This is a genomic window from Catellatospora coxensis (assembly GCF_016862635.1).
Lineage (GTDB): Bacteria > Actinomycetota > Actinomycetes > Mycobacteriales > Micromonosporaceae > Catellatospora > Catellatospora coxensis.
Genome location: NZ_BONI01000030.1, coordinates 55,256 through 98,551 on the forward strand (window position 1 = coordinate 55,256; position 43,296 = coordinate 98,551).

Sequence of the window (43,296 nt, forward strand, 5' to 3'; positions counted from 1 at the left end):
GACTACATCGGCGGCGCGGCGCTGGCCGCCCGGCCGGAGTCCACCGTGGACGTGCTGCTGCCCGACCCGGAGACCTGCTGGTACATCTACGGACAGCCGCTGCCGCTGGCCCGGCGGCACACCGGCTACTGGGACGACCCGGCGGTGTGGCGCGAGGTCGACGAGCTGGCCGCGGCGCTGGCCGCCGGTCCCCGGGTGCCCGTGCAGCCCGGCCCGCCGCTGACCGAGACCGAGGTGGGGATCTAGCCGTACACCCGCTCGGCCCAGTAGACCTGCCGGTCGGGGCCGACGAACGCGACGGCGATCATGATGTCGGACAACGCGATCGGGGCGGCGGCCAGGAACCGCCGCTCCGGATCACCGTCCGGGATCGGCGGGAACATGGCGACGAAGTCGACCCCGCCCGCGGCGGGCGTCGTCGACAGGGCCGTCCCGCCTTCGCGCCACGTGTCCCGGTCGGTTTTGATATTGCCCGCGCCCCGCAGCCACGGATACTTCGCCGCGATCCGGTTCTGCACGCCGTCACCGCCGGACACCACCTCGTGCGCGCTCGGGGAGATGCCCATGACCTGCGGTGGCATGAGGTCGACGCGCTTGTCCACCACGAAGATCATGAACCAGCCGTCTTCGTCCCAGTCGGCGCCGCGCCCCGCCGGAGGCTGCCACGTGATCCGCCCGCCCACGGCCGCTCCGCCCTCGCGGAGGAGGACCTTCACCCCGTGGTATTCGATCTCCGGACCCTCGCCGGGCGGCAACTGCTCCGCTGTGGCGGCGAACGCCAGCACCTCCGGCCCATACGGCGGCCGCTCGTGCCACCACCGGTAACCGCCGTAACCGGCGGCCGCGAGGACCGCCACGATCACCCACGCGAAGATCTTCCGCCCCCGAGACATGCGCGCAGTACACCAGAATGGCGCAAGCGGCGTTGCCCCGTGCCGTACGTCAGGCCGTGGCGGCACCACCGCGCGAGCCGTAGGCGGGACCGAAGAACACCAGGAGCGACAGATCCTCGGTGACGTCCACGAACCGGTGCTCCTCCCCGGCCGGCACGAAGATCACCGCTCCGGGGCCGACCGCCGCCTCGCCGTCCGGCGTCACGATCCGGGCACGGCCGGCCGTGACCACGTAGACCTCGTCCTCGGTGTGCGGGCTCTGGTCGTCGATCCCGCCCGCCGGGATGCAGTACGTGCCCACGGACAGGTCCGGCGTCTTCAGGTGCTCCACCCAGTCGTTGGCCGTACCGGCCGGCGGCGGCGTCCACCGGCCCGCCCCTTCGATGATCTGCATGGCGGCCAGCCTAACCATCCGTCGCGTCCGCTCCGCTTGGCGTCCGCGGCGGGACTCAACCCTGCTCCAGTCCCGCACCCGCCCGGACCGCCAGCAGGTGCAGCCGCTCGGCATGGCGCTGGGCGCGCCGCTGCGTCACGGTTGCCAGCCAGTGGAAAGTGACGGTCCGGCGCTCGACGGCGGGCGAGGATGTGGCTCGTTGCGGCAGCTCCCGCGGTCCGCGACGGGCTGGTGTCGAAGCGACGACAAAATCGACCGCGGGCACGTGGTAGCGCCCTCCCATGCCGTGGGAAGCCTCGGCGATCCGGATGGCGCGCAGGTCCTGCCAGGGAACTCGCCAGGTTCGCAGCAGGCCGCGCGCCAGCAGGTGCTCCGGTCGCGCGAACACGCCCTGCGCCACGGCTCGCACGGCGAGGGTGAGCCAGACCGCGCACCAGACGGCCAGGCCCACACCCACCGCCAGGAAACCGGTGGCCGAGTCGACGTCGTCTGCGCGCACCGCGGCCACGACGTTGACCACGCCGCACCCCGCCATCCCGAGCATGCCCGCGGCCACCAGCGCATTCTGGCCCCGGCTCACGATCCCCCCATGAGTCATCCGGCCACGCTAACGCCGCCCGTCCAATCACCCGCACGACAAGCCCTCGACCGGCTCCCGCCCCCCGGTCGCATAAACGCTGGCCTATTACATCGACTGGGGCGCGATCAGAATCGGCATGATAGGCCAACGTCTATGCGATGCGCGGCCCCAACGCCCATGAAGCGCCCTGCAAGAAGTTGACCGCCACCCCGCGCCACACCCGTCGCACCTACCGCCGGCCGATCACCAGCGAGGTTCCGCACACAACCCTCAACCGCCCGTCGATGTCACGACCACCTGGGCAAACGGATCCAATGTAGGCGACCGTCCGCCGCTGCGCCAGACCCCCGAAACATCTTGCAACACTTGCGAATTGAGATCTTCACAACCGCCGTTTCAACTGATATCTATATGCGATCGATCGCCCCTGACCCGGAGGACGACTTGACCCGATCGCGCCTGCTGACCTTCACGGCGAGCCTCGCCACCGCCTTCACCGTGCTGGTCGCCCTGGTAGCCACCCCCGCCCAGGCCGCTTCCACCGTCCGCTACGTCGCCCTCGGCGACTCCTACTCCTCCGGCGTCGGCGCCGGCAGCTACACCTCCGAAAGCGGCTCCTGCCAGCGCAGCACCAAGGCCTACCCCGCCCTGTGGGCCGCCGCCAACGCCCCCGCCGCGTACGCCTTCGTCGCCTGCTCGGGCGCGACCACCGCCACCGTCAACAGCTCCCAGCTGTCCGCCCTGAGCAGCACCACCACGCTGGTCAGCATCACCGTCGGCGGCAACGACGTCGGCTTCGCCAACATCATGAAGACCTGCGCCCTCTACGGCACCACGCAGTGCGTCGCCGCCGTGCAGGCCGCCGAGGACAAGGCCCGCGCGTCCCTGCCCGGCCTGCTCGACACCCTGTACAACGCGATCCGCTCCCGAGCCCCCAACGCCCGCGTCGTGGTCCTCGGCTACCCGGTCTTCTACCAGCTCGGCACGACCTGCGTCGGGCTCAGCGCCACGTCCCACGCGAAGATCAACGAAGGCATCAACCTGGTGGACGACCTCACCCGGGCCGCCGCCGGCCGGCACGGCTTCGTCTTCGCCGACGTGCGCTCCATCTTCGTCGGGCACCAGCTCTGCAGCGGCGACAAGTGGCTGCACGCCCTCAACTTCGCCAGCCTGGGCATCTCCTACCACCCCATGGCCACCGGCCACTCCGGCGGCTACTACCCCGTCTTCCGCACCGCCGCCGCCTGAAAGCCCCAAGGAAGGGCACCTTCTCAACGCTCCGCGTTGCAGAAGGTGCCCTACCCATCGCACGGGGCCACGTGAGCAGCAGGACCGTGGCATGATCCCCGACCGGAGAGGGAGATCATGTTCGAGTTGCTCACCGCGCAGTCCCGCCAGGCGATCGTCACCGCGCAGTCCGTGGCGCTGTCCCTCGGCCACGACACGATCGACAGCGGGCACCTGCTGTTCGGGCTGCTCGGCGCCGAGGGCTCGGTGGCCGCGGCGGTGCTGACCGCGCAGCTCGAAACCGGCGCGCTGCACGAGGCGTACGTCGCCCTGCGGCCACCGGTCCCCCGCGACCGCCCGATCCGCCACCTGCCCTTCGCCGACGATGTCAAGCGGCTGCTGGACCTGGCCATACGCGAGGCGGTGAGCCGGCGCGACGACGCGCTGACCACGGCCCACCTGCTGCTGGCCGTCTCCACCTGGCCCGGCAGCATCGGCGGCAGGACCCTGGCCGCCGTCGGCGCGACACCGGCGGCGCTGCGGGCCGCGGTGCTCACGAAGACCGGCGAGGACGACGTCGCCGAGGAGCCGCTGCCGCTGGGGCACCTCCAGTTCGACACGTCCGTGCCGGCGCCTCGCCGCCTCGGCCCGCGCCTGACCGCCACCCTGGCCTGGTATGCCGCGCTGGCCCTGCTGCTGAAGGCCCTCGCCTGGCCGGACGCCGGCTGGCCCGCGGTGGGCGCGATGCTGCTGCCGGCCGTCTTCGCGGTCGGGCTCGGCACGGTGCTCAGCGGCCCCAACCTGCACCGCCTCATCCGCACCTCGGTGGCGGCCCCGCCGCCGACGCGACTACCCGCGCCGCTGGCCGAGATGCTGGCCGCACACGGTATGCGCGACGTCGAGGTGCGGATGCGCGCCTCGGCGGACTGGCACGGGTTCAGCCTGCGCACCGCCGCGCGGACCCGGCTCGGCGTGACCACCTACACCGCGGCCCGGCCGCACCTGCCGTTCATGCTCGCCCACGAGGCGGCCCATCTGGTACGCGACGACCGCCTGATCCGCATCGTCGGCACCTCGCTGTGGCTGCTGCTGTGCGTATGCGGGCTGGCCGCCATGAACGCCCCGGCGCTGGCCGTCGCGCTGCTCGGCGGCCTGGCACATCACACCGCGACCCGCTGGTCCGCCGAGTTCGCCTGCGACGCCGCGGCCGCGCGCTGGGCCGGCCCGGCGGCGACCCGGGCGTGGCTCGACGAGTCCCGGCGGCGCTCGGCCGCCCGGCCCGGGTTGTCCGGCAGGCTGCTGTGGTGGTGTGTCTGGGCCGACCGCCCACCGCTGCGCCTCGCGGCGGCCAGGTTGGCCGGAGCGGGCGCGACCGCACGGGCGGCCGAACCCGCCGCGCCTCGCTGACCGACCCGCCCGTTGCCGAGCCGCCGGCTGCTCAGGCCCAGCCGCCGAGGATCTCCGCCCGCTCACGCAGGTGGGCATCGCGCGACTTCTCGGTCACCGAACGCGTGATGGCGCGGCGGCCGCGCAGCGCCTCGACCGCCAGCACGATGTCCTCCCACTCGCTGGGCAGCCGATCGTCGAGGTCCGCATGGTCCCAGGCGTCCAGCACGAACAGTTCCCGCGCCGTCTCCGGCAGGCCCACCGCCTGCTTGAGCTGCGTACCGTCGAGGAACACCCGGTCGCGCTCGGCCCGGCCGGCGGTCAGCGCCACCATCAGGGCGTCCAGCCGTCCCCGCACCGCCACGGGCCGCACACCCAGCCGGACGACACCGTTGGGCAGCGTGACCTGCTCCTCGCCGGAGGCCTCGGCCAACCGTTCGGCCTCCTCCCCGCCGAGCAGCTCCCGGCTCAGGCTCCACTGCGGACCCGCGGGCAGGCCGAAGCCGAACCGGTGGAACTCCAGCTCCACGTTGGCATCGGCGAGCCCGGTCGTCACCGACTGGAACACCAGGCCGTCCGTGCCGCCCGGGACCGCGAAGCCGGTCAGGCGCATCGCCGCGCAGTAGTAGTTGGCGTTGGTCCACATCGGCCCGAGCCCGTCCTCGAAGACCTCGTCCAGTTCCGTGAGCGAGACCGGCGCCCCCGCCGCGACGTCGAGCACCGGTGCCTGCTCCAGCAGTGCCCGGACCCGCTCCGGCAGAGGCGGCACGATCAGGCCGAGCCGGTCGAGCAGGGTCCGGGCCGCGACTTCGCCGACGGCGGCGGCCAGCCGCTGGGCGGTGCCCCGGGGATCGGTGCGGAACAGCGCGCCGACCGCCGCGACCCCGACCTCGTCGGCGGCCTCGGCCCGCTGGGCGAGCAGCCGGTAGCCGGGCTCCGGATGCCGCACGACCCACCAGCCCAGCACCTCGGTGTCGCAGCCGGCCGACCGCCACGTGCGGGTGTCGAGCTGCTCGGTGACCGCACGGACCCGCGCCGCGATGTCGAACGCCTCCGGCGCGCCGGAGGCGAGCAGGCAGGGCAGCACGCACCAGGGCACGTTGTGCAGCACACCGTGCTCGTCGACGCGGTCGGCGAGCCACGGCAGGACGCCGCCGCCGTACCGTTCCATCAGGGCGATGTTGTCCTTGCCCCGGACGTGGAACCGCCACCGCAGCCGCCGCGCCTGCGCGACGAACTCCGCCGCGTCCGCCAGGCTCACCAGCGCGGCCCAGGTGGTGTCGGACTCCAGCACGTGGCGGCCGCCGCTGATCGCGCCGGTCCCCTGCTCGTACACGGTCCGGCCGGCGAGCCACTGCCGCGCCGTGGCGAGCGGCATCAGGCCCCGGGCATCGTGCTCGGGCAGGCAGGCGTCCTTGATGGCGGCCCGCAGGCCCGGCCCGAACGTCGACGGTCCGACTGACATGATCGGCACCCTAACGGCCGCCGCCGACATCCGAAGACCGGCGTCGGGGCCGTCAGCGGGCGGGGGCCAGGCCGCGGTCCAGCAGTTCCGTGGGCAGCACGACGGTACGCGGCCGCGACCGGTCCCCGTCGATACGGGCGAACAGCAGCTGGGTGGCGCGGCGGGCCAGCTCGCGGGTGTCGTACCCGATGACCGTCAGCGGCCTCGGCATCAGGTGCGACAGCTCGAAGTCGTCGAAGCCGACCAGGGCGGCGTCGCTGCCCCGCCGCCACAGCTCCTGGACCGCGCCGACGGTGATGCGGTTGTTCAGGGCGAGGAACGCGGTCGGCGGGCTGGGCTGGGTGAGCATGTCGGCGACGGCGGCCGCGGCGGTGGCCGGGTCGCGTACGCCGCCGCGCACGAGTGCGCCGTCGTAGCCGATCCCGGCGTCGGCGAGGGCGTCCTGCGCGCCGGCGAGGCGCTCGCGCATGGTGTGCACGTCGACCGTGTCCAGCAGCACCCCGATGCGGCGGTGCCCGTCGGCGACGAGGCGGCGTACGCCGTTGCGCGCGCCGCCGCGGTTGTCCAGCAGCACCGCGTCGGCCTCGATGTTGGTGCCGGGCCGGTCCAGGAACACCACCGGGATGCCCATCTCGACCTGCGAGTTGAGGAACGAGTGGTCGCAGCCGGCGGGCACCACCAGCAGGCCGTCGACGCGGCGGGAGCACAGGTCGCGCAGCAGCTGCTCCTCGCGGACCGGGTCCTCCTCGGAGGACGCCGACAGCAGCAGGGTGTCGCGCTCGCGGGCCATCTCGGCGGTGACGTGGGCGATGGTGGAGTAGAACGGGTTCGCCAGCTCCTCGATGATCAGGCCGATGGTGGCGCTGGCCCGGCCCGCGCGCAGCGCGCTGGCCATGTGGTTGCGCTGGAAGCCGAGTTCGGCGACCGCGGCGAGCACCCGGTCGGCCATGGCGCGCTGCACGTGCGGCTCGCCGTTGACGACCCGGGACACGGTCTTGAGGCTGACTCCGGCCAGCCGGGCCACGTCGACCATGGTGGGGCGGCGGCCGGCCCGGGCCGGGGCTTCGCTGTGCTCGCTCGTCACGGCAGGAACGGTACCTGGTACCCGAGGGCGGGGCGGCGACGGCCGGACAACGTTGTCATACTCTCTTGCAACGCCCCGTCCTCCAGGAGCCCCCATGCCGCACCACGCTGCCGGACCGCTCGCGCTCGCCGTCGACATCGGCGGCACCAAGATGGCCGCCGGACTCGTCGACGCCGACGGGACCGTGCTGGCCGCCGACCGCATCCCCACGCCGCGCCCGCTGCCGGGCCCGGACGCGGGCGAGCAGGTGTGGGCCGGGCTGTCGGCGATGCTCGACGGCCTGCTCAAGGCCACCGCCGACCGGCCCGTGATCGGGGTCGGCGCCAGCACCGCCGGCCCGTTCGACCTGGCCGGGGCCACGGTGAGCCCGGTCAACATCACCGCCTGGCGGGGCTTCCCGCTGGTCGACCGGCTCGCCGCGCAGGTGCCCGGCGTGCCGGTGCGGCTGGCCGGCGACGGGGTGTGCGCGGCGATCGGCGAGCACTGGCGCGGGGCGGGCCGCGGGCACGACGACCTGCTGGTGCTCGTGGTGTCGACCGGCGTCGGCGGGGGGCTCGTACACGGCGGGCGGCCCTTCACCGGCCGGTCCGGCAATGCCGGGCATGTCGGCCACATGGTCGTCGACCTCGACGGGGACGACTGCCCGTGCGGCGGGCGCGGCTGCGTGGAGGCGATCGCCAGCGGACCGAGCATGGTCCGGTACGCGCTGCGCGAAGGCTGGCGGCCGGCCGGCGACGGCACCGCCCGCGACCTGGCCGACGCCGCCCGCTCCGGCGACCTGGTGGCTTTGCGCGCGTTCACCCGCGGCGCCGACGCCCTGGCCGCGGGCATCGTCTCGGCCGCCGCGATGTGCGACCTGAACCAGGTGGTGATCGGCGGCGGCGTCGCCGGCGCCGCCGACCTGCTCTTCCCCCCGCTGAAGGAGGCCCTGGCCCGCTTCGGCCGCCTCGGCTTCCTCCAGCACGTCACGGTCACCCCTGCCCAGCTCGCCGGCGACGCCGGCCTGATCGGCGCCGCCGCCCTCATCCACTCCCCCGACCCCTACTGGCCCGGCACCCCACCCCCACCCCCACTGCATTGATCATGAAGTTGTGGCAACGACACACCGCCGAGCCGTGCCATAAGTTCATGATCAACCCGGCGGGGCCCGGGGCCCGGGGCCCGGTGGCGGGCGGGGGCGGGGGGCGGGGGCGGGTCAGGTGGGGTCGAAGAGGGCTAGGCGGGGGTCGGCGGCGAACTGGGTGACGGACATGCCCAGGGCGGGGTTGCGCTGGCTGGAGGGTTGGGCGGCGAAGGGGTCGGGGGTGTTGGTGATGGTGACCATGACCAAGGTGTGGCCGGTGTAGACGACGACGGTCCAGAGCTGGGCGTCGGGGCCGAGGGCGAAGCCGGCGCGGCGGTCCTCGGGCTGCTCGCGCACTCCGTACTGCTCCAGGACCGCGCCGCTGTCGAGTTCGGCGCTGAAGCCGCACCAGGTGAGGCGCTCGCAGTGGCTCAGGTCGGGCACGTACGTGGTCGGCGCGGCCGAGATGGTCAGGGTGCCGTAGCCGTTGCCGTTGACCAGCTGCAGGCTCACCGTCAGCGCGCCGGGGGCGAGGGCCGGGTCGGGTAGCGGGGCCAGCTCGCGCGCGTCCCCGCCGTCGGCCAGGCCGAGGTCGTTGCGGCGCAGGCCGAGCGGGTTGACCCGGGTGAGGATCAGCTCGGCCATCAGGCAGGCGTAGCGCTCGGTCAGGGCCGCGTCGGTGGTCACCGGCTCGGCCTGGGCCAGCGGCATCGCGCCGGACAGCACCGCGAACCGGTCCACCCCGGAGCGGCCCCCGGCCTGCGGCGGCGCGGGCGGCACCGGCGAGCGGGTCAGCGACGGCAGGGGCGTCGGCCCGGGGACCCCGGCCATGCAGTCGACCTCCTCGGGTGGCGGCGTGCCGCCGGGATCGGGCCGCAGCATGATCACCGCGAACCCGCCGCCGACCGCGAGCGCCACCGTGAGCAGCGTGCTGACCGCGAGGTCGCGGCGGCGCAGCCGCCGTCCGGCGGCCACCAGCTCCGCCGTGGCCAGGCCCAGCGGCGGCTCGGGACCTTCGGCCGGCTCCCCGGGCTTGTGCCGGCGCAGCGCGCGGAGCAGGAAACGCTGGGCGTACGCCTCGGGCGGCTCGTAGCCCAGCGCCGGCCAGCGCCGGTACAGCCGCAGCAGGGTGCGCCGGACCAGTTCCTCGGCCACCGCCCAGTCGCCGCACCGCTCCCGCGCCTGCCGCCGCAGCGCCGGGGCCAGCGCGGTGGCGAACTCGGCGTACTCGTCCTCCCAGGCACGCATTCCGACAGTTAACACAATGGATGTGACCTGGCGGCAGGTCTTCCCGGTTGGTGGGTGACTGCTAACCTCGCAGCCCTGTCCACGGGAGGAACAGCCATGACCGACGCCGCCGCGCCCCAGCCTGCGCCCACTTCGAAGCAACGCCCGGCCGGAGTGACCGCGGCAAGGTGGCTGCTCATCGCCGTGGCCGCCGCCTACCTGGTCGACGCCATCATGATCATGGCGGGCTCCGGGGAGTACCCCGCCCGCGTGCGCGCGGCCATGGCGGAGTCCGGGGTCGATCCCCGAGCCTGGGACTTCGTCAGCGGGCTCACGAGTGCGCTGCCGGTGGTGTCGGCCGGATTCGGCGTCGTCGCGGCCGCCGTGGTGCTGCTGCTCGCGCTGGCGGTCGGCCGGGGCGCGTTCGTCGGGCGCATCCTCACCTGGATCGCGGTCGGGTTCGCCCTGCTGTGCAACGTGTGCGGGCTCGGTTCGGCGGGCACGCCCGCGTTCAGCAGCGTCGGCTACCTCACCGCGTACAGCCGCGACAGCTCGGGCATCCACACTTTCGCCCAGCGGCTGCCCCAGGGCTACCCGGACTGGTACTTCTACGGCAGCCTGGCGCTGTTCGGCTTCGGCATGCTGGCGCTGATCGCCGTCGCGGTGCTGCTGGCCCTGCCGCCGGCCAACGCCTACTTCCGGCGTGCGCCCCGCGTCCTTGCCGCCCCCTACGGCTACGCCGCCCCGGGCCACCCCGCCCAGCAGTTCCCGGCCGCGCCGCCGGCCTCGCCCACCTTCGAGCAGCGCGCGGAGGCACTGGCCACGCTGGAGCGCCGCCGCGAGCGGGGCGAGCTGACCGACGATCAGTACGCCGCCGAGCGCGCCCGCCTCGACGGCTGATCACCGCACCCGGCGTACGACCGCCACCACCTTGCCCAGCACGACCGCGTCGTCGCCGGGGATCGCTTCGTACGCCGGGTTGCACGGCACCAGCTCGACGTGCCCGCGGCTGACCCGGTACACCTTCACGGTCGCCTCGCCGTCGATCATCGCCGCGACGATCTCCCCGCTGTGCGCGGTCGGCTGCTGGCGGATCACCACCACGTCGCCGTCGCAGATCGCCGCGTCGACCATCGAGTCGCCGCGCACCCGCAGCGAGAACAGCGTGCCGTGGCCGACCAGGTCGCGCGACAGCGTGAGCGTCTCCTCCAGGGACTCCTCGGCCAGGATCGGCCCGCCGGCGGCGATCGTGCCGAGCAGCGGCACCTGCACGGTGGCCACTCCGCGCTGCTGGGGGATGCCGTCGTCGTCCAGCGGCAGCCGCACGCTCAGCGCCCGCGGGCGGCCCCGGTCGCGCCGCAGCAGACCTTTCTCCTCCAGCTCGCGCAGGTGGTACGCGACCGACGACGACGCGGCCAGGCCGACCGCCCGGCCGATCTCCCGCAGCGTGGGCGGGTAGCCGCGACTGGTCACGCCGTCCTGGATCACCTCGAGGATGCGCCGCTGCCGCTCGCTGAGCTTCGAATGCACCCTGGCAGGCTAACGGACCATGTCCTCATAAGCCGCAAAGCGGGCGGGTCAGGCGCGGTGCAGGTGGAGGTCGGCGTGGACCGCCGTGGTCTCGACGAGGCGGGCGTTGGCCTCGTCGCTGCGGTACACCCAGTCGCGGGCGGCGTCGGGATCCAGGCCCTTGGCGTGCTGGCGGGCGAGCAGTCCGTCGACCCGGGGGCCGTCGTCGGCGGACAGGTAGACGGCGAGGTCGAGCAGCTGACGCACGCCGTCCCACGGCGGGGTGTCCAGCAGCAGGTAGTTGCCCTCGGTGACGATCACCTCGGCGGCCGGCGGGACGGGGATCGATCCGGCGACGGGCTCGTTGAGGACGTGGTCGAACGTCGGCGCGTACACCGTCTCGCCGGTCGCCTCGCGCAGGCGGCGCAGCAGCGCGGCGTAGCCGGCCGCGTCGAAGGTGTCCGGCGCGCCCTTGCGGTCGGCCCGGCCGAGCCGCCGCAACTCCGCGTTGGCCAGGTGGAACCCGTCCATCGGCACGACCGCGGCGCGGTCGAGCTTCGCGGCCAGCTCCTGGGCCAGGGTGGACTTGCCCGCGCCGGGCGCGCCGGCGATGCCGACCAGCAACCGGCCCGGCCGGGTCGCGCGCAGCCGGGCCACCTCGTCGAGCAGCGTCGTGAGCATCACGGCCAGTCTCTCAGCCCGCTGCCGCGGCGGCCAGTTCCAGCAGGGCGAGCCCGGCCGCGGTGACGTCGCCGGCGGTCCACTCCAGCGCCGGGGCGGCCACCGTGATCTCGGTCATCGCCAGGCCCGGGGTCCGGTCGGTGAACACGTTGGCGAACCAGGTCTTCTGCTGCTCGGCCAGGGCCAGCACGGCCTGGTTGAGCGCCGCGGCCGGGCCGGGCAGCCACAGCTGGAACTGGTGGGTGTGCGGCTGGTGCGGGAACACGCGCGCGCCGGGCAGCGCGGCCAGCGCCGCGGCGACGGTCTTCGCGTGCGCGACGTACTCGCCGAGGCGGGGCAGTTCCCGGTCGAGGCCGGCCAGCGCGGCCAGCACCGCGGGCCACTGCTGGAACAGCTGCCCGCCGTAGCGGTGCCGCCAGGCGCGCGCCTGCGCGGTGAAGTCCTCGGCCCCGGCCAGCAGCGCGCCGGACAGCCCGCCGAGCGTCTTGTACAGCGAGACGTACACGCTGTCGGCCAGCCCCGCCACGGTCGGCAGGTCCCGGCCCAGGTGGAACACCGACTCCCAGAGCCGGGCCCCGTCGAAGTGCACCTTCGCCCCGCGCGAGCGCGCCGCGGCCACCAGCGCGTTCAGCTCGTCCCAGGTGGGCAGCAGGAAGCCCGCGTCGCGCAGCGGCAGCTCGACCAGCAGCGTGCCGAACGGCTCGTCGAGGTCGCGCACCTCCTGCGCGGTGGGCTGGCGCGGCTCGGTCGTCGGCCACACCCCGCGCAGGCCGGTCAGCGTCTGGTAGGCCCGGCGCTCGTGCACCTCCAGGTGCCCGAGCGGGTGCAGGGCGACGGCCCGGTTGCCGGTGCGCTCGGCCCAGCAGCGCAGCGCGACCTGCTGGGCCATGGTGCCGGTCGGGAAGAACACCGCGTCGGGTTTGCCGAGCAGCCCGGCGACCCGCCGCTCCAGCGCCGCGACCGGGCCGCCGCCGTAGAAGTCGGGGCGGTCGTCGAGCCCGTCGTAGTCGACGGCGGCGAGGTCCGCGAGCCGTTCACGCAGGGACGGCGTGCGGTGGCCGGACAGGATCCGGTCGCAGCCGCGCATCGTCCGCCAGCGGCGTTCCGCGGGATCCTCAGCAGCCATCGGGCCATGATGCCACCACCCGGCGCGAACCGCGGGCGGCCCCGGCATCCTCAGCCGGCGTCTCCCGGGTACTGGAACACGTCGTCGAGCGGCACCTTGAACACGCGGGCGATCTGGAACGCCATCTCCAGCGACGGCGAGTAGCGCCCCTGCTCGATGGCGATGACGGTCTGCCGGGTGACGCCGACCCGTTCGGCCAGCTCGGCCTGGGTCATGTCGCCGTGCTCGGCGCGCAGCACCCGGATGCGGTTGGTGACCCGGGTCGGTTTAACCATGGAACGCCCCGCGGTAGGCCCGGATCCGGGCGATCGCGCCCCAGGTCGTGCCGACGGCCCCGAGCAGGAACAGCACGTTGCCGATCCAGAACTGGTCGGCCCGCACCATCGCCAGCACCAGCACGGCCGCGGCCCCGAACCCGAGCACGTTCTGGGCGATGCGGTCGCCGTGCCGGACGATCTCCCGGTCGCGCACGTCGGACTCGGTATGGCCGTCCCGGGCGAACATCGCCGCCACGATCGAGCCGAGGATGGTGCCGACGAAGGTGGCGCCCATCGCCCACAGCATCGGCGTCACCCAGGCGATCTCGGCGACGGGCTGGCGCCACAGGCGCGGGACGACCACGGCGAAGTACGCCAGCGACGTGGCGGGCACGAGGATCGCCATGCACCAGGTGTTGCGTTCTTCGAACGTGGTCGGGACGCGGTCGGTGTCGGCGGGGGCGGGCTTGCAGGAGGTCATGGCAGATCCTCTCGGTCGACCCGACGATGTAAAGAATACTTGACATCGCTGGTACGCCGGAGCGTACACCATGTCAGCCATCCTTTACCTCACCGCTTGCCGAACATCCACCGGATGGCGGCGATGAGCAGCGCGATTCCGAGCACGGTGCCGAACACACCGGCGTACACCTGTTCGCTGGACACACGCACACCTTAGTGAGCGGGGACCCGCCGCGCCGCGACCACGTCGCCGGGCGCGGCGGCCGCGATCGGCCAGAAATGCCCTTTGTGCAGGCCAACCGGCCCAACCCGGGCGGCGCGGGCGCGACAATGGCAGGGGCGGCACGCGACCTGACGGCGTGTCGGCGCGTGACTGCCGGGAGGCCGGGCCGATGAGCACGAAGCACTGGACCGTCGACATAACGATCGACGACGACGGCTCCGGCCGTACGCAGGCACACGCCCGCCTCGACGCCGGCGGCGCGCCGACCGCGCTGCGCGGCGACGGCAGCGCGGTGCGGACCCGGTTCGACGAGGACGTGCCCGTGATCGGCGACGAGCTGGCCGCCGGCCGTGCCCTGGTGGAGCTGGGACAGCGGCTGCTCGCGCAGGCCGACGCCGACCTGGAGCGGACCCCGGCATGACGACCGCTCCCGCTCCCGCCCCCACCACCGCGCCGCCCCTGCTGGAGCCGCCGTTGCAGCGCCTGGTCATGGCGCAGCTGGACGAGCTGCCCGAGGCGCTGACCGGCCAGACCGGCCCGCCCCGGCGCGTGCTGGTGGCCGCCGCCTCGAAGTACGAGGCGACCGCGGAGATCGCCAACGCCATCGCCAAGGTGCTCGAGGACCGCGGCTTCTCCGCCACCGCCTGCGAGATCGACCCGTCGGTGCAGGTCGACGGCTTCGACGCGTTCGTCATCGGCAGCGCGGTGTACTCCGGGCACTGGCTGCAACCGGCCCGCTGGTTCGTGCAGAGCCACGCGGCGGTGCTGTCCACCCGTCCGGTGTGGCTGTTCTCGAGCGGCCCGGTCGGCGACCCGCCGATGCCCGACGAGGACCCGGTCGACGTCACCGCCATCGCCGAGGCGACGCTCGCCCGCGAGCACAAGGTGTTCGCCGGGCGGCTCGAACACAGCCGGCTGAGCATCGCCGAGCAGGCGCTGGTCGTGGCGCTGCGCGCGCCCGAGGGCGACTTCCGGGACTGGGACGCGATCCGCGGCTGGGCCGAGGGCATCGCCGAGGCGCTGTCCGCGTCCGGACCGACCACCATCACCGGAACGATCAGCCTGGACTGACCCGGTTCGCGGACCCTACGACGCCCCGACTTGGGGCATCATCGACGGCGTAACCGCACCCCCGCCCTGGACCGCCGACGCGCACCCCCGCCGCCGGCCACCGCTCCGCATCCCCCGGAGAACCCCCTCATGACCGAGCACACCCGTCGACGCGCCCTCCTGGCCGGCGGCGCGGGCGTGGCCGCGCTGGCCACCGGCGGCCTCTGGCTGGCCGGCCGCGGCGGCGCGGACCCCGGCACGGCGGCGGTCTGGCACGAGCCGCCCGCCCCGGCCGACACCGCACCGGTCGCCGTGCCCGCCCAGCCCGGTCCGCCGGGCGTCGAGCGCGCCCGCGTGCTGACCGCGGCCAACGCCGGCGACCTGGTCAAAATCACCACCAGCGGCTGGTACAGCTGGGCGCTGATGGACCGCGGCACCGGCGAGATCGTCGGCTCGAAGAACCTGCACGAGACGAACATGACCGCCTCGATGATCAAGGCGTGGCTGGCCGCCGACTACCTGCGCCGCGCCACCGAGGCGGGCCGGACACCGAGTGCGGCACGGTTTGCCGAGATCACCAAGCTGATCCGCGACAGCGACAACGCCGTGGCCACCCTCCTGTGGAACGAACTCGGCGGGCGGGCCACGATCACCCGGCTGATCTCGATCTGCAAGCTGACCGACTCCGCGGCCGGGCCGGACTGGAGCAAGACCCAGCTGTCGGCCCGCGACACCTGCCGCATCGCCCACGCCATCGGCACCGGCGCGGCGGCCGGCCCGACCTGGACCGAGTACCTCATCGGCGAGATGCGCGCGGTGCGCGGCACCGGAAACTTCGGCATCCGGCGCGCCTTCCCGGCGGCGGAGCAGTCCAGGATCGCCATCAAGAACGGCTGGGTGTGGCGTCCCGCGCCGTACGGCTTCTACAACGTCAACTGCCTGGCGCTCGGCGACGACTGGACCATGGCCGTGCTGACCCGCTACTCCTCCGGCGGCGAGGCGCACGGTCGCGCCATCGGCCAGTCGGTCGCTACGCAGCTGCGCACCCTGTCCGACCTGCTCTGACCGGATCGGTGACACGGCCGTCTATATTGTCGACGGGCGCACGCCGTGACAGGGAGATGCCGTGTACGACAATCGGTTCGGTGATCAGTCCTATCTCGACTGGCTCGCGCTCAACCCGTACGAAGGGCTAGCGCAGCGGGTGCGCGTGCTCGCCGGAACCGCCGCCGTCCTCGACGACCTGCACTCGGGCCGCCGCACCGGCGTTCCGGTCGCGCACGGCGACGTCAAACCGGCCACCGTCGTCGTCCGCCCCGACGGCTCCAGCAGCCCCGCCGACCTGGGCGAGCTGTGGACCGTCGACGGCTCCCTGGTGGCCGCCCGCAGCACCCCGTACGCCGCCCCGGAGCTGTTCCTGCCCGGCGCGCTGACCAGCCCGGACGCCGACCGGTACGCGTTCGTCGCCACCGTCGTGCACGCCGTGCTGGGCACGCCCCCGCCGGTGCACCCCCCGGGCCCCGGCCCGCGGGCCGGCATCGACCTGTTCCGGCTCGCCGAGCAGCTGCGCGCGCACCCGCTGAGCGCGGCGTTCCCCGCCTTCCAGCACCGGCTGCTCAACGCGCTGTCCGCCGCGCCGTCGGGCCGCGTGCACACCCTCACGACCTGGCTGGACGCGCTGCTCAACGACCTCGCCCCGCCCATGTTCGCCACGACCGGCACCCTGCCGCTGGCCCCGGGGGCGCACCCGCCGCCCACCGAGACGCTGCCGCCCTGGTCGCCGCCCGCGACGGCGGCCCGCTCCGGCGGCTCGCAGACGCTCACCTGGGTGCTCGCCGGGGTGGCCGCCCTGGTGGCGCTCGCGCTCGTCGCCGGTGGCGCGTGGTATCTGATCCAGCGGCCCGGCAGCCCGGCCGACCCGAACCTCCTGGTCGCACCGACGCCCACGGCGAGCGCCGCACCGACCCCGTCGCCGTCGCCGTCGCCGTCCACGGACGATCTCACCGCGGCGCGGGCCTTCCTCAGCGGGACGTGGGAGGGCACCTACCGCTGCCGGCAGGGCCTGACCGGGATGAAGCTGGTCCTGTTCGTCGTCGACGACCACGAGGTCGAGGCGACCTTCGAGTTCTTCCCGGTGAAGAGCAACCCGAACGTGCCGCGCGGGTCGTTCGTGGTCGAGGGCTCGTACACGGCGACCGGCTTCACGCTGCAGCCGGGTCACTGGATCAAACGGCCCGGCGACTACGTCATGGTCGGGCTCGAAGCCTCGTTCTCGCCCCGGGCCGGGCAGAGCATCCGCGGCGAGGTCGCCGATGCGGGCTGCGACGACTTCTCGCTGACGAAGTCCTCCACGGACACCCGGCGGCCGCCCGTCTGACCGTGCCACAGGTTGAACCGCCATCAGCATAAGGCGGCTCCACGCGATCTTCACTCGGCCGTTCGACCGTCGCGACCTGCGATCCGCGCTGCCTAAGCTTCCCGCTCGTGTCCGTTTTCGAGGTGGCGCCCCTCGGAGACCGGCACGCGACGCCCGCCGCCCGCGGCGGGCGTCGTGTTGTGTCCATCGAGCCCCGGAGGCATGTTGATCGACGCTGAGCACATCGCGCGGACCGTTCTCCTCTCGTCCACCGGACCGGACTTGACGGCGGAGGTATGGGCCTGCCGCACGCTGGCCGCCCGCACCCCCGGTCACCGCAGCCGCCTGGTGAGCGCGCTCCTGCGCCTGGAGCGCGTCACGGACTCGCCGGGCACCCGGCTCCGGCTCGCCGAGGAGGCGGTCGCGAACGCTCGACAGATCGACCCCGCCCAGGACCACCACGCCACCGACATGCTGATCTGGGCGCTGTACGCCCTGCAGCGCAACCTCCACGCCACCGGCCGCACCGCCGAGGGGCAGGCCGCCCGCCAGGAGTTCCTCGACCGCCACCACCCCGACCTGCACGTCGCGAACAGCTGCCCGGTGACCGTCTGCTACGCCGACAAGGACCTGCCTCCGGTCGGCGGGCAGCCGGCGGTGCACCGACCGGGCACAGCTCGGTAACCCCGCCTGCCGCATCGGCCGGTGCCCGCCCCCCGCAGCAGGCGTGCACCGGCCGGGCGCGGCAACCGACGCTCGATGCGGCTCAGCGCCGGAGCTGGCGCAGGATCGACGGGTCGGTGATCTTCTCGTCGGCGGCCAGCAGGAACGCCTTGGCCACGATCGCGTTCAGCACGGTGTCCTCGTCGAACGGCAGCCGCACCGCGGGCGACCGGGCGGGCACGATGCACAGGTAGGCGTCGTCGGGTTCCCTCAGCACGTTGCCCGAGCCCAGGTGGATGCGGTACGCCCCCAGACTGCCCCGCACCCGCAGCCAGCGCTCGCCGAGCGAGGTCCGGCCGGCGAGTCTCGTACGCGGGAGCAGCCGCTCCAGTGCCTCGCGGCGCATCTGCGCGGTGGGCGTCAGCTCGCCGAACCCGGCACTGCGCCAGTATTCGTCGAACCGGCGATCGCCGTGGTCGGCCCACTGCGGGTCGGCGGCGATGGAGGTGACGCCGACGAACAGGTCCACGTCGCGCATCGCCTCGCTGAACACCGGCACCGGCACCTCGGCCAGCGGCACGTCCCGCCACCCGCGCCCGTCCCGGCGGGCGAACCGCACCTGGTCGGTGCCGCAGTAACGGGCCTCGTGGTCGCCGCCGCCCATGCCGTCGGCGAGCGTATGGTCGAACGAGGCCCGCCACCCGCCGCCGCCGAGTTCGCGGGCCGCCGCGCTGTGGTGGCCGCCGTCCCACGGCCCGAGGTAGCCGGCGTGCCAGCCGCGGACCCGCATCAGCGCGTTGGCCTGCCGGTAGCGCAGGATGTGCGCGGCGAACCGGTTCGAGTACGTCGCGGTCTGCTCCTCGGCCGGGGTGAGCCGGTACACCTCGCGGAACGCCTGCTTGAACGGCTGGCGCAGCGCGCCTGCCGCCACGTGGTCACGCCAGCGGGCCACCTGTGCGGCCGCGGCCCGCACCGGGTGCCAGAGCCGGACCCGGGTTCCGCGCACGGTGAGGCCGTCCGGGCCGCGCAGCGCCCACCCGCCGCGGTCGCGGACCGGGATGCCCGCCGTCCAGCCTTCGCCGTCGCCGGTCTCCCAGATCAGCGACCGTCCGAAGACGCCGGTGACGGGATGGTCGAGATAACGCGCGACCCAGTCGGCGTACGCCCAGTCGCGCTCCTCCGACAGCACGGACTCGACCCGCCGCCGTTCCGCGGTGACCGTCCGACCGATCTCCTTGACCAGCTCCTGCAGCCGTTTGAGGTCGGCGGGAAAACCGTCGCGCACCGCGGCGGGCACCGAGCGCAGGACCGTCTCGCCGTCGCGGAAGCTCAGCCGCGGGCGCTCGTCCACCAGCGCCACCACCGCCTGGTGGCCGCCGACCTGCTCGGTGTGCCGACCGTCGGCGTCCAGGCCGTGCGTATCCACGCACAGCTCCAGCATCTCGGCGTACGTCCGGCCGCGCGCCTCGCCGAGCTGCGCGAACGCGGCCCGCACCCGCTTCTGCAGGCCCTTGTTGCGCACCGCGGTGCTGAGCCGGGCCAGGGTGGTCAGCGGCACGTCGCCGTCGCGCCGGGCCAGCAGCGTGACCGACGCGTTCGCGGTCAGCGGCGCGCGGGGGTGGCCGTCCCCGCGGGCCGACAAGGCTGCGGTGTCGGTGACCCGGGCCAGCAGCGCGGTCGCCGCGGGACCCGGATCGGCTGCCAGCAGCCAGGTCAGCGCGCGCAGCAGCCGGTCGGCCTCGTCGAGGACGTACGAGGTGTGCTCGGCGAAGCAGCCGAGGATGCCCCGGACGACGTCGTCGCCTCCGGCGGTGGCCGCCAGCAGTTGCTCGGCACGCCGCCGCCACCGGACGTCGGGCGTGAGCTTCTCCAGGGTCGAGCAGTGGTCGAGCAGGTCGCCGACGCCGGTGCCGCGCAGCACGTCGCCGAGCCGGTCCTGCACGGCCGCGCCGAGCGTGCCCGCGGACTGCCCGAGCCACACGGGCAGCACGTGGTCGCCGGCCTTCCTGATCCCGATGTTCAGCGCGGTGCGGAGCCGGCGTTCGAGCCGTACATCGACCGGCGGGTTCTCCTCGACGATCGCCAAAACCGCCTCCAGCGCGCGCCGGTGACCGACCAGCTGCGCGCCGGGCAGCCCGGCGGCGAGGGCGGCCGGCAGTTCCAGGTGCAGCAGCTCGCCGTCGTGGCCCGCGCCGCGGGCCACCTGGCGCAGGCACCAGGACAGGTGGGCGCTGGTCCACGGCGCGTCCTGGGCGGCCAGGTGGCGCAGCAGGTCGCGCTGCGCCGGCCAGTCGAGCCGGCCGGCGCAGGCCAGGGCGTGCAGGTGCATGGCCGGGCCGCGCCGGTCCTGCGGCTGCCACGCCTGCACCGCCGCCCAGCCGGGCAGCGCCGTGATGTCACGGACCCAGCCCTTCCACTCCGTGCCCAGCACGTTGCCCAGCCGCCGGCCCGACGCCTCGCTGTCGGCGTCGAGGTGTTCCTGCCACACGTCCGCCAGCTTCGGAATCAGCTGCTCCACCGGCCACCTCTCTCCCTCGTGGGCGACATGGTGCCAGCGGGCACCGACAGCCGCCGCCCCGGTCCGTCCAGATGGTGGCGTGCGGCCGAAATCCGGTCCGCGAACGTCGGTGACGGACGGTAGGGTCGGCGACCGCGAACACCCCACCACGGAGGACCTCGTGTCGTACACCTTCCACGTCGATCTGCGCGGCATCGTCGACCTGCTCAGCCACCACCTTTATGCCAGCCCGCGGGTGTACGTCCGCGAGCTGATGCAGAACGCCGTCGACGCGATCACCGCGGTGCGGGTGACCGACCCCGAGCACGCCGGCGCCATCGAGATCAGCGCTCCGAAGGCCGCCGGGCAGCCGCTGACCATCACCGACAACGGCATCGGGCTGACCGAGCCCCAGGTGCACGAGCTGCTGGCCACGATCGGCCGCAGCTCCAAGCGCGACGATCTGGGCTTCGCCAGGCACGAGTTCCTGGGCCAGTTCGGCATCGGCCTGCTGTCGTGCTTCCTGGTCGCCGACACGATCCAGGTGCGCACCCGGTGCGGCGACAACCCGACCGTGGAGTGGCTGGGCTCGTCGGACGGCAGCTACCAGGTGCGGGTGCTCGACGGCGACGACGCGCTCGCCGCGCCGGGCACGATCGTGACGCTGCGGCCGCGGCGGGGCGCGGAGGAGTGGCTGCTGCCGCAGACCGTGCGCGAGCTGGCGGGACTGTACGGCTCGATGCTGCCGATCACGGTGCGGGTCGACGGTGAGCCGATCACCGCCGGGCTGGCCCCGTGGGAGACCGGCGAGGGCGAGGCGCAGGTGGCGCGGCGGGCGCGGCTGCTGTCGTACGCCGAGGACGCCTTCGGGTTCACCCCGTTCGACGTGATCGACCTGGACGTGGCCGAGGCGGGGCTGCGCGGCGTGGCGTTCGTGCTGCCGATGCCGTCCAACCCGGCCGCCCGCGTGGCGCACCGGGTGTACCTGAAGCAGATGCTGCTCAGCGAGGGTGTCGAGGGCCTGCTGCCGGAGTGGGCGTTCTTCGTGCGCTGCGTCATCGACACCACCGAGCTGCGCCCGACGGCCAGCCGCGAGGCGCTGTACGACGACACGCTGCTGGCGCAGGTCCGCGAGTCGCTGGGCGACCAGCTGCGCGGCTGGATGACCCGGCTCGGCACGGTCGACGAGGCGAAGCTGCAGCAGTTCCTGCGCATCCACCACCTGGGCGTGAAGGCGCTCGCGGTGCACGACGACGAGATGCTGCGGCTGGTCGAGCAGTGGTGGCCGTACGAGACCACGGTCGGCCCGATGACCCTGGCCCAGTTCCGCGACACCTACGGCGTGGTGCGGTTCGTGCCGTCGCTGGACGAGTTCCGGCAGATCGCCGCCGTCGCCTCGGCGCAGGGCCTGGCCGTCGTCAACGCCGGTTACGTGTACGACGCCGAGCTGCTGTCCCGGCTGCCCGCCCTCGACGAGAAGATCACCACCGAGGCGCTGTCGGCCAGCGACCTGTCCACCCGGCTGGAGGAGCTCGCCCCGGACGACGAGCTGCGGCTGCGGGCCTTCCTGGTCGGCGCGCAGCGGGCGCTGGACCGCTTCGGCGTCGAGGTGCTGATCCGCGCCTTCGACCCGGCCGGCCTGCCCGCGCTGTACCTGCTCGACGGCGACACCGCGCTGCACCTGGACATGCGGCGCGGGCAGGAGGACGTCGACGACGTGTGGGCCTCGATCCTGGGCTCGTTCACCGCCGGGCGCACCGACCGGCCGCAGCTCGTGCTCAACCACCGCAACCCGCTGATCCGCCAGGCCGTCACGGTCACCGACCCGGACCTGACGGTGCTGGTCGTGGAGGGCCTGTACGTGCAGGCGCTGCTGCTGGGCCGCCAGCCGCTGCGCCCGGTCGACACCGCCGCGCTCAACCAGTCGTTCCTGGGCCTGCTGGGCCGCGCCATGCACGGCGGTGCCGCGTGACGATGACCGAGCAGGCGGTGCACGAGCTGTGGCACGAGGCGCACCGGTTCCCGGTCGGCCCCGCCCGGTTCGCCGCGTACGACGCCGCGCTGCGCCACGCCGACGCCGCGGGCATGCGCCGGGAGGCGTTCACGTGGCGGCTGTCGGCGATGAACGAGTTCCACCACCACGGCGACCCGGCGCGGCTGTTCCTGGCGTTCTCGCACTGCCTGCAGGCCTGGGACACCGATCCGGAGGCGACCGGCCGCCACGACGACCGCTCGCTGCTGTGGAACTTCAAGTGGGTGGTCTGGTCGCTGCCGCAGTTCCCGGAGATCCCGCTGGACCGCACCCGGGCCGTGCTGGACGACATGGAGGCCCGCTACCTGCGCGGCGGGCACAGCCTGCACGCGGTGTACCAGCACCGCTGGCTGGTGGCCCACCACACCGGCGACCCGGCGGCCGACCACTGGTACGACAAGCTGCTGACCGCGCCCCGGGACGGGCTGTCGGACTGCGCCGCCTGCGTGCCGTCGGGCCAGGTCCGGCACCTGGTGTCGCACGGCCGCGACGAGGAGGCCATCGAGCTGGGCCGGCCGTTCTCCCGGGGCGGGTGCACCGAGCAGCCGCACTGGATGCTGTCCGAGCTGCTGCTGCCGTACCTGCGCACCGGGCGGCACGCCGACGCCGTGGACGCGCACCGGTTCGGTTACCCGCGGATGCGCGCCAACCGGCACCACCTGGACAACATCGCCGCGCACCTGCGGTTCTGCGGGCTGTCCGGCAACGAGGCGCGGGGGCTGGAGCTGATCGAGCGGCACCGGGGCTGGCTGGACGCGCCGTCGTCGCCGTACACGGCGATGGAGTTCGCGGCCGCGGCCGGGCAGGTGCTGCGGCGGCTGGCCGAGGCCGGGCACGGCGACCTGCCCGTCGCCGCGGTGCCGGGCGGCCCGGCCGCGAGCACGGTCGCGCAGGTCGGCGCCGATGTGACCGCACTGGCCCGCGAGATCGCCGCGCGCTTCGACGCCCGCAACGGCAACACGCACGTCAGCTCCCGGGTCGAGGGGCACCTGGCCGCGGAGCCGCTGACCGAGCGGCTGTCGATGAGCGTGGCGGTCCGCTCGCGCGAGCGCATGACCTCGGCGGTCGGCTCGCTGATGGACGTGGTGAGCGAGGCCGACGCCCGGGGCGACGCGGACACCGCCGCGACGGCGCTGCTGGAGGCGGCACACGAGCAGCGGCGCGCCGAGCGTGCCCACGACGCGCTGGACAGCGCCGAGGAGGCGCTGGGCCGGCTGTCGCGCGCCGGGCGGCACGACGACGTGCTGCGCTGCCGGCTCCTGCTGTGGGAGCTGTACCGTGACGCGCACCGCTGGCCCGAGGCGCTGGAGGCGGTCGACGCGGTGCTCGCCGCACCGGCGCTGCCCGCCGACGCACCGAGCCGGATCACGCTGCTGCTGGCCGCGGCGAAGGGCGACCCCGACCGGGATCGCGCGGCGACGCGGGTGACGGCGGCGGCCGACGAGTTCGAGTCGGCGGGCGACCCCGGGGCGGCCTTCGACGCCCTGCTGGCGCTGCACCGCCTCGTCGACGAGGCCGCGGTGGAGCGGGCCCGCAAGCTGGCCGCCGGCGCGCCCGGCGACGACGACTGGCGTCCGCGCCGCGCCCGGCTGGCCCTGGCCGACGCCCGGCGACTGCACCTGGCCGGCTCCTATGCCGACGCGGCCATGCAGGCCCACGACGGCACGCGGCTCGTTTCGGACGGCGGCCCGCTGCACCAGCGGCTGGCCAGGGTCGAGGCGCTGGCGCTGCTGCGCGCCGGGCGGGCCGAGACGGCCGAGCCGCTCGCCCGCGCCGCCTTCGAGCAGGACGAGCAGTGGGAGACCGCCCTGCTGTACGCCGCCGTGCTGCACGCCCTGGGCCGCGACTACACCGACCTCGCCGACGACTGGCCCGTGGACGAGGACGACTTCGACGAGTTGGAAGGGGAGATCCTGTGGCGCTGAACGAGCAGCAGCTGCGCGACGAGTTCGCGGCGGCCATGGCGATGCCGGACGGCCCGGCGCAGCACGGCGCGCTCGACGCCGTGATCCGCGCCGCCGACGCGGCCGGGGACGCGAAGCTGACGTTCGAGTTCCGGCACGAGGCCATCGAGAAGTTCGTGTTCGGCGGCGACGACCGCCGCGCGTTCCTGGCGTTCTCGCTGTCGCTGGCCGCCTACGACCGCGACCCGGAGATCGGCGGGCCGGACACCGAGGAGTCGATCCTCTGGCAGTTCAAGTGGATCGTGAACGCGCTGCCGGAGTTCCCCGACATCCCGCTGGACCGCACGTACGCGGTGCTGGCCGACATGCGGGCCCGCTACCTGCGCGGCGGGCACAGCCTGCACGCGGTGCACCAGGCCCGCTGGCAGATCGCCCTGCACGTCGGCGACCTGGACGAGGCGGCGGCGGCCTACCACGACATGGTGACCGCCAAGCGCGACAGCCTGGCCAACTGCTCGGTGTGCGTGCCGTCGGCGCAGGCCTGGTATCTGATGGTGGTGGACCGGCACGCCGAGGCGATCGAGGTCGCCAAGCCGTTCGCCGACAGCTGGTGCCGGACCCAGCCCGAGCGCATCCGGACCAACCTGATGCTGGCGCACCTGCACACGGGCGCGTACCGCAAGGCCGCCGAGCTGCACCGCACGGCGTACCGGGTGATGCGCACCGACCGGCTGCACCTGTCGGCCCTGGGCACCCACCTGACGTTCCTGGGCCGCAGCGGCAACGAGCTGCGGGGCCTGGAGCTGCTGGAACGGCACCTGCCGTGGCTGGAGGGCACGGTCAGCCCGCACGACGTGCTGACCTTCGCCGCGCCCGCCGTGCTGGTGCTGAACCGGCTGGCCGACGGCGGCCACGGCGGCATCGCCGTGCAGGGCCGGACCGGCGCCGACGGGCGGCGGCCGGCGACGACGGTGACCGCCCTGCGCGACGAGCTGACCGCGCTGGTGACGGACCTAGCGGCCCGGTTCGACGCCCGCAACGGCACCACGTTCCAGGGCGAGCTGGCCCGGCAGCGGATGACCGCGCCACCGCTGGTGGACAGCCTGCCGCTGAGCGTGCTCGACACCGCGGGCGGGCGCGCCCGCAGCCGGATCGCCCAGGTGCAGGACCGTATCGCCGCGCACACGGCCGCCGGTGACCAGGCCGCCGCCGCGCTGGCCCGGCTCGACGCCGCGGTGCTGCTGCGGGAGCACAGCGACGCCGAGACCCGCTACGGCGCCGCCGAGGAGGCGGTGCTGGCCCTGGAGCGGGCGGGGCTGCCCGAGCCGCTGCGGCGGGCACGGGAGCTGCTGTGGCAGCTCTACCGCGACGGCGGGCAGCACCGCGACCAGGCGATGCAGGTGCTCGACCTGCTGCTGGCCGAGCCGTCGCTGACCGCGTCCGAGCACGGCCGGCTGCTGGACGAGTCGGCCCGGCTGTTCTGGGGCGCCGAGCGGGCCGACCGTTGCCTGCAGGCCGCCGACCGGCACGCCGAAGCCGGTGACCGGCTGGCCGAGCTGCGCTCGCTCAGCGACGCGGTCAGCAGCGCCCACGTCGCCTGGTGGCAGCCCGTGGAGCAGGTGATGGCCAGGGCGGACGCGCTCGCGGCGGCCCCGCCCGCCGACGCCGACCCGGCGGTGTGGGACACCGCGTGCGGCCGGCTGAACCTGGTCGTGGCCTGGTGGTACGACAGCGAGGACCGCGACGACGAGGCGCTGGCCCGCGCCGAACTGGCCGAGCAGTGTGGTGACGGCGTTGTCCGGGGCGAGGCGGCGGTGTTCACGGGCTGGCGGATGCTGCGCCGGGACCGGCCCGCCGAGGCCGAGCAGCGCGCCCGCCGCGGCCTCGACGGCGCGGACGAGGCCGACACCCGCCGGCTGCACGCCGTCATCGCCGTCGCGCTACGCGCCCAGGGCGACGTGGCCGGCGCGAACGCGCTGATCAGGGCACATGACCTGGACCCGTGGGAACTCGAGGACGACGACGCCGGCTACGACGACTCGGACGACGAGGACGAGGACGACGAGAAGGACGAGGACTGACCGGGGCCGCAGGCTCCGCTCAGGCAGGCCCGGCGGCCGGCGCCGACTCGCGGACGACCAGCCGGAACGGCGGCTGGAACTCCGCGGGCGGCCCGGCCGGGCGGCCCTCGATGCGGTCGACGAGTTTCTCCACCGCGAGGCGGCCGATCATCTCCTTGTCCGGCGAGATCGTGGTGAGGGTCGGGATGCTGAACCGGCCCTCCTCCACGTCGTCGATGCCGATCACGGACACGTCGCCGGGGACCCGCAGCCCGTGGTCGTGCAGCGCCCGGATCGCGCCGAGCGCGATCAGGTCGTTGAACGCGAACACGGCGTCCGGCGGCTGCGGCAGCGCCAGCAGCGCCCGCATGCCCGCCGCGCCGTCGCCGCGGCCGAAACCGCTGGTGGTGACGGTCAGGTCCGGGTCGAACGGCAGCCCGGCCGCTTCCAGCGCCTCGGTGTAACCCCGCAGGCGCAGCAGCGACGGGGCCCGGTTGGCCTCGATGTGCGCGCCGATGAACGCGATGCGCCGCCGCCCGAGCGCGATCAGGTGCCGCATCGCCTCGCGGCTGGCGGCGAGGTTGTCGATGACCACATGGTCGTACGGTGCGTGGTAGATAGCCTCGCCGACCAGCACCATCGGGGTCTCGCTGGTGCGGCTGGCGATGTCGTCGCGGTTGAGGTGCACCGCCGACAGGATCAACCCGTCGATGATCTGCGCCCGGAACCCGTCGGCGACCAGGAGTTCCTTGTCCCGGTCACCGTCGGTGTAGTCGAGCAGCAGGGTGTACCCGCGTCTGGTGGCGGCGCGGATCGCCGCGTCTGCCAGCTCGGCGAAGTACGGGTTGTTCAGCTCCGGAATGGCCAGCGCGATGATGCCGGTGCGGCCCCGGCGCAGGTGACGGGCACTGAGGTTGGGCGTGTAGCCCAGCTCGTCGATGGCCTGCTGCACCCGCGCTCGGGTGGCCTCGCCGACGGGCCGGTAGCCGTTGACGACATTGGACACCGTCGCCTGCGACACGCCCGCCCGCCGGGCGATGTCCTTGAGACTGACCGCCATCGGCGGGTTTCCTCCACTCACTGCTCATTGTCACCACTGCCGGGGCCGTTCCGTCAACGCAGGTGCCGCCGCCTGCTCAGATAGGTCTGCACCACCACCACGACGATGAGGAAGCCGCCGCTGACCACCGACTGGTACGACGAGTTCAGCGACCCTATCTGGTTGATCACGTTCTGGATGACCCCGAGCAGCAGCACCCCGCACAGCGTGCCGCTGACCGTGCCCGCCCCGCCGATGAGCAGCGTGCCGCCGATGACGACGGCGGCGATGGCGTCGAGTTCCAGCCCGACGCCGAGGATGGTGACGCCCGAGGACAACCGCGACGCGTTGAGCACCCCGGCGAACCCGGCCAGCATGCCACTGAGCAGGTACGTCAGCACCCTGATCCGGGCCACCGGCAGTCCCATCAGCGCCGCGGCGTCGGGACTGCCGCCGACCGCGAAGACGGCCTGCCCGTACCGGGTGCGCTGCAGCAGCAGCCCGCCGAGGCCGAACAGCAGCACCGCCAGGTACACCGGGTAGCCGACGCCGAGCAGGGTGCCCTGGCCGAGTTCCAGGAAGGCCGAGTCCTTGGGCACCAGGTAGGTGTTCGCGCCCTCCTCGGTGATGGCCAGCAGCAGCCCGCGCGCCCCGAGCAGCCCGGCCAGCGTCACGATGAACGGCGCCATCCCGGTGTACGCGATCAGGACGCCCTGCAGCAGCCCGATCGCGCCGCACACGGCCAGCGGCAGCAGCAGTGCGGGCGCCGGGCCCCACTGCGAGGCGTACGCGGCGAGCACTCCTCCGAGCGCGAACACCGACCCGACCGACAGGTCGATGCCGCCCGTGATGATCACGAAGGTCATGCCGAGGGCGATGATCGCCAGGAACGACGACTGGATCGCGATGCCGTTGGCGTTCTCCGCGGTCGGGAACGACGGGAACACCACCGACGAGACGAGCACGGCCAGCGTGAGCACGGCGAGCGCCCCGTGCCGCTGGGCCAGCGCGGCCAGCCGCTCGCGGCGGTGCTCGCGCTCGACCGGCACCGGGTGCGGGGACTTCTGGACGAGGGTCTGGGTCATCGGGTCCGCCGTTCCCGGGCGATGTAGACGGCGACCGCGATGATCCCGGCCTGGATCATCTGTGCCGCCGAGTCGGGCAGGTCGTGGTTGATGAGGGTGGCCCGGACCAGCTGCATCAGCAGCGCGCCCGCAACCGTGCCGAGCACCCGGATGCTGCCGCCTGTCAGCGGCGTGCCGCCGACCACGACCGCGGTGATCGCCGACAGCTCCATCAGGTTGCCGATCGCGGACGGGTCGCTGGCCCCGAGCCGGGCCGTGGCCAGCACCCCGGCCAGCGCCGCGAGCACCCCGCACAGCACGTACGTGCCGATCAGCACGCGTTTGACGGGCAACCCGGCGAGATGGCTCGCCGCCCGGTTGCCGCCGACGGCGACGAGCTGCCGCCCGTACGTGGTGCGCTGCACCACGAATCCGATCACGACGGCCAGGCAGCCCGCGATGAGCACCGTGTACGGCACCCCGAGCAGCTCGCCGGTGCCCAGCTCCAGCAGGGTGCCGTCCTTGATGCCCTTGAGCTGCCCGTCGGCGAAGACCAGGGCCAGGCCCCGGCCGCCGACCAGCAGGGCCAGCGTGGCCACGATCGGCTGCAGCCCGACGACGGAGACCAGGGTCCCGTTGACGACGCCGACCAGCCCGCCGACCACGAGTGCGATCAGCACCGCGGGCCAGAACCCGTAGCCGATGTACAGCGGCAGCACCGCCGCGGCCAGCGCCATCACCGAGCCGACGGACAGGTCGACGCCCTCGCTGCCGATCACCATGGCCATGCCCAGTGCCGCGATCACCACCGGCGCGACCTGCACCAGCTGCGTACGCAGGGTCGCGGCCTGCAGGAAGTTGTCGGTGAAGGCGACGTTGAACAGCACCAGCAGGGCCACGGCGGCGTACACCCCGTAGTCCTGCAGCAGGCGCGCGGGCCGGATCCGGTCCGGCGGCGCGTACGTCTTGACGGTCGCCTCAGTCATGGGCGGGCTCCTGGGCCAGGGCGGTCATGATGTTGTCCTCGGTGACGTCGTCGCCGGCCAGCTCGCCGACGACGGCTCCGGCGCGCAGCACCACGATGCGGTCCGCGCCCTCGACCAGCTCCTCCAGGTCGGAGGAGATCAGCACGACGGCCAGGCCGTCGGCGGCCAGCTCGTCGATGAGCGCCTGCACCTCGGCCTTCGCGCCGACGTCGATGCCGCGGGTCGGCTCGTCTAGCAGCAGCAGCCGCGGGTGCAGGCACAGCCAGCGGGCCAGCAGCACCTTCTGCTGGTTGCCGCCGGACAGCTCGGACACCTTCTGCTCCGGGCTCGCGGCCTTGATGCGCAACCGCTTCATGAACGTCTCGACGATGCGGTCCTGCTTCGCCCGGGACACCACCCCGAACCGGGACAGCGTGGGCATCGCGGCCAGCACGATGTTCTCCCGCACGCTCAGGCCGGGCACGATGCCCTCGGCCTTGCGGTCCTCGGGCAGCATGGCCATCCCGGCCCGGATCGCCGCGGCGGGCGAGCGTCGGGTCAGCCGCTGCCCGGCCATGGTGACCTCGCCGTCCGCGCCGAGCGCGCCGACGACCGCCTTGGCCGTCTCGGACCGGCCCGAGCCGAGCAGGCCGCCGAGGCCGGTGACCTCGCCGGGGCGTACGTCGAAGGAGATGCCGTGCAGCTGGTGCGCCCGGCTCAGGTCGCGGACCCGCAGGATCGGTTCCACGTCGCCCGCGTCGTGGGCGGAGAAGCCGGTCAGGCCGTCTCGGCGCACCTCGGCGGCGTCGCGGCCCAGCATCAGCGAGATCAGGCCCAGCCGGTCGAGTCCGGCGAGTTCGCCGGTGTGCACGCGGCGGCCGTCGCGCAGCACGGTGACCCGGTCGCAGAGCTGGTAGAGCTCGTCGAGGCGGTGGCTGACGTACACGATGGCGATGCCGCGCCCGCTCAGCTCGCGGACCACCCGGAACAGGGTGTCGACCTCGCGCGGTTCGAGCGAGGAGGTCGGCTCGTCCATGATGACGACCCGGGCGTCGATGGCGACCGCGCGGGCCAGCGCGACCATCTGCTGCGCGCCGAGGCCGAGGGAGCGCAGCGGCAGCCGCACGTCCACGTCGATGCCGTAGCCGGCGAGCACCTCGGCCGCCTCGCGGTTCATCCGGGCCAGGTCGATGAGGCCGAACCGGCCGCGCGGCTCGCGGCCCAGGAACAGGTTGCGCGCCACGCTCATCAGCGGGACGAGGTTGACCTCCTGGTAGATGGTGGAGATCCCGGCGGCCTGGGCGTCCAGCGGACGGCCGAAGGCCACGGGCTCGCCGCGGTAGTGCACGTCGCCGGCGTCGGGCCGGTACACGCCGGTCAAGATCTTGATCAGGGTGGACTTGCCGGCGCCGTTCTCGCCGACCAGGGCGTGCACCTCGCCGGGGGCGACGGTCAGCGACACGTCGTCGAGGGCCAGCACGCCGGGGAATCGCTTGCTGACCCCGCGTACGTCCAGCACAGGTTGGTTCATCGGGGCTTTCTTCCTCCTCGCCGTCGTCTCTCCAGGTGGGGAAGTGCGCCCGCCGCGGCGTTCGGCGAGCGCACTTCCGGCACAGCGGCAGCCTCAGTAGGCGCTGCTCAGCGACGCGGCGGCGTTGGCCGAGTCGTACTCGCGGTCGGAGATGATGACGTTGGCGGGGATGGACTCGCCGCCCAGGAACTTCTGCGCGGTGGCGAAGGCCAGCGGGCCGAAGCGGGGGTTGGACTCGATCACGGCGTTGATCTCGCCCTTGGTGATGGCCTCCACGGCGTTGCGGGTGCCGTCGATCGACACGATCTTGATGTCGACGCCGGGCTTCTTGCCCGCGCCCTTGATCGCGGTGACCGCGCCCAGCGCCATCTCGTCGTTCTCGGCGTAGACGGCGGTGATGCCGGGGTTGCTCAGCAGCAGCTGCTCGGTGACCTGCTGGCCCTTGTCCCGGGCGAACTCGCCGGTCTGCTGGGCGACGATCTCGATGCCGGGCGCGGTGGCCTTGATCTGGTCCACGAAGCCGCTGGTGCGGTCGGTGGTCACGTTGTTGCCCGACGAGCCGAGCAGGATCGCGACCTTGCCCTTGCCGCCGGTGGCCTTGACCATCGCGTCGGCCGCGCGCTTGCCCTGCTCGACGAAGTTCGAGCCGAGGAACGCGACGTAGTCCTTGCAGGCCGTCGCGTTGACCTTGCGGTCGATCGTCAGCACCGGGACCTTCTTGTCGGCCGCGGCCTTGAGCGCGGGCTCCAGCCCGTCGGAGTTCAGCGGCGCGATGATGAGGAACTGCGCGCCCTGGGCGAGCATGTCCTGGATGTCGCTGACCTGCTTGGACAGCTGCGACTGCGCGTTGGTGACGAGGAGCTTCTTCACGCCGATCTTGGCCGCCTCGTCCTTGATGGACTGGGTCTCGGCGATGCGGAACGGGTTGGCCTCCTTCTCCGACTGGGAGAAGCCGACGATCGCGTCCTTCAGCTCGATCTTCGTGCCGCCGTACGACTGCAGCGTGCAGCCCGCGCCGCCGGCGCTCGCCGAGGCCACCACCTGCGCGCCGGCGCTGCCGCCGTCGGTGGGGGCGCCGGTGTCCTCGCCCTTGGTGCAGGCGCTCAGCAGCGCTCCGCCCAGGAGGAGGGTAGCCGTGATGGTCATTGCCTTGTTGCGCTGGAACATGGGACTCTCCCTGCGGTGGGATTGACCTACGTCAATTAAGGAGGGCATTCTTGCAGCGCGAATAGGCCACCGAAAATGTTGTCCCGCAACCGTTTCGGTCCGGTTGCGATCAACCGCCTTCGCTCTATAACGTTATACAGACCGAGTCCGATGACGACAAGTTGTCGTGTCTGCACCGTTATGAAACATCGGTGACATCGGATCTCACCGCCCCGGTCCACTCACCGGGTCGCGTCGGCGCCGGTCCTGCTCGCAGCCGTGCCGGAGGACCGGCGCCGGCGTCTGCTTAGGCGCGGCCCCTGCGTGGCTCCCGCTACACGGGCAGTTTGCCGTGCCGGTCGGGAATGCCGGGGTCCGCGCCGGCGGCCAGCAGGGCCGCGATCACGTCCTCGGCGCCCGCGTCCCGCGCGTGGTGCAGCGGCGTGCTGCCCAGCTTGTCCCGGCCGTCGACCGGCAGGCCCGCCGCGAGCAGCTTCGGCAACACCCGCTCGTGGTCGAGCCCGGACAGCAGGTGCAGCAGCGTCGCCCCGCCGCCGTCCACGACCGCCGGATCGAACCCGGCGTCGAGCATCGCGAGCACCACGTCGCCACGCCCCTCCCGCGCGCAGCGGAAGAAGAACTCGCGCTGCCACCGCAGCCGCTTGGGCAGCCGCCCCAGCCCGGTCCGCCACGTCCGCAGCGCCGCGGCGCAGCCGTTGACCGGCCCACCGAACGCACCCAGTGCCAGCTCGCGCCGGATCTCCTGCTCGGTGTGCTCCCGCGCGATCAGGTTCCCGCCGACGACCTGCACCTCGTGCCACACGGTCGCGCAGCGCACGCGCACGGCGGGAAAGTCCCGGCCCCCTTCGGGCGGTGTCCGGACCTCGTCCGGGTACAGCGAGTCGAAGGTCAGCGGGTGCAGCTGGTGCCGGCTCATCAGTCCGTTGCGCAGGGCCGACATGTCCCGGCCGGCCTGCGGATGCCCCTTCCGGTAGGCGTCGCCGCGCGCATCGTCGGCGTCGGCGCGCCAGCACCACTCCGGGACGGCGGTCCAGATGCGCGTCACCTGATCCGGGGTGAGCACCCGTAGCCGCGCACCCGCGCCGTCGGCCCGGTCCCGGGTCGGCGGAGTGATCGCGAGGACAACCGGCCCGTCCGGCAGCGGGACCGGCTCGATCTCCGGTCCGGCCGGCGTCTCGGCCAGGTCCGTCAGGACGGCGCCCGGCCAGCCGCGGCGGAAGTGATACCCGTCGCTCAGATGGATGCGCAGCAGGTCGGGAGCGAGCTGTGCCAGGTCGTCCTGGATACGCCGGGCGACCGCCCTGCCGTGGTCCGCCGCCACCGCGGCGAGGTCGACGCCCGGGATCAGGCCCGCGGCCCGGCACGCGCCCGCCCAGTCACCGGCCTCCCGCAGCCGCGTGCACTCGGCGACGACCGCCGGGGTCGGGTGGTGCAGCGGCACCCACCAGCCGCCCAGGCCCGGTCCTGCGTCGGCCATGGCGGGGCTCCTCCTGCGTACGGCGATGGGGAGCGGGGCCGGCCGGATTCGCACCGGCGTCATCCCGTTTGACGACGGGCGCGACGACTTCTGCGCTACGGCCCCGCTCGCGCAGCAGTCTAGGCGGGAAGATCGCGGCCCCGGTGCCCGCAGGTGTCGGAAACGGTCTTCGTGGGTACTGACCAGGGCGCAGGCGGCCGTGCGCCACCCGCGGCACCAGGCTGCGCCGCGCGGTCCGGGGGATGGAGGCTTGGTCATGAACCGGAGCAGAGGGCTGTTCGTCGCGCTCGCCGCGGCACTGCTGTCCGTCGGCACGGCGAGTCCGGCGGCGGCGGTGCCGTCACCGCAGGACAGCTCCTTCCTGATCGGCATCCACCAGGCGAACCTGTACGAGCTCGCGTCCGGCGCCCTGGCCGCGCAGAGGGGAACCTCGGACGAGGTGAGGCGGCTCGGCCAGCAGTTCGTCGACGACCACACGAAGCTCGACGCGGCGGTCGTCGCGGTCGCCGACCAGACCAAGGTGACGCTGCCGAAACAGCCTGCCCCGGAGCAGTTGGACATGCTCAAGGAGCTGGCCGCCGCCCCGGCCGGGGCCACCTTCGACCAGATGTGGATCACGCGGAGCATCCAGACCCAGAACGACAGCCTGCAGGCGGCCCGCACCGAGCTGAACTTCGGCTTCGACCCACGGGTCAAGGAGCTGGCCCGCCAGGCCGACGACATGCTGATCTCGCACGTCACCGAGCTCACCCGCGCCGACACGCAGGTCAACCCGGGCTGAACCGCCGGCCGGGCGGCCACGCACGGAGTGTCAGCTCGCGCGGACCGGACCGCAGCGCTCTAATCGAGCTGTCACCACTGTTCACTGACCGTGAAAGTGCAGGCCGTACCGTGAGCGAACCGCAGCAGGCAGACAACCCGTCCCTGATCGACGACGACGAGCTCGAAGAGTTCGTGGCCTCCGCCGACGACACCATCGACCTGACCGCGGTCGAGGACTTCGCGCCGTACGACGACGACGAGGACTACTGATCAGGAGACGCTGGGCCGGGGGCGGTTGCCTCGTTTGAGCTCGTAGAAGCCCGGGGTGGTGGACACGAGCAGGACGCCGTCCCACAGGCGGCCCGCGGCCTCGCCGCGAGGCACCGGAGTAACCACCGGGCCGAAGAAGGCGTGGAGCGTGCCGTCGGGGCCGGGGACGTGGATCGCGGGAGTGCCGAGGTCCTCGCCGACCGGGCGCAGCCCTTCGTCGTGGCTGCGGCGCAGGGCCTCGTCGTGGTCGGGCACGTCGGCCGCGGCCGCGAGTTCGGCGGGTAGGCCCAGGTCGGACAGGGCGGCGGTGTACAGGTCGGGGCCGATCGGGGTCTTGTCGCCGTGGATCCGGTCGCCGAGGGCGGTGTAGAAGTCGCGTACGACGTCGTCGCCGAACTTCTGCCGCACCGCGGTGACCACGCGCACCGGGCCCAGGGTGTCCGCCAGCCAGCCGCGATACCAGGGGTCGACCTCGCGGTCGTGGTTGAGCAGCCACAGGCTCATCACGTGGAAGCGCACGCGTACGTCGCGGACCTGCTCGACCTCCAGCAGCCAGCGCGAGGTGTTCCAGGCCCAGGGGCACTTCGGGTCGAACCACATGTCGGCGTACGTCGTCATCGGGCCTCCTCAGGCGCGGTACTGGTCGTGGCGGGCGAACAGGTCGGTCCACTCGTCCGCCGACAGCTGCCGCCCGCCGGCGGCGATGTCGGCGAGTTCGCGGAAGTAGGTCTCCCGGGCGATGCCGGGGGCGAACAGGATGAGCATCGAGGCGGCGGCGCCGCTGTCGTTGCGGAAGCCGTGCACGCCGCCCTCGGGCACGTGCAGGAAGTCGCCGGCCGAGGCGTCGACCCAGCGTGCGCCGTCGAACAGCCGCACCGTGCCGGTCATGACGTAGAAGGACTCGGAGAAGGTGCGGTGGAAGTGCGCGTCGGCTCCGCCCGCCCCGGCCGGCATGTGCCACTCGTAGAGGCCGAAGCGGCCCTGGGTGACGCTGCCCGGGGCGACGAACCGGCCGGTGGAGCCCGAGCCCATGACCGCCTGCTCCGCCGCGCCGGACGGGTGGAACGCGGCGCTGACCGCGCCGAGGTCGCCGGTGTACGTCATGACTGCCTCCCTCTCGACAACTAGCTTACAAGTAACTTATCACTAAGCTAGTTTCCGTCAAGTTACCATCTGCTCATGACCAAGGACGCCGTAGACGTGATCATCGACCAGTGGCGCGACGAGCGCCCCGACCTCGACGATCTGCTGCCCATGGAGGTCTTCGGGCGCGTCTACCGGGTCGCCGCCGCCATCGGCGACCGCATGGAGCGCGCCTACCAGCGCCTCGGCATCGGGCGCGGGGAGTTCGACGTGCTGGCCACGCTGCGCCGCGCCGGGGAGCCGTTCAACCTCTCCCCCAAGCAGCTGTCCGACACCCTGATGCTCACCACCGGCGGCATGACCGGGCGGCTGGACAAGCTGGAGACGGCCGGGCTGATCACGCGAACCCCCGATCCGGGGGACCGGCGCTCACTGCGCGCGCAGCTCACCCCGGCCGGCCGGGAACTGATCGACGAGGCCGTCCCGGCCGGGCTGGCGGTGCAGCGCGAGGCGCTGAGCCGCCTGGACCCCGCCGACGCCCGCCGCCTGGGCGACCTGCTGCGCGAACTCGCCGCAGCGGTCACCCGCTGACGCGGCTCAGTGCCGTACGAGGCAGAACGGGTGGCCGGCCGGGTCGGCGTACACCCGCCAGCTCTGGCCCGGCGAACCCGCGTCGAGCACGGTCGCGCCGCAGGCCAGCACCTCCTCCTCGGCCGCGTCCAGGTCCGGCACGCCGAAGTCGAGGTGGAACTGCTGCGGCTTGCTGGGATCCGGCCACTGCGGCGGCTGGTACTCCGACACCCGCTGAAAGGCGAGCACCAGGCCGTTCGGGGCGTGCAGCGTCGACCAGTCGGCGCCGAGCGACCAGCGCCGGTCGGGCTGGTCGACCGTCCCGCCGAGCAGCGACCGGTAGAACTCGGCGAGCCGCTTCGGGTCACGGCAGTCCAGCACCACGCACTGCAGTTCAGCGAACATGGCCCCGATCCTAGGCGGACCGTGCCCGCACCCGCCGTCCGCCGACGCGCTGTTCGAGGTCCGGCCGGGCGGGTGCGGGCCGGTGACCTGCCCGGCTGAGGTCCGGCATACCGTTCCACTGGTCTTCGCCGCCGCGACTCCGGCACTTCGCCCCACGTCCGGACGGCGAACCTAGCGTCACCGCCATGCGCGTGGCGATCATCACCGAGTCGTTCTCCCCGGACGTCAACGGCGTCGCGAACTCCGTCGCCCGCGTCGCGGACCACCTGCTCGCGCGCGGCCACCAGCCGATGGTGATCGCGCCCCGACCCGCGCCCCGGGCGGGCCGCACGGTCACCGAGAAGCCGTACCCCGTGGTCCGGCTGGGGTCGCTGCCGCTGCCCGGGTACGGCAACGTGCGGCTGGCCTGGCCGACCCGTCGGCTCCGGGAGGCGCTCGCGCGGCACCGGCCCGACGTGGTGCACCTGGCCAGCCCGTTCGTGCTCGGCGCGTGGGGTGCGAAGGCAGCCGCCGACCTCGGCGTGCCCGTCGTCGCGATCTACCAGACCGACGTGCCCGGCTACGCCCGCGCCTACGGCGTGGCCACCGGCGAGGCCCTGGCCTGGCGCTGGATCCGGCACGTGCACCGCCGCGCCGCGCTCACCCTCGCCCCGTCCTCGGCGACCGCCGCGGAACTCGTCGCGCACGGCGTGCCGGACGTCGGCCGGTGGGGCCGCGGCGTCGACACCGACCTGTTCCACCCGTCGCGCCGCGACGAGGCGCTGCGCGACGAGCTCGCCCCCGGCGGCGAGCTGATCGTCGGCTACGTCGGCCGGCTGGCCCGGGAGAAGCGGGTGGACCTGCTCGCGCGGACCGCGACGCTGCCCGGCGTGCGCGTCGCCGTGGTCGGCGACGGCCCGACCCGCGACGCGGTGCGCCGCGCGGTGCCGCAGGCCGCCTTCCTCGGCACCCGCCGCGGTGCGGAACTGGCCCGGCTGTACGCGAGCCTCGACGTCTTCGTCCACACCGGACCGCACGAGACGTTCTGCCAGACCGTGCAGGAAGCCCAGGCCAGCGGCGTGCCCGTGGTCGCCCCGGCGATAGGCGGCCCGCTCGACCTGGTCCACCACGGCGTCGACGGGCTGCTGGTGACCCCGGACGACCCCGCCGCGTTCGCGACGGCGGTCGGGGCGCTCGCCGACCCGGCCGTACGCCGCGCCTACGGGCAGGCCGCCCGCGCGGCCGTCGCCACCCGGACCTGGTCGGCGCTGGGCGACGAGCTGATCGGCCACTACGCCGCCGCGGCCGACGCGGTACGCGCCCCCGGCCGCCTCGCCGCGCCCGTCGCCGTCCCGGTGCCCGCCCCGTGACCGGGCTGCGCATCGTCCGGCTGGCCAACTTCGTCACCCCCAGCTCCGGCGGCCTGCGCACCGCACTGCGGGAACTGGGCCGCGGGTACGCCCAGGCGGGGCACGAGCCGGTGCTCGTCGTCCCCGGGCCACGGCACACCGACGAGCCGACCGAGCAGGGCCGCGTCATCACCCTGCCCGGACCGGTCGCGCCCGGCCTGGGCGGCGGCTACCGGATGCTGGTACGCCGCGCGCCGCTCGCCCGGCTGCTGGAGCGACTGGCGCCGGACCGGATCGAGGTGTCCGACCGCACCACGCTGCGCTGGACCGGCGCCTGGGCACGACGCCACGGCGTGCCGTCGGTGATGGTGTCGCACGAGAGCGTCGACGGGCTGCTCGGCGTCGTGAAGCTGCCCGCCGCGGTGCGCGCCCGGGTGGCGGCCGGACTCAACCGCGCCAGCGCCGCCGCGTACGACCAGATCGTCTGCACCACCGCCTGGGCCGCGGGCGAGTTCACCGGTGTCGGCGCGCACAACGTCACGCAGGTGCCGCTCGGCGTCGACCTCGACCTGTTCCGCCCCGACCGCCGCGACCCGCTGGTGCGCGGCGAGCACGTGCCCGGCGGCGAGCTGCTGCTGGTCTGCTGCGTACGCCTGTCGCCCGAGAAGCGGCCCGAACGTGCGCTGACCACCCTGCGCACGCTCCTCGACCGGGGCGTGGCAGCCCGGCTCGTGATCGCGGGCGACGGGCCGCTGCGGTCCCGGTTGCAGGACGCGGCGGCGGGGCTGCCGGTGGTCTTCACCGGGTGGATCAGCAATCGGGAACGGCTGGCGGGGCTGCTGGCCAGCGCGGATCTGGTGCTCGCGCCCGGCCCGATGGAGACGTTCGGTCTCGCCGCGCTGGAGGCCCTGGCCTGCGGCACCCCGGCCGTGGTGAGCGCGTCGAGCGCCCTGCCGGCCGTGGTCGGCGACGCGGGGGTCGCGGTCGCGGGCGAGGACCTCGCCGACGGCGTGCTGCGGCTGCTCGACCGCGACGAGCGCCGCCGTCGCGACGCCGCCCGCACCCGCGCCGAACTCTTCGGCTGGGACACCGCGGTACAGGGCTTCCTCGCCGTGCACACCGCGCTCGAACACCCATCCGTGACCCGCGCCGGGCGAGCCGGCCCGATCAGCGTGGGGGACGCGTCATGGAGCGAGGGCGCGGCGCAGGTCTTTCATCATCAGTAGAAGGTGCAACGAGTCAGTCGGGCTCGGGTCGAACTTCGCCAACCGCAGGTAGAAGTCGCGGACGGCTTCGGATTCGCAGTGGATGAGGAGCGCCCTGACTCCGATCACCTCAGCTGCGGTGGCGATACGTCGCAGCGCGTCGACGACCAGGGCACGCCCCAGCCCCGCCCCCTGCACGGCCTGGTCCACGCCGAGCCGGGTCAATATGACCACCGGCTGGTGACAGTGGCCGGTGCCCTGCATGATGCGGCGCGGCGCGTCGGCAGGCGCGACACTGCCAGCCGCGAGCGCGTAGTAGCCGACGACACGCCCGTCCGCCTGATCAAGGCCACGTACGCACTGAGCAACCACCTCACGGCAGTCGGTCTGCCCAAAACCAGTTGCCGGCGCTGCGATGCTTGCCGGGTGGGAGCCTACGAAGGCCTACTCGCACGTGCCGTGGCCGATCCAGCCGTTCGTGGCGTGATCCTGACCGGGTCGATGGCGCGCGGCATGGCCACGGTCCACTCCGACCATGACGTGATCGTGGTGGTGGACGAGCGTGGCGGGCAGTGGACGCGCACCCGCAAGACGTCGGACATGGACGAGATCATCTGCACGGTCGACGAACTGGCCGACACCTCGAACGTCTGGGAACGCTACGTGTACCGGGGCGCGCGGGTGCTGCTCGACCGGCTCGACGGGCGCATCGCGGCGCTCGCCCAGGCGCAGGCGACGCTGACCCCGACGGAGACGGCCGAGTGGTCGCGGGAGTACCTCGACGGGTACGTCAACTTCATCTACCGGGCGGCGAAGAACCACCGCGACGGCCGCGCCGACCTGGCCCGGCTGGAGGAGATGGAGAGCGTCTCGTGGTTCCTGTTCACGCTGTTCGCGCTGCACGGCCGGGTACGGCCGTACAACAAGTACCTGCGCTGGGAGCTGGAGACGTACCCGCTCGGCGAGCCGTGGGACGCCGCCACCCTGCCGGTCCGCGTCGCCGACGACCCCGCTGGGCTCTTCCCCGACCTGGAGCGGCTCGCCCGCGACCGCGGCCACGGCGACGTGCTCGACGCCTGGGGCGCCGAACTCGACCTGCTGCGACGACGGTGAGGCACGGAGTTCGACAGGGAACCTCTGCCGTTCCCGTCAACGGGGGCGGGTCAGGCGAACCCGCTCATGTCCAGTCCTGCTTTCCGGTGACGAAGCCTTCGTAGCGCGATGACCGCTTGCGTGACGGCGAACAAAGCGATCCCGATCATCGGATAGAGCCAGAATGCGAAGGCCCGCTGGAGACCTTCGCCACGACCTGTCCGCCATACGCCGCGCATAGCTCATGAGCCTGGGACCGCACCGGTGCTCAGCGCTATGGTCAACCCCGTGCCAATTCGCCCAGCCACCGGTAGAGACATCACCCGTGCAGCCCGGGTGCCGGCCAGTCCGAGGCCGCCGGCGGCCATGGACACGGCCGTGTCGCCGGATCACGACCTGGAGGACGAGGCCACGTTCCGGCGGCTGGCGTTCCTCGACCTGGACCTGAGCGACCAGGCCGCCGACTCGGCCGAGTTCGAGCAGTGCCGGTTCACCCGCACCCGCCTGGCCCGCACCGTGCTGGACCGGGCGATGTTCACCGACTGCCTGGTGGAGACCTCCGACTGGGCGAACCTGAAGGCGACCAAGTCGGGCCTGCTGCGGGTCGAGGTGTCGCTGGCCCGGCTGACCGGCCTGCAGTGGGTCGACGGCACACTGCGCGACGCGACGTTCCGGGAGTGCCGGATGGACCTGGCGACGTTCCGGTTCACCTCGTTCAAGGACGTGGCCTTCGTCGACTGCAACCTGACCCGGGCCGATTTCACCAACGCCGACCTGCGCGGGGCGTCGTTCACCGGCTGCGACCTGTCGGGCGCGCAGTTCGCCCAGGCCGACTGCGCCGGAGCCCGGTTCACCCGGTGCGAGCTGGGCGGCATCGGCAGCGTGGCGAGCCTGCGCGGGGCGAGTGTCAGCGCGCACGACCTGGCCGGGCTGGCGCACACGCTGGCCGCGGCGCTGGACATCGCCATCGACGAGGGCTGACCGGCGCGAGCGGCAACCCTGCGGCCACGGTGGGTTGGGGGCGCGGTCGCCTGCCGTACACCGCCTGCTGGCACCCTGCCGGGGTGCCGTCTACCCGCCTGCGCAACCTTTCGAAGTGGGGAAGGGCACCTTCTACATCGCAAAGCGATGTGAAGGTGCCCTTCCTTTCGCGTGGGCTGGGCGGGGAGGCGGGGCGGTGCCTGGTGTTGGGGCTGGCCGGGTCGGTGGCGCTGGCCGGGGGTGGGCTGGCTGCGGGGGCGCTGCCGGTGCGGGACACGCTCGCGCCCGCGCTGGGGCTGGGCGAGTTGCGGCAGTATCAGAGTCTCGGGCTGGTCTGCGCGTACTTCGGGCTCGCGTTGCTGGCGGCGGCGTGGTGGCGGCTGGGGCGGGCGGTGCACGGCGGGGAGCCGCCGTCGCCTCGCGGGCTGCTGCTGGTGCTGGCTGCGTGGGCGCTGCCGCTGGTGGCGATGCCGCCGCTGTTCAGCCGGGACGTGTACAGCTACCTGGCGCAGGGCGCGATGGTCACGGCGGGGCTCGACGTGTACGACGCGGGGCCGTCGGAGCTGGGCGGACCCCTGCTCGCCGAGGTGCCCGCGATCTGGCAGCACACGCCGACGCCGTACGGGCCGGCGTTCCTGTCCCTGGCCGCCGGGGTGTCGAGGTTCTCGGCGAGCGACGTGCCGCTGGGAGTGTTCGGCATGCGGGCGGTCGCGCTCGCCGGGGTGGTGCTGCTCATCGGGTGCCTGCCCCGGCTGGCTCGGGCCTGCGGCGTGGATCCGGCCGCGGCGCTGTGGCTGGGCGTGCTGAACCCGCTGGTGCTGCTGCACCTGGTCAGCGGCGCGCACAACGACGCGGTGATGCTGGGCCTGCTCATCGCCGGGCTGACCGCCGCCGCGGCGAGCCGGTTCACCCTGGCCGCCGTCGCGATCACGCTCGCCTGCCTGGTGAAGGCCCCGGCGGCGCTCGGCCTGGTCGTGGTGGTCTGGCTGTGGCAGCGCTCGCTGCGTCCGGCGCTCAGCCGCCCGGTGGCCACGCTGCGGGCGCTCGCGCTGACCGCGGGGATCGGGGCGGCGACGACCGCGCTGGTGACCGCCGTGACGGGCACCGGGTTCGGGTGGGTGCGCTCGCTGACGACGCCGATCTCGGCCCACAACTGGTCGCTGAGCAGCACCGTCGGCAGGATCACCCGGAACCTGCTGGAGTCGGTGGGCAGTGACCTGGCCGCGTCGGCGATCCCGGCGTGGCGCTGGATCGGGCTGGTGGCAGCGGCGGTCGCGACGCTGCTGGCCTGGCATCACCGGCGCAGACTGGGCCTGGTGTACGCCCTCGGTCTGAGTTTGACCGCGCTCGCGTTGCTCGGCCCCGCGCTGCGCCCCTGGTATCTGCTGTGGGGGCTGGTCCCGATCGCGGCCGCCGCGCCGCCCGACGGCCGGGTGCGCCGCTGGACCGCACTCGCCTGCCTGGCGCTGACCGTGACCGTGTTCCCGAACGGCTTCACCCCGTCGGCCGACGAGCTGGCCGCGGCGCTGACCGGCGCGCTGCTGGCGGTGCCGATCGTGTTCCTGTCCACCGGCGACGTCGCGCCCGCCTACCGAGGAACGGAACCCGCCGCATGGTGAAGACCCCTCGCGCCCGCCTGCTCTGCGTGGTCGCGCTGGCCACCGCGGTGGGCCTGTTCATCGCGCTGATCCCGGGGCATCGCGGCTGGTTCGACGTGCTGGTCTACTACGGCACCGTCAACGGCTGGGTGCACGAGGGCGGCCGCGTCTACGACTACCTGGTGCCGGGCACCCACTACGGCTTCACGTACCCGCCGTTCGCGGCGGTGGTGATGCTGCCGATGAGCATGCTGGGCTGGCACACCGCCATCGCGGTGAACGTGGCGCTGACCGCGGTCGCCTGCGCGCTGGTGCTGTACTGGCTGGTCGACCCGATCGCCCGGGAGCACGGGTGGCCGCGGCTGTTCACCTTCGGGGTCGCCGCGTGCCTGCTGGCCGCGTCGCAGCCGGCCCGGGACACGGTCAGCTTCGGCCAGGTCAACCTGGTCCTCGTCGCGCTGGTGCTGGCCGACGCGTGGCTGCTGGCGAGCGGCCGGAGCCGGTGGGCGGGCATCGGGACGGGCCTGGCCGCCGCGATCAAACTCACCCCGGCGATCTTCATCGTCTACCTGCTGCTGGCCCGGCGGTGGCGGGCGGCCGCCGTCGCGAGCGCCACCGCC

The 43,296-nt window shown here is 73.5% G+C and carries 44 protein-coding genes and 1 tRNA gene (1 of these 45 running past the window's edge); 22 read left to right on the forward strand and 23 right to left on the reverse strand.

Annotated features, from left to right (window positions below; genetic code table 11):
• Window positions 1–246: the 3' portion of a DUF2339 domain-containing protein gene (locus tag Cco03nite_RS18810; RefSeq protein WP_203693431.1), read on the forward strand. It extends 2,100 nt beyond the left edge of the window; 246 of the gene's 2,346 nt are visible here — the last part of the coding sequence; its start codon lies off the left edge, out of view; the stop codon is at window positions 244–246.
• On the opposite strand, the gene Cco03nite_RS18815 is transcribed toward Cco03nite_RS18810, so the two are convergent.
• From Cco03nite_RS18815 to Cco03nite_RS18825, 3 genes are read right to left on the reverse strand one after another with little or no spacing between them, the layout of a single operon-like run.
• Entirely contained in the window at window positions 243–893 is a 651-nt protein-coding gene (locus tag Cco03nite_RS18815; RefSeq protein ID WP_203693432.1) for a hypothetical protein, read from the reverse strand. The two genes, Cco03nite_RS18810 and Cco03nite_RS18815, sit on opposite strands and share 4 nt — an antisense overlap.
• A gap of 49 nt (window positions 894–942) precedes the next feature.
• Window positions 943–1,287 carry a cupin domain-containing protein gene (locus Cco03nite_RS18820; RefSeq protein WP_203693433.1) on the reverse strand — a complete coding sequence of 115 codons (345 nt, stop codon included), beginning with the start codon at window positions 1,285–1,287 and terminating at the stop codon, window positions 943–945.
• A 55-nt stretch (window positions 1,288–1,342) separates the two neighbouring features.
• Entirely contained in the window at window positions 1,343–1,843 is a 501-nt protein-coding gene (locus Cco03nite_RS18825) for a PH domain-containing protein (RefSeq protein WP_203693434.1), read from the reverse strand.
• Window positions 1,844–2,311: 468 nt separating this feature from the next.
• Here Cco03nite_RS18825 and Cco03nite_RS18830 point away from each other — a divergent pair, with 468 nt between their 5' ends.
• Together Cco03nite_RS18830 and Cco03nite_RS42905 are read left to right on the forward strand one after the other, a co-directional pair.
• A complete protein-coding gene (locus Cco03nite_RS18830) occupies window positions 2,312–3,115 on the forward strand; it encodes an SGNH/GDSL hydrolase family protein (protein ID WP_203693435.1) in 804 nt (267 codons plus the stop codon).
• Between the two features lie 117 nt (window positions 3,116–3,232).
• Complete coding sequence (locus Cco03nite_RS42905; RefSeq protein WP_203693436.1) at window positions 3,233–4,501, forward strand: Clp protease N-terminal domain-containing protein; 1,269 nt, start codon at window positions 3,233–3,235, stop codon at window positions 4,499–4,501.
• A gap of 31 nt (window positions 4,502–4,532) precedes the next feature.
• On the opposite strand, the gene Cco03nite_RS18840 is transcribed toward Cco03nite_RS42905, so the two are convergent.
• Both Cco03nite_RS18840 and Cco03nite_RS18845 read right to left on the reverse strand, forming a co-directional pair.
• On the reverse strand, window positions 4,533–5,945 hold the full coding sequence (locus Cco03nite_RS18840) for a hypothetical protein (RefSeq protein WP_203693437.1): 1,413 nt from the start codon (window positions 5,943–5,945) through the stop codon (window positions 4,533–4,535).
• A 52-nt stretch (window positions 5,946–5,997) separates the two neighbouring features.
• Window positions 5,998–6,978 carry a LacI family DNA-binding transcriptional regulator gene (locus Cco03nite_RS18845; RefSeq protein WP_203693477.1) on the reverse strand — a complete coding sequence of 327 codons (981 nt, stop codon included), beginning with the start codon at window positions 6,976–6,978 and terminating at the stop codon, window positions 5,998–6,000.
• A gap of 145 nt (window positions 6,979–7,123) precedes the next feature.
• Here Cco03nite_RS18845 and Cco03nite_RS18850 point away from each other — a divergent pair, with 145 nt between their 5' ends.
• A complete protein-coding gene (locus tag Cco03nite_RS18850) occupies window positions 7,124–8,110 on the forward strand; it encodes an ROK family protein (protein WP_203693438.1) in 987 nt (328 codons plus the stop codon).
• A gap of 114 nt (window positions 8,111–8,224) precedes the next feature.
• Here Cco03nite_RS18850 and Cco03nite_RS18855 read toward each other — a convergent pair whose 3' ends face one another.
• Window positions 8,225–9,340 (reverse strand): sigma factor, encoded by a 1,116-nt coding sequence (locus Cco03nite_RS18855; protein WP_203693439.1) that lies wholly within the window; start codon window positions 9,338–9,340, stop codon window positions 8,225–8,227.
• Between the two features lie 96 nt (window positions 9,341–9,436).
• Between Cco03nite_RS18855 and Cco03nite_RS18860 the strand changes: the two genes are divergently transcribed.
• Complete coding sequence (locus tag Cco03nite_RS18860) at window positions 9,437–10,219, forward strand: SHOCT domain-containing protein (RefSeq protein WP_203693440.1); 783 nt, start codon at window positions 9,437–9,439, stop codon at window positions 10,217–10,219.
• Here the strand turns inward: Cco03nite_RS18860 and lexA are convergent, their stop codons facing one another.
• The 5 genes from lexA to Cco03nite_RS18885 are packed head-to-tail and all read right to left on the reverse strand — an operon-like array spanning window position 10,220 to window position 13,373.
• Window positions 10,220–10,849: a transcriptional repressor LexA gene (gene lexA, locus Cco03nite_RS18865; protein ID WP_203693441.1), complete on the reverse strand. Its 630-nt coding sequence runs from the start codon at window positions 10,847–10,849 to the stop codon at window positions 10,220–10,222.
• A gap of 48 nt (window positions 10,850–10,897) precedes the next feature.
• On the reverse strand, window positions 10,898–11,509 hold the full coding sequence (locus Cco03nite_RS18870) for a nucleoside/nucleotide kinase family protein (protein ID WP_203693442.1): 612 nt from the start codon (window positions 11,507–11,509) through the stop codon (window positions 10,898–10,900).
• A 13-nt stretch (window positions 11,510–11,522) separates the two neighbouring features.
• The gene (locus Cco03nite_RS18875) at window positions 11,523–12,635 is read right to left on the reverse strand and encodes a threonine aldolase family protein (RefSeq protein WP_203693443.1); all 1,113 of its coding nucleotides are present in this window, start codon (window positions 12,633–12,635) and stop codon (window positions 11,523–11,525) included.
• A gap of 50 nt (window positions 12,636–12,685) precedes the next feature.
• Entirely contained in the window at window positions 12,686–12,910 is a 225-nt protein-coding gene (locus Cco03nite_RS18880; protein WP_203693444.1) for a helix-turn-helix transcriptional regulator, read from the reverse strand.
• A complete protein-coding gene (locus Cco03nite_RS18885) occupies window positions 12,903–13,373 on the reverse strand; it encodes a hypothetical protein (protein ID WP_203693445.1) in 471 nt (156 codons plus the stop codon). Before Cco03nite_RS18885 ends, Cco03nite_RS18880 begins: the two co-directional genes overlap by 8 nt.
• 373 nt (window positions 13,374–13,746) lie before the next feature.
• Between Cco03nite_RS18885 and Cco03nite_RS18890 the strand changes: the two genes are divergently transcribed.
• From Cco03nite_RS18890 to Cco03nite_RS18910, 5 genes are all read left to right on the forward strand, one after another.
• Window positions 13,747–13,998 (forward strand): dsRBD fold-containing protein, encoded by a 252-nt coding sequence (locus Cco03nite_RS18890; protein ID WP_203693446.1) that lies wholly within the window; start codon window positions 13,747–13,749, stop codon window positions 13,996–13,998.
• The gene (locus Cco03nite_RS18895; RefSeq protein ID WP_203693447.1) at window positions 13,995–14,648 is read left to right on the forward strand and encodes a flavodoxin domain-containing protein; all 654 of its coding nucleotides are present in this window, start codon (window positions 13,995–13,997) and stop codon (window positions 14,646–14,648) included. Before Cco03nite_RS18890 ends, Cco03nite_RS18895 begins: the two co-directional genes overlap by 4 nt.
• 129 nt (window positions 14,649–14,777) lie before the next feature.
• The gene (locus Cco03nite_RS18900) at window positions 14,778–15,692 is read left to right on the forward strand and encodes a serine hydrolase (RefSeq protein WP_203693448.1); all 915 of its coding nucleotides are present in this window, start codon (window positions 14,778–14,780) and stop codon (window positions 15,690–15,692) included.
• A 61-nt stretch (window positions 15,693–15,753) separates the two neighbouring features.
• Window positions 15,754–17,004 carry a serine/threonine-protein kinase gene (locus Cco03nite_RS18905; protein WP_203693449.1) on the forward strand — a complete coding sequence of 417 codons (1,251 nt, stop codon included), beginning with the start codon at window positions 15,754–15,756 and terminating at the stop codon, window positions 17,002–17,004.
• 201 nt (window positions 17,005–17,205) lie between these two features.
• The gene (locus Cco03nite_RS18910) at window positions 17,206–17,667 is read left to right on the forward strand and encodes a hypothetical protein (protein WP_203693450.1); all 462 of its coding nucleotides are present in this window, start codon (window positions 17,206–17,208) and stop codon (window positions 17,665–17,667) included.
• Between the two features lie 82 nt (window positions 17,668–17,749).
• Here the strand turns inward: Cco03nite_RS18910 and Cco03nite_RS18915 are convergent, their stop codons facing one another.
• Window positions 17,750–20,164, reverse strand: a complete 2,415-nt coding sequence (locus tag Cco03nite_RS18915; protein ID WP_203693451.1) for a DUF4132 domain-containing protein — start codon at window positions 20,162–20,164, stop codon at window positions 17,750–17,752.
• A 160-nt stretch (window positions 20,165–20,324) separates the two neighbouring features.
• On the opposite strand from Cco03nite_RS18915, the gene Cco03nite_RS18920 reads away from it, so the two are divergent.
• The 3 genes from Cco03nite_RS18920 to Cco03nite_RS18930 are packed head-to-tail and all read left to right on the forward strand — an operon-like array spanning window position 20,325 to window position 26,160.
• Window positions 20,325–22,115 (forward strand): HSP90 family protein, encoded by a 1,791-nt coding sequence (locus Cco03nite_RS18920; protein WP_203693478.1) that lies wholly within the window; start codon window positions 20,325–20,327, stop codon window positions 22,113–22,115.
• A 2-nt stretch (window positions 22,116–22,117) separates the two neighbouring features.
• Window positions 22,118–24,100: a hypothetical protein gene (locus Cco03nite_RS18925; protein ID WP_203693452.1), complete on the forward strand. Its 1,983-nt coding sequence runs from the start codon at window positions 22,118–22,120 to the stop codon at window positions 24,098–24,100.
• Window positions 24,091–26,160 carry a hypothetical protein gene (locus Cco03nite_RS18930; protein WP_203693453.1) on the forward strand — a complete coding sequence of 690 codons (2,070 nt, stop codon included), beginning with the start codon at window positions 24,091–24,093 and terminating at the stop codon, window positions 26,158–26,160. Before Cco03nite_RS18925 ends, Cco03nite_RS18930 begins: the two co-directional genes overlap by 10 nt.
• Before the next feature lie 19 nt (window positions 26,161–26,179).
• On the opposite strand, the gene Cco03nite_RS18935 is transcribed toward Cco03nite_RS18930, so the two are convergent.
• The 7 genes from Cco03nite_RS18935 to Cco03nite_RS18965 all read right to left on the reverse strand — a co-directional run bounded on the left by Cco03nite_RS18935 (window position 26,180) and on the right by Cco03nite_RS18965 (window position 33,487).
• Window positions 26,180–27,199, reverse strand: coding sequence for a LacI family DNA-binding transcriptional regulator (locus Cco03nite_RS18935; RefSeq protein WP_203693454.1), 1,020 nt, complete (start codon window positions 27,197–27,199; stop codon window positions 26,180–26,182).
• Window positions 27,200–27,252: 53 nt separating this feature from the next.
• Window positions 27,253–28,263 (reverse strand): ABC transporter permease, encoded by a 1,011-nt coding sequence (locus Cco03nite_RS18940; RefSeq protein ID WP_203693455.1) that lies wholly within the window; start codon window positions 28,261–28,263, stop codon window positions 27,253–27,255.
• Window positions 28,260–29,228, reverse strand: coding sequence for an ABC transporter permease (locus tag Cco03nite_RS18945; protein WP_203693456.1), 969 nt, complete (start codon window positions 29,226–29,228; stop codon window positions 28,260–28,262). The genes Cco03nite_RS18940 and Cco03nite_RS18945 overlap by 4 nt, the downstream gene beginning before the upstream one ends.
• Window positions 29,221–30,738 carry a sugar ABC transporter ATP-binding protein gene (locus tag Cco03nite_RS18950; RefSeq protein ID WP_203693457.1) on the reverse strand — a complete coding sequence of 506 codons (1,518 nt, stop codon included), beginning with the start codon at window positions 30,736–30,738 and terminating at the stop codon, window positions 29,221–29,223. Before Cco03nite_RS18950 ends, Cco03nite_RS18945 begins: the two co-directional genes overlap by 8 nt.
• A gap of 93 nt (window positions 30,739–30,831) precedes the next feature.
• Entirely contained in the window at window positions 30,832–31,905 is a 1,074-nt protein-coding gene (locus Cco03nite_RS18955) for an ABC transporter substrate-binding protein (protein ID WP_203693458.1), read from the reverse strand.
• Window positions 31,906–32,218: 313 nt separating this feature from the next.
• Window positions 32,219–33,382, reverse strand: coding sequence for an ankyrin repeat domain-containing protein (locus Cco03nite_RS18960; protein ID WP_203693459.1), 1,164 nt, complete (start codon window positions 33,380–33,382; stop codon window positions 32,219–32,221).
• A 33-nt stretch (window positions 33,383–33,415) separates the two neighbouring features.
• Window positions 33,416–33,487, reverse strand: a tRNA-OTHER gene (locus tag Cco03nite_RS18965).
• Window positions 33,488–33,638: 151 nt separating this feature from the next.
• Here Cco03nite_RS18965 and Cco03nite_RS18970 point away from each other — a divergent pair.
• Together Cco03nite_RS18970 and Cco03nite_RS18975 are read left to right on the forward strand one after the other, a co-directional pair.
• Window positions 33,639–34,163 carry a DUF4142 domain-containing protein gene (locus Cco03nite_RS18970; protein WP_203693460.1) on the forward strand — a complete coding sequence of 175 codons (525 nt, stop codon included), beginning with the start codon at window positions 33,639–33,641 and terminating at the stop codon, window positions 34,161–34,163.
• A gap of 110 nt (window positions 34,164–34,273) precedes the next feature.
• The gene (locus Cco03nite_RS18975) at window positions 34,274–34,414 is read left to right on the forward strand and encodes a hypothetical protein (RefSeq protein WP_203693461.1); all 141 of its coding nucleotides are present in this window, start codon (window positions 34,274–34,276) and stop codon (window positions 34,412–34,414) included.
• Here Cco03nite_RS18975 and Cco03nite_RS18980 read toward each other — a convergent pair whose 3' ends face one another.
• Together Cco03nite_RS18980 and Cco03nite_RS18985 are read right to left on the reverse strand one after the other, a co-directional pair.
• Window positions 34,415–35,032 carry a mycothiol-dependent nitroreductase Rv2466c family protein gene (locus Cco03nite_RS18980; protein WP_203693462.1) on the reverse strand — a complete coding sequence of 206 codons (618 nt, stop codon included), beginning with the start codon at window positions 35,030–35,032 and terminating at the stop codon, window positions 34,415–34,417.
• Between the two features lie 9 nt (window positions 35,033–35,041).
• Window positions 35,042–35,518, reverse strand: coding sequence for a cupin domain-containing protein (locus Cco03nite_RS18985; protein WP_203693463.1), 477 nt, complete (start codon window positions 35,516–35,518; stop codon window positions 35,042–35,044).
• Between the two features lie 75 nt (window positions 35,519–35,593).
• Here Cco03nite_RS18985 and Cco03nite_RS18990 point away from each other — a divergent pair, with 75 nt between their 5' ends.
• Window positions 35,594–36,088 (forward strand): MarR family winged helix-turn-helix transcriptional regulator, encoded by a 495-nt coding sequence (locus Cco03nite_RS18990; RefSeq protein WP_203693464.1) that lies wholly within the window; start codon window positions 35,594–35,596, stop codon window positions 36,086–36,088.
• 6 nt (window positions 36,089–36,094) lie between these two features.
• On the opposite strand, the gene Cco03nite_RS18995 is transcribed toward Cco03nite_RS18990, so the two are convergent.
• A complete protein-coding gene (locus Cco03nite_RS18995) occupies window positions 36,095–36,472 on the reverse strand; it encodes a VOC family protein (RefSeq protein ID WP_203693465.1) in 378 nt (125 codons plus the stop codon).
• Between the two features lie 185 nt (window positions 36,473–36,657).
• On the opposite strand from Cco03nite_RS18995, the gene Cco03nite_RS19000 reads away from it, so the two are divergent.
• Window positions 36,658–37,821: a glycosyltransferase family 4 protein gene (locus Cco03nite_RS19000; protein ID WP_203693466.1), complete on the forward strand. Its 1,164-nt coding sequence runs from the start codon at window positions 36,658–36,660 to the stop codon at window positions 37,819–37,821.
• Window positions 37,818–39,026 (forward strand): glycosyltransferase, encoded by a 1,209-nt coding sequence (locus tag Cco03nite_RS19005; RefSeq protein WP_308440660.1) that lies wholly within the window; start codon window positions 37,818–37,820, stop codon window positions 39,024–39,026. The genes Cco03nite_RS19000 and Cco03nite_RS19005 overlap by 4 nt, the downstream gene beginning before the upstream one ends.
• Here Cco03nite_RS19005 and Cco03nite_RS19010 read toward each other — a convergent pair.
• Complete coding sequence (locus tag Cco03nite_RS19010) at window positions 38,985–39,377, reverse strand: GNAT family N-acetyltransferase (RefSeq protein ID WP_203693467.1); 393 nt, start codon at window positions 39,375–39,377, stop codon at window positions 38,985–38,987. The two genes, Cco03nite_RS19005 and Cco03nite_RS19010, sit on opposite strands and share 42 nt — an antisense overlap.
• 111 nt (window positions 39,378–39,488) lie before the next feature.
• On the opposite strand from Cco03nite_RS19010, the gene Cco03nite_RS19015 reads away from it, so the two are divergent.
• The 4 genes from Cco03nite_RS19015 to Cco03nite_RS19030 all read left to right on the forward strand — a co-directional run.
• On the forward strand, window positions 39,489–40,118 hold the full coding sequence (locus Cco03nite_RS19015; protein WP_275412055.1) for a nucleotidyltransferase domain-containing protein: 630 nt from the start codon (window positions 39,489–39,491) through the stop codon (window positions 40,116–40,118).
• A 357-nt stretch (window positions 40,119–40,475) separates the two neighbouring features.
• Window positions 40,476–41,078 carry a pentapeptide repeat-containing protein gene (locus Cco03nite_RS19020; protein ID WP_203693469.1) on the forward strand — a complete coding sequence of 201 codons (603 nt, stop codon included), beginning with the start codon at window positions 40,476–40,478 and terminating at the stop codon, window positions 41,076–41,078.
• Between the two features lie 155 nt (window positions 41,079–41,233).
• On the forward strand, window positions 41,234–42,697 hold the full coding sequence (gene mptB / locus Cco03nite_RS19025; protein ID WP_203693470.1) for a polyprenol phosphomannose-dependent alpha 1,6 mannosyltransferase MptB: 1,464 nt from the start codon (window positions 41,234–41,236) through the stop codon (window positions 42,695–42,697).
• On the forward strand, window positions 42,691–43,296 hold a 606-nt coding region (locus tag Cco03nite_RS19030; protein WP_239167484.1), incomplete at its 3' end, for a glycosyltransferase family 87 protein. The genes mptB and Cco03nite_RS19030, both read left to right, overlap by 7 nt.

Coding starts and splice junctions, on each gene's coding strand:
- Cco03nite_RS18815 (WP_203693432.1), bottom strand. CDS start 893: ATGTCTCGGGGGCGGAAGATCTTCGCGTGGGTGATCGTGGCGGTCCTC.
- Cco03nite_RS18820 (WP_203693433.1), bottom strand. CDS start 1,287: ATGCAGATCATCGAAGGGGCGGGCCGGTGGACGCCGCCGCCGGCCGGT.
- Cco03nite_RS42905 (WP_203693436.1), top strand. CDS start 3,233: ATGTTCGAGTTGCTCACCGCGCAGTCCCGCCAGGCGATCGTCACCGCG.
- Cco03nite_RS18840 (WP_203693437.1), bottom strand. CDS start 5,945: ATGTCAGTCGGACCGTCGACGTTCGGGCCGGGCCTGCGGGCCGCCATC.
- Cco03nite_RS18845 (WP_203693477.1), bottom strand. CDS start 6,978: ATGGTCGACGTGGCCCGGCTGGCCGGAGTCAGCCTCAAGACCGTGTCC.
- Cco03nite_RS18850 (WP_203693438.1), top strand. CDS start 7,124: ATGCCGCACCACGCTGCCGGACCGCTCGCGCTCGCCGTCGACATCGGC.
- Cco03nite_RS18855 (WP_203693439.1), bottom strand. CDS start 9,340: ATGCGTGCCTGGGAGGACGAGTACGCCGAGTTCGCCACCGCGCTGGCC.
- Cco03nite_RS18860 (WP_203693440.1), top strand. CDS start 9,437: ATGACCGACGCCGCCGCGCCCCAGCCTGCGCCCACTTCGAAGCAACGC.
- Cco03nite_RS18870 (WP_203693442.1), bottom strand. CDS start 11,509: ATGCTCACGACGCTGCTCGACGAGGTGGCCCGGCTGCGCGCGACCCGG.
- Cco03nite_RS18875 (WP_203693443.1), bottom strand. CDS start 12,635: ATGGCTGCTGAGGATCCCGCGGAACGCCGCTGGCGGACGATGCGCGGC.
- Cco03nite_RS18880 (WP_203693444.1), bottom strand. CDS start 12,910: ATGGTTAAACCGACCCGGGTCACCAACCGCATCCGGGTGCTGCGCGCC.
- Cco03nite_RS18885 (WP_203693445.1), bottom strand. CDS start 13,373: ATGACCTCCTGCAAGCCCGCCCCCGCCGACACCGACCGCGTCCCGACC.
- Cco03nite_RS18890 (WP_203693446.1), top strand. CDS start 13,747: ATGAGCACGAAGCACTGGACCGTCGACATAACGATCGACGACGACGGC.
- Cco03nite_RS18895 (WP_203693447.1), top strand. CDS start 13,995: ATGACGACCGCTCCCGCTCCCGCCCCCACCACCGCGCCGCCCCTGCTG.
- Cco03nite_RS18900 (WP_203693448.1), top strand. CDS start 14,778: ATGACCGAGCACACCCGTCGACGCGCCCTCCTGGCCGGCGGCGCGGGC.
- Cco03nite_RS18910 (WP_203693450.1), top strand. CDS start 17,206: ATGTTGATCGACGCTGAGCACATCGCGCGGACCGTTCTCCTCTCGTCC.
- Cco03nite_RS18925 (WP_203693452.1), top strand. CDS start 22,118: ATGACCGAGCAGGCGGTGCACGAGCTGTGGCACGAGGCGCACCGGTTC.
- Cco03nite_RS18935 (WP_203693454.1), bottom strand. CDS start 27,199: ATGGCGGTCAGTCTCAAGGACATCGCCCGGCGGGCGGGCGTGTCGCAG.
- Cco03nite_RS18940 (WP_203693455.1), bottom strand. CDS start 28,263: ATGACCCAGACCCTCGTCCAGAAGTCCCCGCACCCGGTGCCGGTCGAG.
- Cco03nite_RS18945 (WP_203693456.1), bottom strand. CDS start 29,228: ATGACTGAGGCGACCGTCAAGACGTACGCGCCGCCGGACCGGATCCGG.
- Cco03nite_RS18950 (WP_203693457.1), bottom strand. CDS start 30,738: ATGAACCAACCTGTGCTGGACGTACGCGGGGTCAGCAAGCGATTCCCC.
- Cco03nite_RS18955 (WP_203693458.1), bottom strand. CDS start 31,905: ATGTTCCAGCGCAACAAGGCAATGACCATCACGGCTACCCTCCTCCTG.
- Cco03nite_RS18960 (WP_203693459.1), bottom strand. CDS start 33,382: ATGGCCGACGCAGGACCGGGCCTGGGCGGCTGGTGGGTGCCGCTGCAC.
- Cco03nite_RS18970 (WP_203693460.1), top strand. CDS start 33,639: ATGAACCGGAGCAGAGGGCTGTTCGTCGCGCTCGCCGCGGCACTGCTG.
- Cco03nite_RS18980 (WP_203693462.1), bottom strand. CDS start 35,032: ATGACGACGTACGCCGACATGTGGTTCGACCCGAAGTGCCCCTGGGCC.
- Cco03nite_RS18985 (WP_203693463.1), bottom strand. CDS start 35,518: ATGACGTACACCGGCGACCTCGGCGCGGTCAGCGCCGCGTTCCACCCG.
- Cco03nite_RS18990 (WP_203693464.1), top strand. CDS start 35,594: ATGACCAAGGACGCCGTAGACGTGATCATCGACCAGTGGCGCGACGAG.
- Cco03nite_RS18995 (WP_203693465.1), bottom strand. CDS start 36,472: ATGTTCGCTGAACTGCAGTGCGTGGTGCTGGACTGCCGTGACCCGAAG.
- Cco03nite_RS19000 (WP_203693466.1), top strand. CDS start 36,658: ATGCGCGTGGCGATCATCACCGAGTCGTTCTCCCCGGACGTCAACGGC.